Origin of the sequence: Sphingomonas panaciterrae (genome assembly GCF_036890205.1) — a bacterium.
Lineage (GTDB): Bacteria > Pseudomonadota > Alphaproteobacteria > Sphingomonadales > Sphingomonadaceae > Sphingomonas > Sphingomonas panaciterrae.
On the sequence record NZ_JAKNQR010000012.1, the window covers coordinates 1 to 44,698 of the forward strand.

The window sequence follows — 44,698 nt, forward strand, 5'->3', positions numbered from 1 at the left end:
AGCTGCCCAGAAGCTGCCCGTCGTCGTGGTTGACCAGGATGACAGCGCCCTCAGTCGAGCGATGATCGTCGACCTGGACGCCACGCGCGCCATCCGGGTTGCCGAGGTCGTCCCTAACGTGACCACGGCCAGGCAGATCATGCGAACCGGCAAGGCTGACGGGATCATCCTCATCTCCGATGATCTGGAGCGTCAGCTTCGCACCGGAACGCCCGGCTCCGGCGTCGCCGTGTGGGTCAATGCAACCTACCTCCTGCGCGCCAGCACCATCGGCGAAGCAGTAACGGCTGTCATCCAGAACATCGCCACGTCACGGCTGATCTCCGGGACCCAACTCAGTCGCAGCGGGCTGCCCGTCGCGGTCACCACCGAACCGTTGTTCAATCGGACAGGTGGTTACAAGGGCTATGTCTTTCCGGCGGTGGCGGTGATCATCGTGCAACAAACGCTGCTCTTCGGCGCCGCTACCTTCATGGGCGGACGACGCCGCTCGGGCGCATGGCGGATGGGTGTCGCGGAGTTCTGGGGAACGCTGGCGGCGTTCACGTCGGTGGGCATCCTGGGATGCTATTTCCTGTTCGGGTTCATCTTCTGGCTCCAGGCTGTGCCCGTCGATGGCAACATTGCCGGCATGATGGTGATGGTCCCTCTCTTCGCCACGGCGGTTGCTGCCCTGGGGCTGCTCGTCGGTAGCGTGTTCGATTGCGCCGAACGGGCGACCTACATCCTGGCACCGACCTCGGTGCCGTTCTTCTTCCTTACCGGGACCGCCTATCCGCTCGATCAGATGCCGCGCTTCATCGCCGCTCTCTCTCACTTGATCCCGTCCACCGCCGGCGTCCACACGTTCGTCCCGTTGAACCAGATGCATGCGAGCCTGGGCGAGGTCACGATCCCGGCCCTGACCCTTGCAAGCCTCGCCATCGGCTATGCCATGCTAGCGTATTCACGCCTCGTCGGCTTCGGCGCGAGGGTCGGGACGTCTGGCGCCAATGCTTGACGGGAGGGCATGATGGCCGATCGACCGCTGCGGCCAGCGTCTCCACAGTTCTTCACGACTACGGCGGCGCGCGGCTACCATATCCGGGCAGCCACTGCTCGTGTCGAGAGCACTGGAAAGCCAAGGGCCGCATCTCGGCCTGGGGAACCTCAGATAGAGGGCGCTGACGGCCTACCTGTCGGCTCTCAGCTACAAAACGATAGATGTGATGCAGCGGCCAGCACGATGTTGGATTGTTGGAACCGCTCTCCCGTTCCACAACCCCCGAACGGTACAGTCGGCGCGAGAGTAGTCTTTCAACAGGTTCCGGGCAGTTATGACACCAATTTGGTCCGTCCCGACAGAAAACTGTCAGTATTATGAAGCTTGAAGGATCGGCGCGGGCCTTGTCCAGGCTTTGGAAGCAGATGATACGGATGCGCCCTGGCAGCTTCTTCGACCGGATCGTTGTCTGGTCATTCAATCGCCCGCTTCGGGCCCCGGCTCAATACCTGCTCGGCGCTGTGGCGATCATCAGTGTTGGCGTGGCACGCATCCTGTTCGTACCCGACACGCTGCCGTGGCTCCCATTTATTCCGGCGACGATTGCTATTGCCCTGATCCTCGGCAAGTGTCCGGGATTGTTCGCGGCTATTCTGTCGGCGACTACCGGCCTCGTCTCACTAGGATCCGTAACGGACTCGACCTGGGTGCCTCGCCAGCAGTGAGTTGCCGCCTCATTATTCCTGGTCGTTATGATCGGGCTCGTCATGCTGACGGCCGAGTTGCGCGACTCCCTGCGCCGGGGACATCGACTTAACGAGGAGTTGGTCGAGCGCGAGCGGCAAGCTGTGGAGCGGGAAAGCTTCCTGTCGGGCGTGCTGGCCAGTTCTACCGATTGCATCACGGTGCTTGACCCTGACGGGTGCTTGACCTTCATGAGCCAAGGCGGCCAGCGCGTTATGGAGGTGAGCGACTTCAACGCCATCGCCGGCTGTCGCTGGACGGATTTCTGGCACGATGCCGACAACGCGGACGCGGTCGCCGCGATCGGGGCAGCGCGCCGCGGCGAGACACGCAGCTTCATCGGCCGGTCCGGCACCCTGAAGGGCACGATGAGGTGGTGGCACGTCGCGGTTAGCCCTATCCCCGGCCCCAACGGACTTCCAGACCGCATCCTCGCAGTCTCGCGCGATATTCCCGACGCGCGAGAAAGCGAGGAGGAGCGTGACCGCTTCGTGCGGCTGGCCGAGAACAGTCCTGATTTCGTCGGTATGGCGCACGTGGATGGAAGCGTGTTTTACATCAACGACGCAGGACGTCGCCTTGTCGGATTGGAAGATGCTGACATAACCCGGCTCGCCATTTCCGACCTCGTCCCACCCGATCAGGTTGAGACTGTCACGAGCGAAGCGCTGCCGGCGGTCGCCTGCGACGGCCATTGGGCGGGAGAACTGTGCTTCCGTCATTTCGAGACGGGCGAACTGATTCCAGTCCTCTACTCGGTTTTCCCGCTCCTTGGCGCGAAAGGCGAGCTGAGCGGCTACGGCACTGTAACGCACGACTATCGCCAAATGAAGCGGAACGAGAATGACCTTCGCTTCCTGAACGGCGAACTGGCACACCGCCTCAAGAACGTGCTGGCCGTTGTTCAATCGATCGCTCAGCAAACGCTCCGCAACTCACCCGATACTGCAGTCGCTTCGGCTAGGCTCGGGGCGCGGCTGGTAGCGCTCGGCTCTGCCACGGACGTGCTCACCAGCGCCTCGTGGCGATCGGCCGACCTGCGCGAGCTGGCGACGCGCGCACTCGCACCCCACGGCGCGATTGGCGAGCGCATCCTGATCGATGGTCCCCCCCCGTCATGCTCAAGCCGGAGGTCACGGTGGCGTTCGCACTGGCGCTGCACGAATTGGCGACGAACGCCGTCAAATACGGTGCACTTGAAATAAAGCCCATTTTCTGCGGCTCAGAGAAAAGCCGGTGAGCGCTTCCTACTCGCGAGCGGGCGGGTGAACGCGGTTAATGCTTCCTTGGCGATCGGGGTGCGAGAAGCGCGCCCGGGCGGTCTCCGGCGATCGCCGGCAGAAACGGGCGCGGGCAGGAACGGGAATGATGGGGGCCAGGCACAGCGCGCCGCACAGGCAGGCATCGCGCATGGCCATGCTGGCGTGCGCGGCGCTGTTCATGTTCGTCGACCGGCGCACCGCCCCGATCATCCTGTGGGATGAATCGCGCCTCGCGATCAACGCGCTGGAAATGGCGGAACGCGGCTGGAGCCTTTCCACCACCTACGGCTTCGTACCCGACCTGTGGAACACCAAGCCGCCGTTGATGATCTGGCTGATGACCGCGTCCATCCACGCGTTCGGCCCTTCGGAGCTTGCCTTGCGCCTGCCGTCGATGATCGCGGCGCTGGGGACGCTGGCGATCGTGTTCGCCTTCACCCGGCGCGTCACCCGCTCCCTGCCGGCTGCGGCCTTTGCGCTGGTGCTGCTGGCGATCAGCGTCGGCTTCTATGGCGAGCATGGGGCGCGCACGGCCGATTACGATGCGCTGTTGTGCTTCTTCACGACCGCCTATCTGGCGCTGTTCCACCGCGCCGTGCACCGGCGCCGCCCCGGCTGGCCGCTGCTGCTGCTCGCCTTTGCCGCGGTGGTGGCGGCCGCCATGACCAAGACGGTGGCGGCGATAGTGTCGGGCATGGGCGTGGCGCTGTATCTGTTGATTGCCGGGCGGCTCGGCCGGGTGCTGGCGAACCCGCGCTATGCCGTGCTGATGATGCTGGCGCTGGTGCCGCTCGCCGTTTTCTACCTGGCACGCGAGGCGGGCGGGCCGGGCTATCTTTCCGCGGTATGGTTCAACGATTTCGCCGGGCGGGTCCGCAACGACCTCGATCCGCTGGATACCCGGCCCTGGTATCACCTGGAAACGGTGTTCCTGTATCCCATGCTCAGCGCCGGGCCGCTCGCGCTGCTCGCGCCCCTCGCGCTGAAGCGCGCGCGCGGGCCGCGCCGTCAGGCGTAGCTGTTCGCCTTGTGCTGCGTGGCGGCGAAGCTGGCCGTGGTGTCGCTGCCGGCGACCAAGCTGCCGCAATATATGGCACCGGCGCTGCCGTGGCTCGCCATCGCCTGCGCGATCGCGGCGAAGGAATGGCTGCCGGGATTTCTAGGCTATGTCGATGGCGCCGCGGCTGCCGCTCGTGCGCTGCTGCTGGCGATGGTGAGCGTGGTGGTCGCCTTTACCGGCGCGCGAACGATCACGATCCGCTACGATCTGCTACTGGAACGCGCCTGGCACCCGCAGGGGCATTACGGCCCGCTGTTCGCCGCGCTGCACGATCGCGGCACGCGCCGGGTGACCGTGGTGGATCCGGGCTTTCCGGTCGACCGCATCGCCGATGATCATCCGCAGCTGCGCTTCTACATGACGCTGTGGCAGCAGCGCGGGATGACGATCGACCGGCGTGGCGCGATCCGCGGTGACGACAGGGCGGCGGTGTTGGCGAGCTGCGATCCGGATGTCGCGGCGGCGCTGCTGGCGCGCGTTGGCGAGCGGGTCGCGGGGACGGCGTGCGTGGTGACGGGGCGCTGAGCGCGGGCACGCACTGGTGCGGGGATGGATTTTTCGGCGGAGAGCGCGCAGGAGGCGCGGAAATTACCATCCGCTCACAGCCGCCGCCTGTGCCATGCGGCCGATCAGCATCACGCCCGTCAGGGCTCATGACAAAGAGTATGACATGACCGTCATTGAAAAGAGCGTCTGGCCGCAGTTCTCCGAAGAAGAAGCATTGGCCGTGGCGGATATCGTCCGGTCTAACCGGGTGAATTACTGGACCGGCCAGGTCGGTCGCGCCTTCGAACAGGAGTTCGCCGACTGGACGGGCACCGCCCATGCAGTGGCGCTCGCCAATGGCACGCTGGCGCTCGATGTCGCACTGAAGGCGCTGGGGATCGGGCCCGGCGACGAGGTGATCGTCACCCCGCGCACCTTTATCGCCTCCATTTCCTGTGTGGTGAACGCGGGCGCGGTGCCGGTCTTCGCCGACGTCGATCGTGAAAGCGGCAATATCAGCCCGGCCACGATCGCCCTATGCATCACCGATCGTACTCGTGCCGTAATCCCGGTCCACTTGGCAGGTTGGCCGTGCGACATGGACGGGATCATGGCACTCGCGGCCCAGCACGATCTGGCGGTGATCGAGGATTGTGCGCAAGCGCATGGTGCGATGGTTGGTGACCGAAGCGTCGGCAGCATCGGGCATGTCGGCGCTTGGTCGTTCTGCCAGGACAAGATCATGACCACCGGGGGCGAGGGCGGCATGGTCACCACCAACAACAAGGCGCTGTGGTCGGCAATGTGGTCGTTCAAGGACCATGGCAAGAGCTGGGACGCCGTCTACGAGCGCGAACACGCGCCCGGCTATCGCTGGGTGCATGAAAGCTTCGGCACAAACTGGCGTATGCTGGAGGTGCAGGCCGCGATCGGCCGAATTCAGTTGAACCGCATCACGGACTGGACCCGGCGCCGCACCGAGATCGCGATGCGCCTTTCCGATGCGCTGGCACGCCATCCGGGCGCCGTGCGTGTTCCCGTGCCCACGGCGGGCCTGCGCCATGCGTATTACCGCCTGTACGGCTATGTCCGTCCCGAAGGGCTCGCCGGCGACTGGTCACGCGATCGGATAGTCGCCGCGCTGAACGAAGCGGGCGTGCAGGTGCTGCACGGCACCTGTTCCGAGGTCTACCTGGAAAAGGCGTTCGACGGCACGTCCTATCGCCCGGAAACGCGCCTGCCAAACGCGCGCGAACTGGGCGAGAGCAGCCTCATGTTCCTGACCCATCCGACCATGACCGATGCGGAGATCGACCGCGCCGTCGCGGCGATCGACCAGGTGCTGGGCGCCGCGGCGCGCTGATGCAGTAACGGTTCGATGGCGGCAGCGCCCGGCGCGCAACCCGCTGTCGAACCGTGATCCGACGCGGGTGGCCTAGTCCAGGGCGGTTTTCAACCGATGTGACTCGCCCTCAAGCCGTTCATGTCGAGCGAAGGCGGAACACCGTATGACGCAAATGCGGCATGTCCCTCGACGTTGCTCGGGACAAACGGATCAAGACGGTCGGAAACCGCGCTAGCTGCCGGATCGGGGCTGGTTGCCGGTGAAGGGGCTCATTGTCACCTCCCCTTCGCCGGAGATCCCGTCTCGGATCAACACCTTGCGGACCGTCATCCACAGAATGCGCAGGTCAAGCGCAAAGGTGCGATTGTCGACATACCAGGTGTCGAGCGCGAACTTGCTGGTCCAGTCCAGCGAATTGCGCCCGTTGACCTGCGCCCAGCCCGTCAGCCCGGGACGAACGAGATGCCGGCGCGCCTGCTCCTGGGAATAGAGCGGGAGATATTGCATCAGCAGCGGACGCGGGCCGACCAGGCTCATGTCGCCGCGGATCACGTTCAGCAGCCCGGGCAGCTCATCGAGGCTGGTCGAGCGCAGCAGCTGGCCGAAGCGGGTAAGGCGCATATGATCCGGCAGCGGACGGCCCTGCTCGTCCTGCGCGTCCAGCATGGTGCGGAATTTGAACATGGTGAACGGCCGGCCGTGCAGGCCCGGACGCACCTGTTTGAAAAGAACGGGACGGCCCAGTTTGGTGGCGACCAGCAGCGCCACGACGATCAGCACCGGGCTGAACACGGCCAGGGCGGCCGAGGCCGCGACCAGATCAAAAGCGCGCTTCACGCCCATACCTTCCAACGTCCATTCATAACGGGGCCGGATAAAGGCCGGACGCCGGCCGGAAAAGCCCTGTTGCGCCGCCTGTCAGCGGCGTGTCGACCGGGTCGGGCGACGCACCTGCTCGCCCGCCGCGACATAGGGTGCCGTGACGCTGGCGGACGGGCGATAACCACGTTCAAGCCGGTTATTGATCCTGGACTGGATACGGTTTTCAATACGGTTGCCAACGCGCGCCATCGGCTTGATCCCAGCATCCCGCGCGAGCTGATCCGTGCTTTGCCGCTGGCCTTCCACCACCGAATCGGCGGGACGTGTGGCGGCCGGCGGCGGTGTTTCCGCTTGCGGATCCGGTAGACGGTCCTGCGCCGCGGCGGGCACTGCGAACATCAGCGCGAAAGGAAATGCTACAAGGCGCATCGGTCTGGCATCCATCGAGCGGGCGCCGGCAAACCGCCAGCGCGTAACGAAAATAGCGACCGCACGCGAGAAATGCGATGCACAAGGCTGGGCAAGAGGCTGGTCAGGGGCGCGCCGATGCGGGGCGCAGGCGGATTTGCGTCACCTGCCCGGCGACGCCGCCCATCTGTTCGGACGGGCGCACCACCAGCGCCAGCGCCTGGATCGGGCAGGCCGACGGCACACGAACCGTTCCCGCGAACCGGCCGCCTGCGCGGTTCACCTCGACCCGCCCCAGCTCGGGCCCGCTGGCGCAGGACAGCACCCAATAAGGCGGCGGCGCATCGGCCTGTTCGAGACTGGCCATGCCTTCGATCACGTAATCGCCCGGCGGCAGAACCTGTATCTGGCGCAGCACCGGCCCGCCGGTGCCCGGCGATGTGGCGAAATCGAACCGTCCGCCCCCGTCCGACGCCTCCAGCGTAGTGGTCAAATTGGGATCGTCCGCCAGGATCCAGTCGAACCGCGCCGGCGCGTCGCGATGCATGGTGAAGCGCGGATCGCGCGAAGCGTTGCGCGCGACGCCAGGGTGAAGCGCAGCATAGTAGCGCCAGGCGGCATCCGCGTCACCGCGCGTCAGCAACGCATCGACAACGCGCGCGCTTGCCGACGCGGGCACCGCAATGCCTGCACGGCGCATACCATTCAGAAGCGCGACCGTCGCCTGGGGATCGGGGCTGACGGCTGCGGCGTGAATGACGAAATCGCCACCCCAAGGCGGTCGCTTCGCCAGCGTCCGCACCAGTTCCTGCCGGACGGAGGGCTCAACAATGGCCCCCGCCAGAACAGGGAACAGGATGTCCGGTGCCTCCCGCGATGTGCGCAGCGCCAGATCATATTGCGTGAGCGCACCCGGGATGTCGCCGCGCGCGACGGCATCCTCGATACCCCATAATTGCGTCTGCAGGTCACGCCGGGTCAGTTTCTGCGCATAGCCGAATGCCCGGCGCGCCGCACCCGTGTCGCCACGGATCTGCGCGTTCAATCCCAGCGAAGATAGCGCGGGAACCGCAACCGCATCGCGCCGCAGCGCGGCGCGGGCCAGCGCATCGGCGCGCGCGCGATCCTGCGCGGTCGCCTCCGCACCCGACAGATGGCTCGAAAACGCCGCAGCGAGCCGTGCGTCGCCGGGCGCCAGCTGATGTGCCCGGTCGGGCGCCGTGCTGCGCAGCGCGTTTGCCAGCGAATGGCTGGTGGCACCATAGCCGAGCCAGGCGGCGCCCACCGCCAGCAGCGCGCGCACGCCCCATTCCCGGGGCGACCGGCGCGCCAATCTAGATACGACGCCGGTGCGGGCCATCACCCGTTCACGACTTTGCCTTGGCCGCGCGCTCGCGCCCGTAGCCATAGCCATAATCATAGCCGTAGCCGAGATGCGCCTTGCGCGCCTCGAACTTGGTGAGGACGCCGCCCAGCACATGGGCGTTGGCGCTCGCCAGGCGGCCCAGCGCGGTTTTCACCATGGTTGCCCGAATGCCATGCGATTCCACGGTGAAGATGACGCCTTCGACCCGGCTCGCGATCAGCGGCGCATCGGCCAGACCCATCACCGGCGGGGAATCGATCACCACATGGTCATAGTTTTCCAGCAACCGCTCGACCAGCAGCGCGAAGCGGTTCCCGGTCAGCAGTTCGGCGGCATTGGGCGGAATGGGCCCGGCCGACATGGCATCGAAGCCCAGATCGCGCATCTGGAACAGGAGCGGCTCGATCGCATCCTGACCGCTCAGGAAATTGCTGAGCCCGCGGTCGTGATCCACGCCGCCCAGGAAGTGAACCGATGGCGAGCGCATGTCGCCATCGACCAGGATCACCTTGCGCTTTGCGCGCGCCAGGGTGGTGGCGATCGCCAGCGCGGTGGTGGACTTGCCTTCGGCCGGCCGGGTCGACGTAACCGACAGCGAGCGCGGCACGCCATGCTCGGTCGTGAAGGCCAGATTGGTCTGCACGGCCAGATAGGCATCGACCAGATCGGATTTCCGGTCGAGCAGCGCCTCGCGCGGCTCCACGCCCTCCACCTTGGGCACCGATCCCAGCAGCGGCAGCCCCAGCCGCCGCTCCACTTCCGCCGGATCCGCAATCGCCTCGTCGATCTGCTCGAGCAGGAAGGCGATGCCCGCGCCCAGGATCGTGCCGGCCAGCAGCGCGATCAGGAGGTTGAGCGCCAGCCGCGGGCTGGACGGGCCCTGCGGCACATCGGCGGGGTCCACCACCGAAATGTTGTTCACCCCGACTCCGCCGGCGACCCCGATCTCCTTGAAACGCTGCAGCAGGCCTTCGTACAGGGTGCGGTTGGTATCCACTTCCTGCTGGTAGATATTATACTGGATCGAGCGCCGGCGCAGGTCGAGATAGCTCGCCTTCAACTGGTCCACCTGGCTCTGCAAGCCACGCTCGCGCTCGACCGCGCTGTTATAGTCGGCCCGGATCGATCCCGAAACCCGCCGCTCCTCGTTGGCGATGCTGCGGTCGATCTGGTCGATCTGCGATTTAAGCTGGCGCGCCGCGGGGTATTCCGGCTCGAACTGCGTCATCAGCTCCTGATATTCGCCCGCCAGTTCGGCGCGCCGCTGACGCAGGCCGTTGATCGCGCCGTTGCGCAATGCCTCGGTCGAGGCGCCCGACCCGCCGGTTTCGCGATAGCGCGCTTCGGCCGCAATGCGATCGGCCGTCGCCTGGGACAGGGCGCTGTTCAGCGACGCCAGATTATCGGCGACGATCGATCGTTCGGCGGTGGTGTTCTCCCCCGCTCCCTGCGCCGGCAGGTTGATGATGCGCTGCTGCGAGGCATAGCCGACGAGCTGGCGTTGCGATTCATCCAGGCGCTGCTTCTGCTGGGCAAGCTGCTGCTGAAGCAGGTTGCGACCATAAGACGTTGCCTGAACCTTGCGCTCCAGATTGGTCTGGATGAAGTTTTCCGCCCAGGCATTGGCGATCCGGGCGGAAAGGTCGGGATCCGGGCTGGTGAAGCGGATCTCGACCAGTCGCGACATCCGGGTCGGCTCCACGCCCAGATTGCCCAGCAGGATTTCACCCGCGATCCGCTGGCGCGCGGCTCTGCCCGAAGCCGGGTAGCGGCCGTTCGCCAGTTGCAGCGCAGGCGCGCTATCGTCCACGCCGAACAGGTTGAAGAACTTCTGGTCGTCCACCAGCCGCAATTGCGTGGCCACGCGCTCCGCCAGCGAGCGGGATTTCAGCAGGCCATATTGCGTCTGGTAGAATTCCTGGTCCGCCGTGCCTTCCTTGCGCTCCACGCCCTCGAAATTGGTAACCTGTCCTGACTCACGCGACACCTCGATGGTGGCGGCGGCCGTGTACCGCGGCGTCATCAGGAGTGTCACGATCAGCGCGATCAGCAGCGATGCCACGATCACGCCCAGGATCACGTAGCGCCAGCGTAGGGCAATGCGCAGATACTGCCGCACCAGCGGCATCTCTTCGGCCGCGGGCGCACGCAGCAAAGGCTTCTGGCCGGCCGGCAGAGTCGAAGTCATGTCGTTCATGCCGGGCCTTTACTGCAGGATCGCGATCAGCGGCGCCACAAGCAGCGGAGAGGCCGATATGATGTCGCGGAACAGACGGCGCTGTGGCGAATCGCCAACGATGATTACGTCATTCGCGTAGATCGCCGGATCGGGATAGGCACCCCGCCGGATCGCCGCAACATCGTACAGGCCGGCCATCCGCCGATCGCCCACCGTGCGCAGGATCACCACTTCTTCCTGACGGGCAAACTCGGACATGCCGCGCGCCGATGCGATGATGCGCATCAGCGTCATCTGGTTGGTGACGGGATACAGGCCCGGATCGTTCACCTGACCATCGATCGTCGCCACCTGGCTGACCGAGTTCTTGATGTTGACGATCACTTCCGGGTTGCGAACGTAACGCTGGCGAAGCGCCGTCTCGATCGCGTCAGCCAGTTCGGCCGCAGTACGGCCGCGTGCGTCGATGGTGCCCGCCAGCGGCATGGCGATGCGACCGCTGGCATCGACCTGCATTTCGCGGCTGAGCGCGGACACATTGAACACGTCGACCTGGATCGTGTCGAGTGGGCCAATCAGCGCGGGCCGATCCCCGGCAGTCAGATCGCCCCGGTCGGGCGGCGGCAGCACGCCGTTGGTATCGACCACCGTGAGCTGTTCGGTCGATGTCGGCGGTTGCGGAGTGGCGCACCCGGCCAGCAACGTCGCGACAAGAAAAATGGTACAAAGTCGTCGCATACGCTACAGCTTATCCAGCTCAATCAAGAAGCATGCACCTATAGGTAGGTGCCTTAATTGCGTAAAGTGGCCGCTCCGCGGGGTGAGTAGTCGCTGAGCCAGCATGCCGCGATCACCAGCACGGCCATGATCATCGGCGTTCGCACCGGATAGTCGAACAGGCTTGCCACCAGCATCAGCCCCAGGATCACGGATCCGAGCCGGGGGAGCATCGCACCGTCCGTACCACGCCATGCGCGAAAGCTCGCAATGCCCCACCACCCGATCACCGCCACAAGCAGCAGCATGCCCGGCAGGCCGGCATCCAGCGCGACCTCCAGCAGATCGTTGTGCGCATGGTTGAAATAGGTCAGCTTGAGCAGGCTCTCGGGCTCGTGGATCCGGAAGACGGGATCAAAGCCACCCAGCCCCGAACCCGCCGGAAAATAGGTGCGGATCATTTCCAGCACGGTCGGCAATGCGCGACTGCGCATGTCCTGCGCCTCTCCACCCACGAGGATGCGGTTGATCGACATCGCCCGATCCGCGGCAACCGCGACCAGTACCGCGACCGCGATCGCCCCGACGACGGCAGCGCCAAGCGCGGGCAGCACCCAGCGCGGATAGCGGCGCAGTTCGCGACGCACGTCCTTCCAGACCAGCACCGACGCGGCCGCAAGCGCCAGGCCGCCCAACAGCAGGCCCGCCCGCGAGCCGGTGGCCAGGATCATCAGGACGAACAACAGCACCATGCCAAGCGCAGCCATCATCCGCCACTGCAATCCATGCGCGCGGCGAACCGCCCAGGCCGGCGCGAGGACGCAACCGATCGCCAGGAACAATGCCAGATGGTTGCGGTTCGCAAAGGATGCGCTGATCTGCCCCACCGTGTCGTTGATCAGCGGGTTGTTGAACCGCGACCCCGAAAACTGGAGCAGCCCCAGCAGGGTCGACGCGACGATCAGGCCGAGCAGGATCGCGGGAAGCCAGCGGCGCTCCGCCTCGCGCATCGCGGCGAGCAGCACCAACATCGCGATCGGCACCACCAGCGACGCCGCGGCATTGACCGTGGCATCGGGCACGATTGACAGAGGCCGCCACGGCTGCCCCCCGCCGGCGATGGTGGCCGCTTCGCTCAGCAGCGCGCGGCCGGGCAGCATCTGCCACGTCGCGGGCGGCAACGGCACCAGTTGCGCCAGCGCCAGCGCCAGCGCCAGCGCGAGAAACAATGCCACCGGCCGATATCCGGCGAGTGAGGGGCGAGGGGCGAACAGCGCAACAACGCACAGCGTCACCCAGGCCGCACCACGCACAACCGCTTGGCCCAGCACGTCCGGGCGCGAGGCGCCGCCCGCGACCCACAGCATAATCAGGAACAATGCCGAAAGAACGAGAGTGAGGCTCAGCCCCTCGGGCAACGACGGGCCTGCCCGACGTGTCGGAAACGAACCGTGCCGGATCATGAGGCAACCGCCTCCGGAGCGGGAGATCGCGCTTCCGCCCGCGCCATTGCCACCCAATCCACGATGTCGCTGGTGGGGGTGAATTCCACCACATTGGCCTGCAGCAGTTCGCGGGCACCCGGCACGTCGCCGACCGCGATCATCTCGGAAAGCCGGGCGAGCTGTTCGCGAATCCGGGTCCATGGCAGGCTGTGTTCGGTGGCCTGCATGATGCGCGGATGCGCCGTGGGCATGGGATTGTTCCCGATCAGCAGTTCCTCGTACAATTTCTCGCCAGGCCGCAGGCCAACCGTTCGGATCTCAATATCGCCGTCGGGGCGGCTGGCGTCGCGCACGGTTAGGCCGGACAGGCGAACCATGTTGCAGGCCAGATCGTAAATCCGCACCGGATCGCCCATGTCCAGCACGAACACCTCGCCCCCCTGCGCCATGGCGCCGGCCTGCAGCACCAGTTGCACCGCTTCGGGAATGGTCATGAAATAGCGGGTGATATCGGGATGGGTGATCGTGACCGGGCCACCCTTCCTGATCTGGCGGGTGAACAGCGGCACCACGGAGCCGCTGGAACCGAGCACGTTGCCGAAGCGCACCATCGAGAAACAGGTGCGCTGCGCCGCTTCCGTCTGGCTCAGGCCCTGCAGCACCAGCTCGGCCAGCCGCTTGGACGCGCCCATGGTGTTGGTCGGGCGCACCGCCTTGTCGGTGCTGATCAGGACGAAATCGCGCACGTCGTGACGCGCCGCCAACTCGGCGATTACCGCCGTGCCGATCACGTTGTTGCGCAATCCTTCCAGCGGATTGTGCTCCACCAGCGGCACATGCTTGTAGGCGGCGGCATGGAAAATCATGTGCGGCTGCCACGTGCCCAGGATGCTGTCCATGCGCGGCGCATCGGTGACCGACGCCAGCAGCGGCACCAGCATGTTGTGGCCGGCGGCCTGCAATTCGTTGTGAATGGCATAAAGCGCAAATTCGCTGCGCTCGACCAGAAGAAGCCGGCGCGGCTTCATGGCGGCGATCTGCCGGCACAGCTCGCTGCCGATCGATCCGCCCGCCCCCGTCACCAGAATGACGTTGCCAGCGACATGCTCATGCAGGGCGCTGTCGTCATAGGGAACGGGCGCGCGCTGCAGCAGATCGTTGATCGTCACCTCGCGCAGATCGCTGGCCTGAAACGTGCCATGCGCCAGATCCATCAGCCCCGGCAGGATGCGCACGCGCAGCCCCATGTCCTTCAAGCGATCGATGATCTCCATGCGCCGCGCACGCCGCGCCGTGGGAATGGCGAGCAGAACGTCGGTGACGCCTTGTTCTTCGACCAGCGCATTGAGATCATGCGGTCCATAGACCCGCAGTCGCCGGATACGGCTGTTGTGCAGCGAACGATCGTCGTCAACGAAGCCGACGATCCGCATCTCGTCGCTGATCGCCATCGCCTCGGCGATCTGCCGGCCGGTGGACCCGGCGCCGTAGATCAGCGCGCGCGCCTTGCCATGCGCGGCGCGGATGCCGCGATATTGTTGCCCGAGCAGCAAACCACCTGCNCCCGGCGCCGTAGATCAGCGCGCGCGCCTTGCCATGCGCGGCGCGGATGCCGCGATATTGTTGCCCGAGCAGCAAACCACCTGCGGCACGCGAGCCGGCAACGGCGATAAACAGCAACGCCGGCTGCATCAGGCCCACCGTGCGCGGGATCAGGTCGAACCCGTACGCAGTGATCAGCGCCGCATAGCCCAGCGCATACACGGCACAGGCGATCGCACAGGATACGATCGCGTCCGAACCGGCATGACGAAAGACGATCCGGTACAGGCCGAATGCTGCGAATATCGGAATGGCGAGCGCGACAGACAGGCCCACCGCCAGCATGGGACGACCGTTCAGCGGCACCCATTCGCTGAGGCGGAGATAATAAGCGATCCAGACAGTGAGCGCACAAAGCGCAACATCGACACCGATGGCGATTGCGCGTTTCAGTGGACGCGGCAAAGCCAGCAGCGGGTTGGCAATCATTTTCAACGTTCTGCTCCGCGCACCCGGCCATCTAGCCCGCAAGAGGTCGTCCTTATCGCCAAACCCGAATCCGCAAAAGAGCGTCGCCAGCCATGCACGGCCGCGATCGCGCACGCGGGCTGGCGCAAGATCAGCCGGCCGGTGCCTTCGCTTCCGCCTCCAACTGCGCTTCCAGTGCCAGCAGGTCGCGCGAGCGCGCCTTTATCCGCCGAGCCGGCACACCCGAATAGACGTGCCATGGATCAAGCGACTTGGTAACGAGCGACAGCGCGCCCACCGACGCCCCCTCACCTATTGATGCGCCGGGCAACACCACCGCGCCCGAGCCGATGATGACGTGCCTTTCCAAGCGAACCGGCGCAACGGTGCAGCTGGTATATTCCGCGGGAACCGTGGGGTTGGTCAGGAACCCGCCGCCATAATCATCGCTGGCGGTATAGATGCTGACGCGCTGCGACAGGCCTGAATATTTCCCGAGCGTCAGCCCCCCACGTCCCACCAGATGGCAAAAGGCGCCGACATGGTTGCGCCCTTCAAACACGACCGGCCCGGTGGCGATGATCGAGCACATCGCATCGATCCGCACATGATCGCCCAGCACGATGTTTTCCAACCCGACGATGGTGCAGTTCCGCGCGACCTGCACATGCTCGCCTACCTTGGCGAACCCCATCTGGCGGAGATCCTCGGAACCGTAGAAACCGGCATTGAACGGATTTTCCATTCCATACGGCTAGCCTTCCTGGCCAGCCCATTCAAGCACGCCTGCTGGCCGGGTCGTCAGAGATAAACCTGATCAAACTGAAAGGCGAACAACCCGATACAGCTTATGATGAACAACGGCGTCGTTGCGCGATTGAAGCCCAGCCGATCCCATGACAGGACGGCAATCATCGGCATGACCCAGAACGGCGCCTGCCGGAATGCGGCGATCGGCGATGCCGAAAAGAACATCACCACGTACAGCGCGAAAGAGGCCAGCACGAAGATGTTGAGCCGTGCGGTCACACCCCGCTGCGCCGCCATGAACGCCACCGTAAGCATCGAAAGAAATGCCAGAAAGATGTAGTGGCCGATTTGCGTTTCAGCCGACGTGCTCTCGGTATAGGCGTCGTACTTCGATATCACCGGAATTGACTGGATCAGCGCGGTGACGCTGCTAGAAACCTGTGGCAGTGCTGCACCGAACGCCACGATCGTCAGGGCAACCAGAAGATAATAGCGCCGCGACCGATCCGATCGCAGCATGGCCGGCAGGTTGCGCTCGAAATACAGCAACGCCATCGGCGGGGCAGCCAGCAGCGACGAAATGTGGAACATCGCTGCCGCAGCCAGGAAAAGCCAGGCTGCCGGCCGGCGATCCACCGCGTAACGCACGCCAACCGCGACCAGAAAGTAAGCGGGCGTCGCACGCATGGTCACAAAGGCGAGCAGCGGCCCAAGCATCGCGAAAATGAACAACAGCGCCGGCCAGGGCGTGTCACGGGGCCGAAATGCCGCGCCCATCGCCAACACGAAAAAGATGCTCAGCAGATAATGAGCGAAGGTCACGGCCGAAAAGACCGACTGGGTCAGCCAGTATGATCCAAGCAGATAAAGGTTTGAGAAAACCTCGAAATACATCCAGCTGGGCGACGGGAAATGAACCAGCCCGTCGAGATACAGGACATAGGCTTCGAAATCGCCGAACCGCGATGGTTCGGTGAACAGGCTGATGACCAGCACCACAAGCGCGATGGTGCCATAGGCCGTCCAATAGGCTGGCCGCCCTTCGGTCGTCTTCAGCGGACCGGCATCATGATGACAGGCTTCGCGCATCGCTCATATCGGCTGTCGCTGGCGGGACTGGGCAACCCCGTCGACAAGCGCCGCGGTGATGTTGCCAACGGTGCGGGAGCGATCGTTGCTCACGAGGAGGTAGGTGGCGATGCGATAGCCGAGCTTTGCCACTTCGCTCGCTCGCCATCCGAGCGGGATATAGCCCTTGCGGGCCAGCCACAGCGTGTTGCGCACGATGAAATAGTGCCGCAACGGTGAACGGTGAACCGGGCGGTAACGGCCAAGGAAATTCATCCCCTCGTCGCCAAGATTGTGCTCCATCACCGCTGCACGGACGAGCACCGTCTCCATTCCGCGTCCGCGTGCACGGAAGCACCATTCATGGTCGATCCCGTCGATGAACAGCGGCTCCCACATGGGGCCTACCTGCTCCCACCCGGCCCGCGTCAACAGCGTTCCCGACGTGGCGAATGGCCCGTTGTCCCACGCGGTGTTCGCACCGCCAGTGGATTTGCGATCGTGCAGCACCGGCGCCACGCAGGCGATCGAACGCCCTTCGGCCTCCATCGCAGTGGCGGCCGCAAGGAGCGCGTCCAGCATGTCGGACGTCGGGCGGCTATCCTGATCCAGCAGGAGGACATAGCGCGCACCATCCGCGACCGCGGCACCGATCCCCTGGTTCAGTGCATGCGCCAGCCCCAGATTGCTGGGGTTCGCGATCACCTGCGCACCCGTTGCAGGCATTGCCGCGCGCCGGGCATCATCAATGGCATTCACCACCGCCACGACGCGCACGCCCCATTTCGTCAACCTCGTCACATTGGCGAGGTCGTCGTCCCCCGGATGGTACAGGACGACCACAACCGCGACATCGGCACGCGCCGAACCGGCGGGCGGCAGTTGATGGTCGGGGTGCATCATAACGAACTGCCCTGCTGTCGCACGTGCCGCGGCCGCACGGTATAAATGAAAACGCCGGCGTCGCTGCCGCTTTTTCGGCAATGCGTCAATGGCGGCAAGCGCGATGGATCGCCGAGCTCAGATCATCCGCAGCGCGATGGCGGCGCGCAGCTGCGCAACATAGGCCGGTGTGCGCCGGAACCGCCCCGCCTCCCGGATCAACCGCCATCTGTCAGACAAGGCGCCCCGTGCCACCGCGTCCAGCACGGCTCGTTCGTCATCCCTGTTGATCAGGACATGGCGCAGCCAGAGGATATGGTCGCGATACCAGCTTGATCGCATGACCCGCAGCTTGGCGACCAGTTCCGCCGGACCCCGCTTGGCACCATATTGATTGCCGCCATGCTGGCGGTACAGGATCTCCGCAGCCGGATCACGCACCCATTTCAACCCGCGCGAGCGGCAGATCGCGTACAGGATCCAATCGTGCGACGGATCCGCACAGAAGGCCGGCGCCGTCGCCATCACGGCTTGCGCCATCGCCGCCGCATGGCGCGTCAGGACATAGGTACAGCCCGCCGATGCGCCCTGGAACAGATAATCGAGGTCGGCCGGACGCCCTGCCTTGTGCAGGATCCATGCGTGTGCCGCGGCAGGTTCTGCCGCAGCGCTGTAGGCGATCAGGTCGGACGAATAGCCCTCCGCCCCTTCTTCCGCCAACCGCTTCACCGCACGGGCGAGCTTGTCCGGGGTCCACACGTCGTCCTGATCGGCAAAAGCAACATAGTCGTGGCGCGCGGTGTCGATCGCGGCGAGCAGTGCGAAGAAATTGCCGTTCGCCGACCCGGTCGACACGCCTTCGTTGTCGATGATGGTGAAGCGACCGGGATGACGCTCGGCCCAGTCGCGCAGGATCGCCGGCGTCGCATCGCGCGAGACGTCGTCACGGACATAGATATGCACGTCGACGCCGCGCTGCCACAGAAGGGAGATTAGCTGCGTTTCGCAATGGGCCGCACCGTTATAGGTGGCGAGCAGGACCGCGACGGAAGGACACGTCATCAAGCGGGCATGCCCAACCGATCGGCCAGGATACTGCCTGCATCTGCCGGGCGCTCGGCGGACGCGGCATCGGCACACGCCGTACCGATGAACGGATCATCATGGTGCAAGGGACGATTTTCCAATCTGTAGCGAACGGCATGTGCGTGACGGACTGCGCCTTAAGGTATGGCCTCCGCTTCTCAAGCTCTATCCTCGTTTCGGCAATCGGCTCAGGTCGATGGCGAGAAGAGCGCTTTCATCAGCACGCACGCCTTCGACGGATCCTTCAAACGTCCATTGCAGCCGGATCGGGGCGGTCGCCGCGACGAGCCACGCCACCATGCCGCCATTCTCGTCCGGACGCACCTCCAGTACCGGCGCGCCCGGATCGAGCGGCCCGACACGCAAGCCTGTCTCGCTCTCACCTGCAACCGCCGTCACGGCATATCGATAACGCGTGCGGGCGCCCTCCCCCGCCCTTGTCTCGACCACAAGGCTGCCGGAAAGCGTCAATGCCGGACCACTTCCCTCCCGACGGACGGCCAGAAGATCGCGCCTCTCCCCTTGCCGGAGCGCCACTGGTTCCGAGCGGATATGGTGATAGGTCGCGGAACGGGCGAGATAAAGGCGCCCCTCGGTGATCAGCTTACGGTTCACGCCGTGCAGCGCGATCCGTGCCGGCGCACGGGTCGGCAGATGCCAGTCGTTGGACCCGAAGGTCACGATCCCGTCGCTGTCGAAGCGATACGCGACAAGTGATGGCGGACCAGATGGCCCGGGCGCTCCCGTGAAATGGCAATCGCTGAAGCTGATGCCATCTCGTGAATAGCGTTCGCGCAGCAGGACGGCGTGGGTGTTTTCGAAATACACGCCCTTGAAGCTGATCGCTGCGGCGGATTCGATGTCGATCGTCACGCGCGCCGGATCAAAGACGCCACCACCTTCGAAACGTCCGCCAGTGACGGTGACGCCCTCGGCGCCGCGCAAGTGCAGATGGGTTCGCGAATGGTTCTCGAAACTGCACCCTTCAAAGGAGACGACGTTCGCGGTCCATGCCGCGACATAGACGCCGAATGGCGCGATCCCGAAGGCGCAATCCCGGAAGGTTGCCATCTGGAGGAGCTTGTTGCATTCGAAGTTCTTGTCGGTCTGCAGCTGGAACGACACGCCTTCGATCAACAGCCCCTCGACATAGCTGGCGACCTGGATCCGGACGCCATGGGTGCCGCCATGCAGCGACAGGCCGCGCAACGATATACGTGCGATGCCGGCGGGATCGTTGACGACCAGCGGCATGGCGAGCGGACTGTTCTGGTTGTCGATAAACGTCCTGTCGCGCCCTTCACCCTCCAGCGACACACCGTCGGGCAGCACAAGCGAGCGCGACAGCGGATAACGACCATGCGGCAGGAAGACGCTGGCTCCTCCCTGCAACGCCCTGCCGCGCTGCACCGCCCGGTTGATCGCCGACTGGATGGCCGCTCCGCAGATTGAATCGGTGAGGGCGGAAGCGGCGGGAAACACCGCCTGCGCCTCGGCCAGGCTGGAGAAGCGTTCGGACAGGGGGTGGAACCCGCCATCACCGATCGCACCCGACACGACGATGCGCGCACTGCCTTCTGCCGCCCCCCTGCGCGGCCCGGCGCCGACAACCGGCACGGGATCCAGCGTGGCCAGCGTGCGCCCACGCGCATCGGACAATACCGCACGATATTCTATTGACGGATCAAGATAGATCCTCGGCAACCGTCCTTGGGCATCAGGTACGATGTCGGCATCGGCCGTTACCGAGAGGTCCGCGCCGGTATAGACGGGAGTGGGCCGGTCAGACCCGCTGCGATAGAAACGCCAGGTCGCTTCGTTCGTCGTCTCCCGCGCGGTGCTCGATTGGGCCAGAAGAGGCCCCATGGCGGTGGTTGCGGCGGCCAGAAGGGTGCGGCGATCGACGGCAAGAACCATGCGCCTATTGTGACGCCCTGTCTTCACCCTGCCAAGCGGATAGCAACCACGGGCCGGGCAAAGGCCGAACGAACAGCGAACGGCACGCCGGTCGGTCACGCCGCTGCCTGCTGCACCGCAGCCAAACAGCGATTGCCGCCGCTCCCGAAGTCTCTTATTCGGCCGCCTCATGCTTCCTTCCACCGTCCAACTCATCCGCCCCAAGCGGTTCGGCGACGCCCGTGGCTGGTTCACCGAAGTCTATTCGGAGCCGGCGTTCGAGAAGCTCGGCATCACCTGCCGCTTCGTGCAGGACAATCACTCGCTCTCCGCGCCTGCCTTCACCTTGCGCGGGCTGCATTTCCAGACGCCGCCGCGCGGGCAGGACAAGCTGGTGCGCTGCATCCGCGGGCGGATCTTCGACGTTGCCGTCGACGTGCGCAAAGGATCGCCCACCTACGGCCAGTGGGTCGGCGCGGAGCTGTCGGCGGAGAACGGGCACCAGCTGTTCATCCCGATCGGCTTCGCGCACGGCTTCGTGACGCTGGAGGCGGATTGCGAAGTCACCTACAAATGCTCGGACACCTATGCCCCCGATCATGACGGCGGGATCCGCTGGGACAGTGTCGGCATCGACTGGCCGATCCCCGCCAGGACCATGCCCGAGCTGAGCGCCAAGGACCAGGTGCAGCCGACGCTCGCCGATTTCGACAGCCCGTTCGCCTATGACGGCACGCCCCTCGCCCCGCTCGCCTGAAGGACCACCACAACATGCGCATCTTCGTCACCGGCGGGGCCGGCTTTATCGGCTCGGCCCTCGTCCGGCACCTCATCGAGAACACCGAATATGAGGTGCTGAACTTCGACAAGCTGACCTATGCCGGCACGCTGTCGACGGTAGAGCGGGTGGCGCAGTCGAACCGCTATCGCTTCGTGCAGGGCGATATCTGCGATGCCGAGGCGGTCCGCGCCGCGATCGCCGAGTTCAAGCCGGACGTGATCACGCATCTCGCCGCGGAAAGCCATGTCGACCGCTCGATCGACGGGCCGGGCGCCTTCATCCAGACCAATGTGGTCGGCACCTACACCATGCTCGCCGAGGCGCGCGGCTATTGGCAGGGCCTGGAGGGCGCCGCGAAGGAGCGGTTCCGCTTCCACCATATCTCGACCGACGAAGTGTACGGCTCGCTGGGCGACGAGGGGCTGTTCACCGAGGACACGCCCTATGATCCGCGCTCGCCCTACTCGGCCAGCAAGGCGGGCAGCGACCATCTCGTCTCGGCGTGGGGTCACACCTTCGGGCTGCCGGTGCTGATCACCAATTGCTCGAACAATTACGGGCCGTACCACTTCCCCGAGAAGCTGGTCCCGCTGATGATCGCCAAGGCATTGGATGGCGAGCCGCTGCCGGTCTACGGCAAGGGCGATCAGGTGCGCGACTGGCTGTTCGTCGAGGATCATGTCCGCGCATTGCAGGCGGTGTTCGAGCGCGGCGAACTGGGCCGGACCTACAATGTCGGCGGGTTCAACGAGAAGCAGAACATCGAGGTGGTGCACACCATCTGCGCCATCCTCGACCAGCTGCGCCCGCGTGCCGACGGCAAGCCTTATGCCGAGCAGATCACCTCGGTCGCCGACCGGCCCGGCCACGACAAGCGCTATGCGATCGACGCGACGCGGATCGAGCAGGAGCTGGGCTGGCGGCCGCAGGAGACGTTCGACACCGGGATCGAGAAGACGGTGCGCTGGTATCTCGACAATGAGGCCTGGTGGCGCCCGATCGTGGAGCGCGGCGCGGCGCAGCGGCGGGGTGTCGCCCAATGAACGATGGCGTGAGCAATCGCGCGATCCTCGTCACCGGCGGGGGCGGCCAGCTCGGCACCGAGCTGCAGCGCTGCGCCTGGCCGGCGGGTTATGAGGTCGTCGCGATTGACGTCGCCGATCTCGACCTGACCGATACCGCCGCGATCGCCGCAAAGGTGGCGGAACGCCCATGGGCCGCGGTGATCAACGGCGCGGCCTACACCGCGGTCGACAAGGCCGAAAGCGATCTCGTCACCGCCTGGGCGGTCAACGCCATGGCGCCGGCCGCGTTCGGCCAGGCGTGCGCCACGGCCGGCATCCCGCTGGTGCAGGTGTCGACCGATTATGTCTTCGCCGGCGACAAGGCGGGCGCGTGGGAGGTGAGCGATCCGGTCGCGCCGCTCGGCGTGTACGGCGCGTCCAAGCTCGGCGGCGAGCTGGCGGTGCGCACCTCGGGCGCGCGGCACGTGATCGTGCGGACCGCCTGGGTCGTCTCGGCGCACGGCAACAATTTCGTGAAGACCATGCTGCGCGTCGGTGCCGAGCGCGAGACGCTGACCGTGGTCGACGATCAGCGCGGCTCGCCGACCAGCGCGGCCGATCTGGCGCAGGCGCTGATGACGATCACGCTGCGGCTGATCGAGGACGAAGGCGCGCCGACCGGCACCTACCATTTCAGCAATGCCGGCGAGACGAGCTGGGCGGGCTTCGCGAGCGAGATCTTCCGCCAGTCGGGCGACCGCGGCGGGGCGAGCGCCAGCGTCGCCCCGATCACCACCGACCAATATCCCACGCCGGCGAAGCGCCCGGCCAATTCGCTGCTGAGCCACGACGCGATCCGCGCCGCCTACGGCATCAGCCCGCGTCCATGGCAGGACGCGCTGGGCGACATCCTCGACGAACTGATCGGAGTGCAGAAGTGAAGGGCATCATTCTCGCAGGCGGTTCGGGCACGCGGCTTCATCCAGCGACGCTGGCGGTGAACAAGCAGCTGCTGCCGGTCTATGACAAGCCGATGATCTATTATCCGCTGTCGGTGCTGATGCTGGCCGGCATTCGCGAGGTTTTGATCATCTCCTCGCCGGAATATCTCGACAATTACCACCGCCTGTTCGCCGATGGCGCGGCGTTCGGCCTGTCGATCAGCTATGCCGAGCAGCCGAGCCCGGATGGCCTCGCGCAGGCGTTCACCATCGGCGCGGATTTCATCGGCGACGACGATGTCGCGCTGGTGCTGGGCGACAACATCTTCTTCGGCGCGCATCTGACCGACCTCCTGACCAGCGCGGTGAACCGCAAGGGCTGCGCCACGGTGTTCAGCTATCAGGTGGAGGATCCCGAGCGTTACGGCGTGGTCGAGTTCGGCGAGGGCGGCCGTGCCGTCAGCCTGGAGGAAAAGCCCGCGCAGCCGAAGTCCAACCATGCGGTGACGGGCCTGTATTTCTACGACAATCGCGTCGTGGAGTTCGCCCGCAACCTCAAGCCGAGCGCACGCGGCGAGCTGGAGATCACCGATCTCAACCGCCTCTATATGGATGCGGGCGACCTGTACGTCGAGCAGATGGGGCGTGGTTACGCCTGGCTCGACACCGGCACGCACGACAGCCTGCTGGAAGCGAGCGAGTTCGTGCGCACGCTCCAGCACCGCCAGGGCATCCAAATCGCGTGTCTGGAGGAGATTGCCCTCGAGATGGGCTTTATCTCTATCGAGCAGGCGCGCGAAGCGGGCGAGCGGTTCAAGAAGACGGCTTATGGGCGGGCGATCCTGAAGGCGGCACAAGACGCCGAGCAGAAACACCGGCACGCCTGACGCCTGCATGGACGTCAAAGCCCGATGCAGATCGCACTGGATCGGGCCGCGTGCTCACGCTCATCCTACGTGATATTGCCTTGCTGATCCGCCCATCAGGGGAAGATAGTTTTGCGTTTCGTCGTCTTTTCCTTCCCCTACGATCAGGATTCCGGCGGAGGCATCGCCTTGTTGCTTCTGTGCGAGCGCCTGCGTGAACTGGGCCATGAGGCCTATGTGTGGCCAGCCACGACCCCTTACAGTTTCATTCCGCGCAACTGGAAGGATGTAGGCAAGATCGCGCGGCGCTGGATGTATCTGGCAACCGGACGGACATTCCCCACCGGTCCGTTCTCGGTTCCGATCGCCACGCGCAAGATCGTCAAGGACGCAATCGTCGTCTATCCGGAAGTGGTTACAAGCAACCCACTGCGAAGCAGCAAGGTTGTTCGCTGGTTTCTGCATCGCCCTGGCCATCACACCGGCACAGTGAATTATGGCCAGGACGAGATATACTTCTTTTATCAAGACGCTTTCAACGACATAACGTATAATTCCGATCTCGAGAACCGGCTTACCGTAACCTATCTTCATCCGGCCTATAAAGATTGCGGCAACGCTGAAAGAAGTGGAACCTGCGTCCTGATCCGGAAGGGAGGAGATCGGCTGAACGATGTCTCCTTGAAAGGTGATGTGATCATCGATGGCATGTCACACGAAGAAGCGGCCGCTGCATTCAACAAGGCGGAGTTCTTACAGAGCCTTGATACTTACTCCATGTACACCGTTTTTGCAGCAATGTGCGGCTGTACTCCGGTAATCGAGCCTATGCCGAATGTGTCGAAGGAACAATGGGTTCCCCATGACGAAGATCGTTACGGGAGGGCATATGGCTGGAACGATATCGAGTGGGCCGTGGAGACGAAGCCTCTTCTGATCGAGAGACTTGCTCGCGATCGCAAGTCCGAGGATGACATGGTTCTTCGGTTTGTCGATAAGGTGGAAAGGTTCTTTTGTAATGAACGCCGCAAGGGCTAGCAGCGTCTCTTCGGCAGGGCTTTGGAGCGCCTTGGACCTTGGAACGAGGTCCATAGTTCAGTTTATAACATCTGTCGTTCTTGCGCGTTTTCTCTCTCCCGCTGATTTTGGCATCTATGCGATCATGCTGATATTTACCTCCGTCTCTCTGGTTTTGATTGACGGCGGTTTTACTTCAGCAATCATCCAGAAGAAGGATATCAGTCGGGAGGAACAGACAGCTGTCTTCTGGTACAATACACTGGCGTCGCTGGTCATTGCGCTTGCCATCTTTCTGCTGGCCCCCCTCATCGCGAGCGGCTTCGGCTATCCGGTTCTGCGTCCGATCCTGATGACGATCGCCCTTGTGGTGCCAATAATGGCCATCGGCACGCTTCCATCGGCCATGTTGCAGAAGGGATTACGTTTCGACCTCGTCGCCCGGGCCGGCCTCCTGGCCACGGTATCGAGCGGTGTGGTCGCGGTGGTCGCCGTCATGAATGGTGCCGGGGTGTGGACCTTCGTGCTCCAGACGCTGACCATGGCATTGGTCAACACCACCATCCTTTGGATGCTGGCAGGCTGGCGTCCTTTGCTGCGGCCACATTTCAGATCGGCGAAACAACTTGCCAGCTTCGGATCGCTGGTGGCCTTGTCCGGGCTTCTTGAGGTTGCCTATGCACATGGCTCATCGCTGGTCATCGGAAAGCTGCACGGTGCAAGCGATCTGGGCTTCTACAATCGCGCACAAAGCTTGCAGGTTCTGCCTGCAAACATCCTGACGGCGATCGTCACGCGCGTCGCGCTGCCGGTGTTCTCCACCAAAACCCACGATCATGATGCCCTTGGCCACGGCGTGCGCATGGCGCAAGGCGTCGTGATGCTCATCAATCTGCCATTGATGCTCGCACTCGCCACCATGCCCGATCTCATTATCACGGTCATGTACGGGCCGAAATGGCTCGCCGCCGTGCCGGTCCTGGCGATACTGGCGCTCGGGGGCGTGCTCTTCCCGCTCCATGCGATCAACCTTCAGCTCATGCTGGCTCAGGGGCGCTCCGATCTCTACTTCAAGGTAGAGGTTGCCAAGAAAGTCGTCGGCATCGCCTTTGTCGCTATCGGCAGCATCTACGGGATCGTCGGCCTGGCACTCGGACAAACGATATTTTCCTATATCGCCTTCTTCATCAACGCCGGGGTGGCCGGCGGAATGATCGGCTATGGCCCGGTCAAGCAGTTGAGGGATCTGGCCGGATCGTTTGCGCTGGCTGCCGCAATGGCGATCCTGCTGATGGTGACGCGTCCGTTTCTTCACTTCGCCGACGTCATCAACCTGATGATCCTGACAGTGCTGGGCGGCACGTTCTTCTTCGGTGCGGCGATTGTGCTCAACGTCGGTTCGGCGCGTGACATCGTCGCGATGACGCCGCTACGGCGGCTTCTGCACCGAACCGGTTAAGCGGAAAGTCTATTCGGGGACTTAGTCTTGCAAGATGCAGGCGGCTATACCGCCATACATCATTGATCCGTTTCCTGTTCCTGAAGATAGGCAAGAAACGCTTCTTCCTTGTTCAAAAGATCACGTCGGCGACGTTTGAGAAGCTTGGCTGGCGCGCCCAGATAGATTGAGAACGGCTCACACGTCTTCGTTACTGTCGACAATGCTCCAACGGCCGCACCTTCATGCAGAACGACACCTGGCAAGACAACCGAACCCGCACCGACGATGACGTGCTTCTCAAGATGCACGGGAGCGTGCCGAACCTTTGTGAACTGTTCCGGTATGGTTGGGCCGACCATGGCGGAACCGCTATAATCATCGCTGCTTGAATATACAGCGACCCGACCCGACAGCCCGCAAAAGTCATCAACCCGGATGCTCGCCCGGCCGATGAGCGTCACGCCGACAGCGATATGGACATATCGTCCGATTGATATGCCGCCCTCACCAGCACTCAGAACACAGAAGTCGTCTATCCTGGATCCGTCACCAATCGAAGTCCGCGCGCATCCATAATAAGACGCCTTGTAGGAAAGCCTGACATTTCGCCCGACATAGGCGAACCCCAACTTCTCGATCTGTTCTCTGCTAAGTATTCCCACACGGCCACGTCTAGAACCAAGCGCCAGTGTTGTGAAGGTCCGTTCCGGTTGCGGGATCAAAATTCGGCTCAATTTATCAGATAGGATGAACTCTGAGCAGAAAGTCCCGCGCCGGCCAGCTCCGTGCGCTCCTATCCACTGTCATGAAAGCGGCTCTTGTCAGATAATATCTGATCCGTCATGCTACGCACATGAAGCGTTTTTGCATATTTGGATCGGGCGGATTCGGCCGGGAACTCGTCAAGCCTGCCAGAATGGCGCTTGCTGCATCAGGCAATCTCAACGGAACGGAAATCGTTTTTGTTGTGGACGAACCATCCGAAACGGTTTTCGATGGAATTCGCGAGATCAGTCCGAACCAAGTTACTGGTGACGACGATGTGGTTTTCGCAATCGGGGACTCCAGCGTTCGCAAAACTGTTGCTGAACGCTTCTCTTTTCGGGCGGGCAGCCTGATTGCTCCTACGGCTATCATAGGTCCGGAGGTGGAACTGGGCGAAGGTGCGGTATTGTGCGACCATACGATGATTACCGCATCCGCAAGGATCGGCCGTCACTTCCAAGCCAATATCTATTCCTATGTGGCTCACGACTGTGTGGTTGGCGATTACGTGACCTTTGCGCCGCGCGTGTCATGTAACGGCAGGGTGCACATCGGAGACGGTGCTTATATCGGCACTGGCGCAGTTATTCGCCCCGGCGTTCCCGGCGGAGAACCGCTGCTGATCGGTGAAGGCGCGACGATAGGAATGGGAGCAGTGGTGACGAAGAATGTTCCCGCCGGCGCCGTAGTCGTCGGAAATCCTGCGAGGTCGCGCTAGACAGTTTAAAGTTTAAATCTTCTATTCTTCATAGAAGAAAACAGCATTTTCGAATCTTTTAAATAGATTCAAGTATGTTCCGTAGCGTTCATGACCACGGCGCCCATTGTATCAGGCGCCGTGATCTGATGCTGATGCGTAACTCCGGATCTACCGCCCTCAAGCACGCCCCTCGGCGACGATCGCCTCGATGATGCGGTGCTGGTCGGCTTCCGCAAGGTCGGGATAGATCGGCAGGCACAACACTTGCGCGGCGGCCTGTTCGGCCTGGGGAAGCCGCCCCGGCGCTGCGGTCGGCAAGCTGGCGTACATCGGCAGCGATGACAGCAGCGGATAGAAATAGCGTCGCGAATAGATGCCTTGCGCCTTCAGTGTCTCGTACAGCGCGTCACGGCTGAGCGGGAAACGCTCGCGTACCATGATGGGAAAATAGGAGTAGTTCGGCTCCACCCCTTCCGGGATCGCGATGAGGTCGAGCCCCTCGATCGCGCCCAGGCGTTCACGGTACAACGTATCGATCTGCCGGCGCCGACGTCGCACCTCCTCGAAATGCTCGAGCTGCACCATGCCGAACGCGGCGTTGATCTCGCTCATCTTGGCGTTGGTGCCCACCACGGGAATGTTCACCTCGTCGGCGATGCCGAAGTTGCGCGCCGCATCAACCGCACGCTTGCCGTCCGCGTCGCGCGACACGACCGCACCGCCCTCAAAGGTGTTGAATGCCTTGGTAGCGTGGAAGCTCAGCGCGGCAAAGTCGCCGTAGGACAGCAGGCTCTGCCCCTGGTAGCGGACGCCAAAGGCATGTGCGGCGTCATAGATGACCTTCAGGTCATGCCGCGCGGCAATATCCTCGATCTGGGCGACCGCGCAGGGATTGCCGTACACGTGGACGGCGACGATCGCACTGGTGCGCTCCGTGATCGCCGCCTCGATCTGGTCAGGATCGATGTTGAGATCGGACGGTCGGATGTCGACAAAGACGGGCGTGAGACCTTCGAGCGCCAGCGCGTGTGTCGTCGCTACGAAGGAGTAAGGCGTGGTGATCACCTCGCCCTTGAGACCCGCCGCGTTGATCGCGGTGGTCAGGGCGAGCATGCCGTTGGTGGTCAGTGAGACGTTTGCTGAATCAAAGACGTCCTGCAAGCGCGCTTCGAGCTGCTGGTGAAACGGGCCGTTGTTGGTGAGGATTCGGGTTTCCCACACCTGCTCAAGCAATTGCACGAATTCGCTGAGCGGTGGCAGATACGGCTTGGTGACGTAGATCGGCTGCAAGCGACAACTCCGATTACTGATGATCTGCTGTGAACAAAGCAGCCTCGTGGCGACGCAATAGCCAGCGCAGGGTGATGCGTCGAGGCGAGATAAAAATGGCGGCCGCGCCGCGCCCTCACTCCCCGATCGGGCTTTCGCCGTGTTTTCGCAGCACGTCGTTGAACGCTTCGGCCATTAGTGCCTGGAGGCTGCGGCCTTGGCGCCTTGCGAGCATGTGCATGGCGAAGCTCATTTCCGGGGTGAAGAAACCGGCGATTTGCTTGCGACCGACGCGGCTTTCGGGGCGGGTGGGAGCGCCACTTTTCGGCGTATCTGCGGGTTCTGACGCAGCTTGCGCGGACGTGGATGGGGGTGCAGCGGGCGCTGGCGCCGGCTTTGCGGAGCGCAGATTGGCGAAGCTGGGTTTGCGGCTCATCGGGCGGCCTTTCGGAAGCGGGGTGTCGGCAAGTCTAGCTGTCGACATGTCCATTTGTATAGTTCGCGTACCTCTTCCGCGGCCCGCCCCGTGGGTTCGGCCTCGGTGACCACGCGCCCCTCCGCGCTGGCGTGGCGATAGGCGGCACGATCGGGGAGGATCACCGGGCACGGCGGGGTGCCGTAGCTGTCGACCAGCTCGCCGGCCTCGGCGTAGACGCGCGGGGCGTTGGGCGGGCCGGCGGTGAAGACGACGAACGCCGGCTTGCGCAGCAGCTGGACGAGCTTGGCGGTGGTCTGGATCGCGGCCAGGTCGAAGGCGCTCGGGCGGCATGGGATCAGCACGAGATCGGCGACCTCGACAGCGGCGCGCGCGGCGCTGTCGGCGTGCGGGGGCGTGTCAATCACGATCAGCTCGGCCCCCTGCCCTTGCGCGGCCGCGATCTTGGCGGCGAGGCGCGGCGGGGGGCTGTCGATCACTTCGGGCGGCTGGTCCTGGCGCCAGGCGGCCCATTGGCTGGCGGTCGCCTGGGGATCGGTGTCGACGATCAACGAGACGCGGCCGGCCTCCTGCGCAATGGCGGCGAGGTGGAGCGCCAGCGTGGTTTTTCCCGCCCCGCCCTTCTGGCTGATGATCGCGATTGTCGGCATGGCGACGCCGCTACATGTCGACATGTGCTCTTGTCCAGGTGTTTATCACGACCTGCCTTGATTACATGCTGTTTCGTCCAGGGTGAGAGGGAGCAACTGCCGTCCTGACGCGTCATGCGCAGGACGCATGGGAGAGAGCCGGTCTTGGCTGGTCAACGACGCTCGCCGCCACTGAACGCGAACCCGCTGAGCCGGGCGGCGCTGGTCACGATCGTCGACAATGTCCCCGGCGCCACGCGGCCTTGTTCAGCCTTGCACTGCCAAACCCTGCGGCGTGAGGCGGAAATCCCGCACCACGCTGAAGCCTGCCCCGGACAGGCGCACGCGATACCATGTTGCTACACGAAGCGGGGCGGCCGGCGCGGCCGGCGTGAACGCGTCGGTTGGTTCGCCATAGCGCAGGGCGGTGACGCATCTGGCCGGGCTTGCCGCGGTGACCTGCCAGACCGGGGCCGCCCCATCCGTCTCCACGGGGGTGACGCTCAGCCGGTCGATACAGGCCGGGTCCGCACCGTCCGGCGCCGTTGCGGTGAAGCGCACGGCTTCCGGCGTGCCGGACACATCAATACGCGTCGGCTGTTGCCCGCAGGCGGCAAGTGTGGCGACGAGTGCGATCGGCCACGCGTTAAAGCCCCTGCCCTTCAGCCGGCGACGCAAATCGACGCGGCGTGCCTGAAGCCTGGGACCGGCGTTGTTCTGCAAGCCATGATAGTTGCCGACCATCTCCGCCTGTCCTTCAAGCATCTCCTTGTCGAACCTGCAACGGCGCTTGCGATTGCGATCCATTCGTCGGCGTCGCCTTTCACCGCCGCCATATCCGCTCTTCGCCCGCCCGCTCGGCTTGCCCTGTCCGGGCTGCAGAACCATCACGGCGCCGGCGTACTGGCCGGCGACCTGGTGGTTCGGGCGCTCGGCAGTGGGCAACGGGTGCAAATGGCGACGGCGCCGGGATCGCGCGCCACAAAGGTGAGCGCCGCGGCATGAACCCGGTGGTACGCCAGCGGCTGCTCGATGACGCTGGCGCCGTGCTAGTCCGCGAGCTGGTGCTTGGGTCGTCGTAAACAACAAGGCTTGAATGGATGACTGCGCCTCAGGAAAGCTACCACCAACGGCTGCGGCGCGACGTGCCTACCGCCATTGCCGTTTTGCTGGCCCTGGCCGCGCTGCTGGCACCGACCGTCGCGCTCACGACATTGATGGTGGAGGGATCGCATATCGAAGCGCGCGGCAACCCGCTTTACTGGTTGATCCTGAGCATGCCGGCGCTGTGGGCGTGGCGCCTGATGGACCATACGCCAGCGGCGTTGCGCACGGTCCGCCCGGTGCTGTTCGCAACGCCGCTGATCGCTGGCGGGGTGCTGGCGCTGGCGGCATGGATGCGCGTGAGCGATATGACGCCTTATTGGATCATGCTGGGCGTGACCTGCATTCTCACGCTGGCTGGTGGATTGGCGTACAATCGCAGCCTGCTGGTACGCGAGGGACCGGGAGCCTGAGCCGGCGTTGCTGCTTGGTTCCTGCCGACGCGTGCCCGGTGTCCTCCCCCATCTACCACACGACACGTCGACATGCCGACACCCACCGGTGTCGGACCGGCCGCGATGGCGCGCGTTGGCAACCGCTTGATCCCGCTAGGGAGCATTGCGGCGGCGAAGCCGGCGCTTCGGCGGTTGTACTGGATGATGAGGTTGGTGGGTCTTGGGCGGTTTCACCGGGCGGGGCCGTCAGGCCGGACGTGTCGGCCGATTAGGCCGAGGCCGTTTTTGCCTGAGCAGATAGAATCCAGTAGCGGTTGAGGCTCCATTTGAGACTCGCACTGGGCGGTCTTGTCGCGGGCATCGAGACGCCGGTCGATCTGGGCGCCGAGCTTGGCGAGGACGCGGCCGAGCGAGCCCCCCACGACCGTTTCGGCGAGCTCGCGGCATGACAGGGTGTCGTGCATCGCGGCGACGTCGGCGACGCGCTCCGCCTGGCGTTGCTCCACGTCGACAGGCAGCGGCGCCGGCGCCATCCAGCGCGGCAGATGCGGGAGCAGCCGGGAGGGGAGCAATGGGCGATAGGCGTTGGAGGTCTGGGCGTAGCGCGGTCGCTCCGCGCGACCTTCTTCCTGGGCAACGCGCTTGAAGCGGCGCTGGCGGACGAGGAAGCCGGCGAGCTCGAGCGCACGCAGCGCGCGCGCGACCGTGGCGCGGCCGAGCGTGGTTGCCGCGGCAAGCCGGTCGTAGCTTGGGAAGACGCGGCCCTGGTTGAGCCGGGCGAGCGTGCAGATCTCCTCGTACACGCGCACCGCGCCGGCGGTGAGCCCGGTGAGCGCGGTTTCGGCGGGCGAAAGCAGGCGTCCTTCGCTGCGCACCAGGCGTTTGAGCCTGCGCCCGGCGTCGAGCGCGGCACGCGCCATGCGCAGCAGGCGATCGGGCTCGCCCTTGGCCGGCACGGTGAAGAAATGCTCTTCGAACGTCCCCGCCTCGATACTGTCGCGGCGCACGGGCGCGCCGGTGCGATGCGGTGCGCCGCTTCGCGCAGGTGGCCGCACGCGCACGCTGTCGAACGGCCCATCACGCGTCACACGGACGCGCGCGCCATTTGTTTGCACGCGAACGCGTGCGAGCGCGATCGCCGCTGCCTCGTTCAAGGCAAACGCCGTCATCTTCCTTCCCCCTCGGGGGCCGGGACGCAGACAAAAAGAGGGCGTGGCGCGAAACGCGCATCCTTGAACCGACAGGGGTTCGGGGGTATTTGGAGAGAACGTGGAGGTTGAAATTCACGCCCCGGATCGACGTTTGGCGACGTCGCTCCATCTACCCTTGGGATGCCCGGCCTTCGTGCCGGGCTTTCCTTTATGTGGTCACGGCCACCTTCCCGCTCTCACGCCGACCCCATGCCGACGCGTCAGCCACATTCTCGCAGGTTAGTTCCAACATCGAAAGACGCTACAGTTCGTGCTTTCGAGTATGAAATGCCGAAAAAGTTCGTGCTTTCGGATATCAATTGGCCGCTCAATTCGTGCTTTCGAGTATGAATTGGACCACTACTTCGTGCTTTCGAGTATGAATTAGGCGGCGTCTTCCATTGCCGCTTCCGCCGAGTCACGTCGTGATTCGCCGGCTGATTCGCTCGATTCGTCCGCCAACCGCGCCTGGCGGCGGGTGATGACCACGCTGACCGGTGCTGCCCGGCGCCCCCTGCCCCCGCCTTCACCCTGCGCGGGCGCTTCGCCCTCGATCAGCGCCAGGTCGTAATCGGGAATGATGTCGGTGCCGGCGATCTGCTTCAGCGCGGCGCGGAAATTGGCCAGGGGGTTCTGGTAGCCGATCTGGAGGCGGAAGGTGGCGAGGTCGACCTCAAGCCGCCCCCCCTGCCCGTCCTCGCCTTCCGGGGTGGTGGCGCGCGCGACTTCGTAGATGCGCCGTTCGATCGGGCCCAGTTGGAAATAGGTCGCGGCATAATCGAGCACCTGGCGATCGCGCAGGATCGCGCGGTAGAGCCAGTCGCACAGCCGGACCTTCACCGCCTTCAGCCGCTTTTCGCCGGTGCGCGTCTTGGAATAATGCAGCCGCGCTTCCGACAGCCAGGAGAAGAAACCCTCCTCCCCTTCCCCGCCGGCCTCGATATTGGTCTTGATCTGCGTGCCCTGCAGCCGCTCCAGCGCCTCGGACAGCCGCTGATAGGAACGCGCCGAATGATTGGAGCCGGTGGCGGTGAACAGATCATGCGCGGTGAACACGAAATCCTGCGCGACCTGCTCGCCCGCCTCCATCTTCGCGGCCATCAGGCTGGCGATATAAAGCACGATCTCCTTGTCGTAGATCGTCGCCACGCCATTGGCGGACGGGCGCACCTCGATCGACACCGAGCCGTGGTGATAGGCCAGCGGCTTCATCCACGCGCTCTTGGCCAGCGCGAAGAAGGGAAAAGCCATTAGCGAGCGCTCGCCGCGGATCTCGCCGGTGAGGGGGCTGTCGAGCGTGAACAGGTCACGCTGGAAGATTTCCCTGCGGCGCGGGGCGAGGGCTTTCGAAGCGGGTTTCTGCGGCGATCCGGACGGTGGGCGGCTCATGTTGGATTTCCTACTCGAAAGCACGAACTTTGGGGAGGCATCGCGGGTGATATGAGGGGAATAGGCGGTGAATGGCTGTTGGATTCGTGCTTTCGAGTAGGAATTCCAACAAGCGACATGCGGCGGCGGACTGCGGCGTCCGGAGCGCGACGCGTCCAAATGTCGACACGTCGGATGGCAGCGTCAGCCATTCCGGGATACGTGCGGCACTGTTGCTCTGGCCGAAGCGGCCCAACACGCTTAATCGCGCGCGATGCGCCTGAACGACAGGAAATAGCTTATCGTGCCCCAGCAACTGCGATCCCAAGGGTTGACCCTGAAACAGATCGGCGCACGCCTCGGCCGCAGCGAAAGCGAAATCTCAAGCTGCTGCGCGCCTCGGCGCCCACGCTAAACACAGCTTGACGCACGAGCGGCACGGCGCAAGGAAACGCGGGCGCAATACGCAATTGCCGAAGTTATGCACCGCGGCGGAAGGTTCGTATGCGTAACGATCTAGGATTCGATCCCTTTTTCGATGCCGTCTCGTCCACCGAGCGCGACCGCCCGGCGCCGCAGCGCATGCTGTTTGACGGCTGGTCCTACCAGCCGCTGGCACCGAGCGCGACGATCGTGCCGTCATCGCCGCACCGCCGGAATGCCCAAGAGAGACTGATCCCACCAGCTTGCCCCCACCCACAGATGTAGCGGCGCCAAGAATGCAGCGCGGTTGTCGAGGGCACGGGGCACGCATGATCGTGCACGGTGACACGTCGCACTGTCGACATGTTGCCATGCCGAACATCCGTCGTGTGCCACGGCCGGATCGTCGCCGTTCGGCCATGCGCGTGGGAGCGCGACCGCGCCTGCCGGGTTCAACCGCAAAGCAAAAGCGGCAAGGACACCTATGGCTTCGGATCCCATCCTTCTCATGGGCGGCACCGGCGCGATCGGGCGATTGTCGGCGCGAGCGCTGCGCGCCGCGCATCCGGACGCAGCACTGCTGGTCAGCGGGCGCGACCTGGCGAAGGCCGAGGCAGCTGGGCGCGAGATCGGCGGGGCTGAGGGCGTCGTCATTGATCCTGACGCGCCCGACCTAGGGCTGGGCAAGCGCCAGGTCGGCGCCGTGGCGGTCTTCTATTCGGACGATCGGCTGGCCGGGCTGCACTTCGCAAGCCAGCGCGGCGTGCCGCATCTCGGCATATCGTCCGGCATCTTCGAGATCGCACCGGAAGTGGCGATCTACATGAACCGCCCGATGCCGCGCCGATCGTGCTTGGCTATGAATGGCTAGTCGGCGCCACCACCGTGGCGACGCTCGCCTGCGCCACAGCCTTTGCCCGGGTCGAGGCCATCGCGATCGGCGCGCTGGTCGACGAGGAAGATCAGGGCGGGCCGGCGATGGCCGAGGATTTCAAGCGGCTCGCAGCGCTGATGCCGGCCGCGCTCACCCGCCGCGATGGTGCCTATGTCTAGCGACGCGATGACGAGAACAAGGCCAGCTTCCGCGCGACCGATGGCACGATGATGGCGGCGTCAGGCTTCTCCTCGATCGATGTCGCCGGGCTGGCGGCAGCAACCGGCGCGCGCGACATATCGTTCGACATCGCCACCGGCGTCAGTTCGTCACGCCGGCGCGGCGAACCCAAATCAACCGAGATCATCATCGACCTGACAGGGGAGGGGCCGGACGGCGCAGCGCTACGCACTCGCCATGCGGTGTTCCACCCGGCCGGCGCCGCGCCGCTGACCGCATTGGGCGTCAGCATGATCCTTGCGCGGCTGACCGGGCTGGACGGCGCGGCACCGACCCCGCCGGGCTTGTACTTCCCCTATCAGGCGCTCGATCATGCCGCCTATCTCGCTCGCCTGCACGAGGAGGGCGGGCAAGTCATCGCGCTCGACGCCTAGAGCGGACCACACGTCGACACGTGCACATCTCTACTTGGTGACGTGTTGACGCACGGTCAGCCACGCATCTGCCGGAAAGTAACCGGACCAAGCTCAGACCGGGTCCACTTTGCGGGCGTACAGGGTCACGGACGCAAAACGACCCGTCCGTTCCGCCCCGCATCGCACATAGCCGTCTTCTGCCAGGCGCTGCTCTGCCCAGGATTGGAAGATCCACGAGCCGGCGAGCGCAGCCACGACGGCGATCATGGCCGCTATCGCAATCGGTTGCCGATCCGGCGCATCGCGGTGCCATCCCGAAACACCGCCATCACTCCCCAGGCTGCCAGCGCCACGAAGATCGGCATCAACGCCAGCATCCCGATGTCGCCACCTGACACCCGAACCTCCGCTGCCCCGGTCCGCCAGGCAGCCAGCCACGTCCCGATCGACTCTGCCAGCAGCCAGCCGCCAGCCGCACAGCAGCGACAGTGCCAGGCCGATACCCGCCATGGTCAGCGCGGCGCGCCGGCGTTCGCGCGTCATCGCAGGGTCGGATAGTGCGGGAGTATCTTCCAGAACATGTTGCGGATCTGCCGCTTGCCTTCGGCGATCGCCGCATCGCGGAGCAGGTCGATGACGTTGCCGGCCACCTCGAAAACGGTGATCCTTCCACGCGCGACCAGTGCCTGCTTCTTGCGTTCCAGGTCGGCGATGCCTTCGTCGAGCTGCTTCTGCAGACGCTCGGTGAAGCGGTATTTCTGGTCAAGCGCATCGAGCGCCCAGCCCGACCACCACGGCGATTACCAGCGGCTCGGCCGCCACGGTCATGCCCAGTGCAACCCGCTGCCGATCCTGCGGCATAGCCAACACCGCCAGCGACCAGGGCTTGCTGACATCCCCGGCGATCCCGCCGAGCATCTGCCCGAGTGTCGCTTCATCCCGGATGACGTAATCGACGATGTTCCACACCGTCAGCAAGATGACGGAGACGATCGTGCCGCCCTTCACCGACTTTGCTACGCCGGCCTTGCCGATGCCCAGGCCCACCACCTTGGGGTGAAGCGCGCCGTATTTCGTTCCGGTCAACACGCGGCGCAGGCCGGGATAGCCTTTGAACACGACATGCAGCTTGCCGTTGTAGCTTCTGAAGTAGCAGCGGCCGCGAATACCGGTCTCGCGGACAAGTTTGAGGATCAGCATCGTTGTCGGCCGCGACCTGCGTCATCTTGCCCGTGGCGACCGCTCCGGTAAGCCACATGCGCACGAGCATGTCCCGATCGACAATGACAATCTGGTTGGCTTGATCGCTCATCAGCGTTCCCTGTCGCCCTGGACCTTGTTGTTTTGCGCCTCGTAGCTTTGGACCTTTCCATCGACGATCGTGAACCGGCGGGGTTCCCTGCCGTTGATGGTGAAGCCATTGCCGTCCCATGTGACCGGCGGCTCGCCCGCCTCGCGCCGATCAAGACAGCTTTCGACGGGAGTGGAATCCGTCATGCGCTGCTGAGCGATCGAGAACAGCCGCACCCAGGATTCCCGGCCGTTGGCGCACCGCTCTCCACCGTTCCTGCTGCCGTAGCTGTCGAGCACCGCAACGACGCCGGCGCTTTCGCCCAGGCGCTGAACATCATGATAGAGGACGGGGTCGGCGCGTTCGGTCGCGATCGGGAACCGGATCTGCGTTTTTGCGCCCTCATCGCCATAGGTGTAGATGCCGGTGTTGCCCTTTGCCTCGATCGCATCCGATATCAGGATCGTGGTGGATGGCTCACCGCATCGCTTGCCGCTGTGTCTGCCGGCCCGCAGCTGGCGAGAGAGGAGAGAATGGCTGCCGGGGCCAATTTCACGATCGCTTTCATGACCACAGGATAGATTCCTCCACTCAGTCGATGAAGTCCTAATCACGCTGCCGATCGCGCGAGGAGCCCATGTCGCGGGATCGCATTGTTGTCATGTCATGATGTCGACACGTAGGCCAGTCGGCGCAGCTACGCCGCGCTGAGATAATCCTGCCCGGCTTGCAATCGCCCGACGTCCTGCCGGGGCGGCGCTCCGAACAAGCGGCGATATTCGCGGCTGAACTGCGAGGGGCTTTCATACCCCACCGCAAAGCCAGCCGCGCCGGCGCCCGCGCCCTCCGCTACCATCAGCCGGCGCGCTTCCTGCAGGCGCAACTGCTTCTGGTAATCGAGCGGCGTCACGCGGGTGATCGCCTTGAAATGTTCGTGCAGCGAGGATTCGCTCATCCCCGCGGCAGCGGCGATGTCGCGCACCCGCAGCGGCCCGCGGAAGCCCGCGCGGATATACGCGATAGCCCGGCTCACCTGGTGGAGGTGACTGTCGGCGGCCGCCAAGTGACGCAAGACGGCCCTGTGCGGCCCGGCCAAAAGCCGGAACAGGATCTCGCGCTCGACCAGCGGCGCCAGCACGGGCGCCGCCTCGGGCTGGTCGAGCAGCCCGACCAGCCGGCAAGCGGCGTCGATCAGATGCGGGTCACTGGGGTAGACCGCCAGCGTCGGCATGCGCGCGGGGGCAGGGGCGGTGTCGCCCTGTACCACGATCAGATCGGCCAGCACCGCCAAATCGAGATTGATCTTGCAACACAGATAGGGTGCATCGGGCCGGGCGGTGATGATGTGCCCGGTTAGCGGCAGATCGAGCGAGACAACGAGATAGCGCGCGGCATCATAGACCAGGCTGTGATCGGCGATCGACACGCGCTTTGCCCCCTGGGCGATCAGGCAAAGCGACGCTTCATAAACCGACGGGATCGGCAGCGTCGGCTGATCGGCACGGAACAGCGACAAGCGGGGCAGGGGAGTGGCATACATCCCCGTCGCCGGGGCGTGCCGGGTGATGGTCTCCGCGAGTTGCTGCATCCGTTCCATGGGCTTTCCTTGTCGCCACGATCGGGCATGGCGGCAAGGCCGAACGGTCGTCTTTCGGAGGATCGAGCAAGTATTGCGGGCGATCCTTCTACCACCTCCCGCCTTGCCGAATGCATCTGAGGCCGGTCATCACAACGGGAGTTCACCATGATCGGCGTTACCGACAAGATCATTCTCATCACCGGCGCATCGAGCGGCATCGGCGCGGAGACCGCGCGCGAGTTGGCCGGCGCGGGCGCCAAGCTGTTCCTTGGCGCGCGGCGCGGCGACCGCTTGCAGGCGCTGGCGGCGGAACTAGGCGGCGAGGTTGCCTGGCAGGAGCTCGACGTTACCGACGCCGCCAGCTTCGATGCCTTTGCCGATGCGGCCGAGGCGCGCTTCGGGCGCATCGACGCTTTGGTCAACAATGCCGGCGTGATGCCGCTGTCACCGCTCGCGGCGATGAAGCGCGACGAATGGAAGCGGATGTTCGACGTCAACGTCCATGGCGTGTTGAACGGCATCGCCGCGGTGCTGCCGCGCTTCGTGGCGCAGGGCGGCGGGCATGTCGTCAACGTCGCCTCAATTGCGGCGCACATGGTGATGCCGGCCGCGGCGGTCTATTGCGCCAGCAAGCACGCCGTGTGGGCGATCACCGACGGTTTGCGCCAAGAGCATGACGAGATCCGCGCGACGATCGTCTCGCCCGGCGTGGTGGCGACCGAACTCGGCCACGACATCACCGACCCGGCGGTCGCCACGGCATTGATTGAATGGCGCAAGAAGTCGCTGACCCCCGACGCCATCGCCCGCGCGATCCGCTTCGCGCTGGAACAGCCCGATGGGGTCGACATCAACGAAGTGGTGGTCCGCCCGACCGCGGGGGGGATGTAAAACCACAAGCGTGATTACACCTAGGTCGATGTGTCGCTTAATCGACACGTCGACCTGTCGCCTTGCGCGCGTGCCAGGTGCGAGATCAGGTAAGACCCCGGATCGCAACCAAGTCGCATATGTGTCCTTACCGGTTGAGGGTCCCCCGGTTTCTCATCCAAGTTCAGGGTGAGTTTCCGGCGTTCATTCGGCCGCGATCTTGGCCGCGGCAGCAGCATATTCGACTGGGGTCAGCCAGCCAAGCGATGTATGAGGACGGCTCTCGTTGTAGTCGCGCCGCCAGGCCTCGATCTTGGCCCTGGCGTCCTCCAGTGACAGGAACCAGTGCGTGTTCAGGCACTCGTCCCGAAGGCGACCGTTGAACGACTCCACGAAGGCATTGTCCGTGGGCTTGCCTGGCCGGCTGAAGTCCAGCGTGACGCCGTTCTCGTAGGCCCAGCGGTCGAGTGCCTTGGAGATGAACTCCGGGCCATTGTCCACCCGAATGGTCCTGGGCGCGCCGCGGATCGACGAGATCCGCGCCATCACCTCCATCACCTGTTCACCCTTGACGCCCTGGTCGACGTTGATCGCCAGCGCCTCGCGCATGAACGCATCGACCACGGTCAGCGCCCGCAACCGCCGGCCATCGAACAGCGCGTCGGAGACGAAGTCCATCGACCACATCTCGTTGGCCGCCATAGCCGCGGGTTGCCGATCGCGATTGGCAGCGCTGACGTTGCGGCGGGGTTTCTTGAGCCGAAGGCTCAGTCCATCATCCCGGTAGAGCCGGTAGACGCGCTTGTGGTTCACGAACCATCCTTCCCTTCGCAGCAGGATGTAGATGCGGAAGTAGCCATACCGCGTCCGCGCCGCGGCCAGATCACGGATGCGCAGCATCAGCGGCGCCTGGTCCGGTCGATGCGACACGTAGCGCACCGACGACCGGTCAACGCCCAGCGCCGAGCAGCTGCGCCGCTCGCTGACACCATGGGACGCCTGAACGTGCGCGACGAGCTCGCGCCGTCGTCCAGGCGTCAGGGCTTTTTTGACAGAACATCCTGCAGGATATGTTTGTCGAGGCTCAGATCCGCGACCAGCTGCTTGAGCTTACGGTTTCCCTCCTCAAGCAACTTCAGGCGCCGCAACTCGCCTACGCCGAGGCCGCCGTACACCTTCTTCCAGCGGTAGAATGTCTGCTCCGAGATCCCCATCCGGCGGATCACCTCCGCCACCGACGTACCCGTCTCCGCCTGCTTCAGCGCGAACGCGATTTGCTCCTCGGTGTGCCTTGTCTTCTTCATGTCCCAGCTCCTCGCCCGCAGGCTTCAAAGGGCCGGATAACTCTCACTCAGCATGGATGAAAAAACAGGGAGGACGTCAGAACAGCTTGTTCCCGGCAGCGACGAACAGCTCGGGGTTGCTGGGATGGGCGTAGATCTTGCTCCCGCCGCCCGGCAGGGGCGGGGTCGCCGGGGTGCTGAAGCGATCGGCGATAGAGTTCGCCTTGGTATAGGCGCCATCATCCTGATAAATGCTGTAGCCGCTGTTGCCGACCGTGCTCGGCTGGTACCAGAAGATCCATGGCCGTGACGCGATGACCCCGTTGCGCGCGCCCGCGGCGACAAGCTCGATGCCGTAATTACCGAAGCTGCGCTCCTCAGCGACGGTGGATACGCCATTGCCGTTGACGGTGTGCAGGCCCCACCGTTCGATGCCGACCGCCTCCAGATCCTTGCCGGCCTAATAGAAACTCAGCTCCGCTCGCGTTTCCGCGTACACATTCACAGGGGCGTAATCGGCGATATACCCTCCCGAGGTGTCGTTGGGCACGGTGCTGTACCAGGCTTCGCTGAACGCAGGCGTGCCGCGCAGCTTGAGAATAGCGTCGGGCTTGGTCTCGTCAGCGTAGCGGACCTGCATATAGAGGCCGGTGTTGGTCACCTTGAAGTTCCCGACATTGTCGTCCGGACCGACCGGAATGGTCGCAACGTCGACCGACGCGACCTGACCGGTTGCCGCGGGCGTTGGCGACGGGGTGGGAGAGGACGCGGGAGTCGGGGCCGGGGGCGGCACCGTAACAACGCCATCGTCCGCCCCCCCCCACCGTCACCGCCGCAGGCCGATAAGAGGCCGAGCACGAGGCAACTCGCCGCCAGCTTGAGCGCACGCCGCATGCGATGCCCCCGTTCGTCTTGAATAGCCTGCCCGACCATCATGCCCCCTGTTTCGTCACGACTGGCGATCGCCCCTGCATCGCCTCCTCTTCCCGCGCGTGATTACCAAGGTGAAAGCCGCATTTCGCTGTGATCTTGGTCACACCCCTGGGCGGCCTCGTCTCCCATGCTCGCGAAGCAATGACGCTAAGTCGACGTGCCTACATGCATACAGATGGACAGCCTCCGCCCAGGATAAATCCCAATCACCCGCCTCATTGCCGCCACTGACCGGACCGCCTATGTTGCGCGGTGGAGGCCCGCATGCGCGTCAACACTGCGAAGTCGATCGAGACAGCCAATATCGTCCGCGCCCGCTTCGGCAGCTGGAAGGCGGCCAAGGATGCGGCAACCTTTGAGGACGGGAAGTTCGTCGTGCGCAGCGCCGCGGATGGCCGATATGCCGTGAATGACGCCGAGACCGCGACCAAGACAGCCTGAGTGAGCTTCAGCTACACCCTGTTCCTGGCGCTGCTACTGCTGGCGCCAGGTCTGGGTTTGTGGGCCGGCTTGCGTGCCGGCGAACGCTCCGACCTCATCTCCCAGGCGCCCGAAAAACCGGGGTCGACCTTCAGCCTACTGGTCATCGTCTTCGGCGCGCTGCTCGGGCACATCCTGCTGTCGGCGCTGTTCGTGGTGCAGGCAGGGCTGTGCCGGTGGAGCGGCCAGTGCCTGGCGCTTCCCTTCGATCCCAACGTCTATCGCATCATCCTGACCAACGGCCGGTCGGCCGGCATGCCGAACGACGCGGCGTTTCTCGCCTGGTTCGTGGCGCTGCTGCTGCCCGCACTGATCGTCGGGCTGGTCGCCTTTCGCGCGAGCGGATGGCGCTGGGTGCGCGATCTGCGCGAGGCGGCCAGCTTCGGCTGGCTCAAGCGCTGGGTTGATCTGGCGCGCCCGGCGAACAGCTTCATCATCGCCTATGTCGTCACTACGCTTGAGCATGAGGGCGCGAACGTCGCTTATGAAGGGATCGTCGAGAACATCGCGCTCGACGATAATCGCGCGATCAAGATGCTGGTACTGAGCAATTGCGACCGGTTCCTCGTGCGTATCTCCGCCGACACGGTGCAGCGGATCGATGCTGCCCATGCCCCGATCCCACTGATCCAGCTGGAGGCGGAGAACTTCGTCAACGTCGCGCTGGAAGTGTTCGAGGATGTCGATGCGGTTGCGGAACCGGATGGAACAGGTGCCACGACGTAGCATTGTCGACACACATACACGCCGACGTGCCTAACGATAGACACCTAGAAACAGATCGCCCATCGCACGACGACGGAACAATGTGGCCCATCGACGGCGGCGGTGCTCGGGGCGATCGTGCGCCAGGTGGCAGCGCTGGCATAGCGCCGCGAGATTGCGCTGGTGGTTGTTGCCGGGATCATGGTCGAGGTGTGCGCTGGCCAGCACAACGCGAGTGGACGGCAGCGCCGGTTCGCCGGCGAGTTCGGCCAGGCGCAGCTGCCGCGGCATGCGCTCGGGCGGCGCCAGCCCGCGCACGCGCCGGCCGCGATCGTCGCGCCAGCAGCGCCGCTCCTCGTCATACCACCGCCCATCGCCCAGATGCCGCACCCGTGCGCCATGTGGTCGGCCGCAATGCTCGCAGCGCCCCTTGGCACGCTGGAAGCGAACAAAGGCGGAAAGCTCGCGCCAGTCGATCGGATATAGCCAGCGATGGTCGGGGCGGATCGGCATCTTCATGATTCTGAGTCAATCAGCACCAGAACGAAAGAGGAAAGTTGCCGCTCGCAGAACATAGTCAGCCATACGCCGCGTCACACTTGCGAAGCCTTGCCGCGGCGAGCAGCCAGGATGGGACCCATTGCTATCTGAAACGTTTACTTGTGTTACTCGGGCAATTGGCCGAAGGTGCACTGCCGGCACCTGGTAACAGCCTGGGTCGATCGTGAGCGCTGCGCCTGTTTCGAACTCCCTTTGAAGAGCGCGGCGCTCACAACCGGGCATCGCTGTGCACGAACTTCGGACGCTTCCTCAGGGCATTGTGATCTAAATCACACAGGCGCCATGTATCGACGAAGCGGATCGACATCGGTTGTGCATTGATGCATGGCGGCCCCTCACTTTTGGAAAGGCCTTCCATGATCTCCAAGTATCTCGCAGCAGTCGCTGCCACTGCCCTTGTCGCGGCACCGGTCGCCGCTGCTCCTGCCAACTCGGCTGCGTCGCTCTCGGTCGCGAAGTCGGCTCGCGCGGCTTCCACCTCCGCGAAGGCGGACAAGGCAGCTGGCGGCGGCGTCATCATCGCCGTTCTCGCCGCTGCTGCGGTCATTGCCGGCATCGTCGTGATCGCTGACAGCGACGACGACGCGGACAGCAACTAAGACTCGCTGGCATTGCCCTCGTTGTTGAAGCGAGGGCAATGCCGGATGATTGAGCAGCCCCCACCGGGTGGTCCGGGGTGATTGTTAGTG

The 44,698-nt window shown here is 64.4% G+C and carries 47 protein-coding genes; 21 read left to right on the top strand and 26 right to left on the bottom strand.

From position 1 onward, the window contains the following. The 6 genes from L8F96_RS16830 to L8F96_RS16855 form a co-directional block, all read left to right on the top strand. Positions 1–1,000, top strand: a 1,000-nt coding sequence (locus L8F96_RS16830) for an ABC transporter permease (RefSeq protein ID WP_334656750.1), incomplete at its 5' end; no start/stop codon positions are given. Positions 1,001–1,359: 359 nt separating this feature from the next. After that, positions 1,360–1,707 (top strand): hypothetical protein, encoded by a 348-nt coding sequence (locus L8F96_RS16835; RefSeq protein ID WP_334656751.1) that lies wholly within the window; start codon positions 1,360–1,362, stop codon positions 1,705–1,707. 42 nt (positions 1,708–1,749) lie between these two features. Further along, complete coding sequence (locus L8F96_RS16840) at positions 1,750–2,931, top strand: HWE histidine kinase domain-containing protein (protein ID WP_334656752.1); 1,182 nt, start codon at positions 1,750–1,752, stop codon at positions 2,929–2,931. Between the two features lie 205 nt (positions 2,932–3,136). Further along, a complete protein-coding gene (locus tag L8F96_RS16845; protein ID WP_334656753.1) occupies positions 3,137–4,006 on the top strand; it encodes an ArnT family glycosyltransferase in 870 nt (289 codons plus the stop codon). A gap of 18 nt (positions 4,007–4,024) precedes the next feature. Then, entirely contained in the window at positions 4,025–4,573 is a 549-nt protein-coding gene (locus L8F96_RS16850; RefSeq protein WP_334656754.1) for a hypothetical protein, read from the top strand. A gap of 145 nt (positions 4,574–4,718) precedes the next feature. Beyond that, positions 4,719–5,897, top strand: a complete 1,179-nt coding sequence (locus L8F96_RS16855) for a DegT/DnrJ/EryC1/StrS family aminotransferase (RefSeq protein WP_334656755.1) — start codon at positions 4,719–4,721, stop codon at positions 5,895–5,897. A gap of 213 nt (positions 5,898–6,110) precedes the next feature. Here the strand turns inward: L8F96_RS16855 and L8F96_RS16860 are convergent, their stop codons facing one another. From L8F96_RS16860 to L8F96_RS16915, 12 genes are all read right to left on the bottom strand, one after another. After that, entirely contained in the window at positions 6,111–6,716 is a 606-nt protein-coding gene (locus tag L8F96_RS16860) for a sugar transferase (RefSeq protein ID WP_334656756.1), read from the bottom strand. Between the two features lie 81 nt (positions 6,717–6,797). Beyond that, complete coding sequence (locus L8F96_RS16865; protein ID WP_334656757.1) at positions 6,798–7,145, bottom strand: hypothetical protein; 348 nt, start codon at positions 7,143–7,145, stop codon at positions 6,798–6,800. Between the two features lie 88 nt (positions 7,146–7,233). Next, positions 7,234–8,469, bottom strand: a complete 1,236-nt coding sequence (locus tag L8F96_RS16870; protein ID WP_334656758.1) for a hypothetical protein — start codon at positions 8,467–8,469, stop codon at positions 7,234–7,236. A gap of 7 nt (positions 8,470–8,476) precedes the next feature. Then, on the bottom strand, positions 8,477–10,672 hold the full coding sequence (locus tag L8F96_RS16875; protein WP_334656759.1) for a GumC family protein: 2,196 nt from the start codon (positions 10,670–10,672) through the stop codon (positions 8,477–8,479). Positions 10,673–10,681: 9 nt separating this feature from the next. Continuing rightward, on the bottom strand, positions 10,682–11,302 hold the full coding sequence (locus L8F96_RS16880; protein WP_334656760.1) for a polysaccharide biosynthesis/export family protein: 621 nt from the start codon (positions 11,300–11,302) through the stop codon (positions 10,682–10,684). 143 nt (positions 11,303–11,445) lie between these two features. After that, on the bottom strand, positions 11,446–12,834 hold the full coding sequence (locus L8F96_RS16885) for an O-antigen ligase family protein (RefSeq protein WP_334656761.1): 1,389 nt from the start codon (positions 12,832–12,834) through the stop codon (positions 11,446–11,448). Continuing rightward, a complete protein-coding gene (locus L8F96_RS16890; RefSeq protein WP_465250265.1) occupies positions 12,831–14,369 on the bottom strand; it encodes a polysaccharide biosynthesis protein in 1,539 nt (512 codons plus the stop codon). Before L8F96_RS16890 ends, L8F96_RS16885 begins: the two co-directional genes overlap by 4 nt. A gap of 608 nt (positions 14,370–14,977) precedes the next feature. After that, positions 14,978–15,571 carry an acyltransferase gene (locus L8F96_RS16895; protein ID WP_334656762.1) on the bottom strand — a complete coding sequence of 198 codons (594 nt, stop codon included), beginning with the start codon at positions 15,569–15,571 and terminating at the stop codon, positions 14,978–14,980. A gap of 56 nt (positions 15,572–15,627) precedes the next feature. Then, on the bottom strand, positions 15,628–16,665 hold the full coding sequence (locus L8F96_RS16900; protein WP_334656763.1) for an EpsG family protein: 1,038 nt from the start codon (positions 16,663–16,665) through the stop codon (positions 15,628–15,630). A 3-nt stretch (positions 16,666–16,668) separates the two neighbouring features. Further along, complete coding sequence (locus L8F96_RS16905; protein WP_334656764.1) at positions 16,669–17,547, bottom strand: glycosyltransferase; 879 nt, start codon at positions 17,545–17,547, stop codon at positions 16,669–16,671. Between the two features lie 117 nt (positions 17,548–17,664). Beyond that, positions 17,665–18,588, bottom strand: a complete 924-nt coding sequence (locus L8F96_RS16910) for a glycosyltransferase (RefSeq protein WP_334656765.1) — start codon at positions 18,586–18,588, stop codon at positions 17,665–17,667. A gap of 189 nt (positions 18,589–18,777) precedes the next feature. Then, positions 18,778–20,529 (bottom strand): glycosyl hydrolase family 28-related protein, encoded by a 1,752-nt coding sequence (locus L8F96_RS16915; protein WP_334656766.1) that lies wholly within the window; start codon positions 20,527–20,529, stop codon positions 18,778–18,780. A gap of 169 nt (positions 20,530–20,698) precedes the next feature. Between L8F96_RS16915 and rfbC the strand changes: the two genes are divergently transcribed. The 6 genes from rfbC to L8F96_RS16945 all read left to right on the top strand — a co-directional run bounded on the left by rfbC (position 20,699) and on the right by L8F96_RS16945 (position 26,576). Beyond that, on the top strand, positions 20,699–21,265 hold the full coding sequence (gene rfbC, locus L8F96_RS16920; protein WP_334656767.1) for a dTDP-4-dehydrorhamnose 3,5-epimerase: 567 nt from the start codon (positions 20,699–20,701) through the stop codon (positions 21,263–21,265). Between the two features lie 14 nt (positions 21,266–21,279). Continuing rightward, a complete protein-coding gene (rfbB, locus tag L8F96_RS16925; protein ID WP_334656768.1) occupies positions 21,280–22,332 on the top strand; it encodes a dTDP-glucose 4,6-dehydratase in 1,053 nt (350 codons plus the stop codon). Continuing rightward, positions 22,329–23,234 (top strand): dTDP-4-dehydrorhamnose reductase, encoded by a 906-nt coding sequence (gene rfbD, locus L8F96_RS16930; RefSeq protein ID WP_334656769.1) that lies wholly within the window; start codon positions 22,329–22,331, stop codon positions 23,232–23,234. Before rfbB ends, rfbD begins: the two co-directional genes overlap by 4 nt. Continuing rightward, the gene (gene rfbA, locus L8F96_RS16935; RefSeq protein WP_334656770.1) at positions 23,231–24,121 is read left to right on the top strand and encodes a glucose-1-phosphate thymidylyltransferase RfbA; all 891 of its coding nucleotides are present in this window, start codon (positions 23,231–23,233) and stop codon (positions 24,119–24,121) included. The genes rfbD and rfbA overlap by 4 nt, the downstream gene beginning before the upstream one ends. Before the next feature lie 111 nt (positions 24,122–24,232). Further along, the gene (locus tag L8F96_RS16940; RefSeq protein WP_334656771.1) at positions 24,233–25,138 is read left to right on the top strand and encodes a hypothetical protein; all 906 of its coding nucleotides are present in this window, start codon (positions 24,233–24,235) and stop codon (positions 25,136–25,138) included. Continuing rightward, positions 25,119–26,576 carry a lipopolysaccharide biosynthesis protein gene (locus tag L8F96_RS16945; protein WP_334656772.1) on the top strand — a complete coding sequence of 486 codons (1,458 nt, stop codon included), beginning with the start codon at positions 25,119–25,121 and terminating at the stop codon, positions 26,574–26,576. The genes L8F96_RS16940 and L8F96_RS16945 overlap by 20 nt, the downstream gene beginning before the upstream one ends. Positions 26,577–26,635: 59 nt before the next feature. Here the strand turns inward: L8F96_RS16945 and L8F96_RS16950 are convergent, their stop codons facing one another. Then, the gene (locus tag L8F96_RS16950; RefSeq protein ID WP_334656773.1) at positions 26,636–27,187 is read right to left on the bottom strand and encodes an acyltransferase; all 552 of its coding nucleotides are present in this window, start codon (positions 27,185–27,187) and stop codon (positions 26,636–26,638) included. A gap of 224 nt (positions 27,188–27,411) precedes the next feature. On the opposite strand from L8F96_RS16950, the gene L8F96_RS16955 reads away from it, so the two are divergent. After that, positions 27,412–28,041 (top strand): acetyltransferase, encoded by a 630-nt coding sequence (locus L8F96_RS16955; protein ID WP_334656774.1) that lies wholly within the window; start codon positions 27,412–27,414, stop codon positions 28,039–28,041. Between the two features lie 159 nt (positions 28,042–28,200). On the opposite strand, the gene L8F96_RS16960 is transcribed toward L8F96_RS16955, so the two are convergent. From L8F96_RS16960 to L8F96_RS16975, 4 genes are all read right to left on the bottom strand, one after another. Beyond that, a complete protein-coding gene (locus L8F96_RS16960; protein WP_334656775.1) occupies positions 28,201–29,313 on the bottom strand; it encodes a DegT/DnrJ/EryC1/StrS family aminotransferase in 1,113 nt (370 codons plus the stop codon). Positions 29,314–29,428: 115 nt separating this feature from the next. Further along, complete coding sequence (locus tag L8F96_RS16965; protein WP_334656776.1) at positions 29,429–29,782, bottom strand: ribbon-helix-helix domain-containing protein; 354 nt, start codon at positions 29,780–29,782, stop codon at positions 29,429–29,431. Further along, positions 29,725–30,378, bottom strand: a complete 654-nt coding sequence (parA, locus tag L8F96_RS16970) for a ParA family partition ATPase (RefSeq protein ID WP_334656777.1) — start codon at positions 30,376–30,378, stop codon at positions 29,725–29,727. The genes L8F96_RS16965 and parA overlap by 58 nt, the downstream gene beginning before the upstream one ends. A gap of 246 nt (positions 30,379–30,624) precedes the next feature. Beyond that, positions 30,625–31,164 (bottom strand): hypothetical protein, encoded by a 540-nt coding sequence (locus L8F96_RS16975; protein WP_334656778.1) that lies wholly within the window; start codon positions 31,162–31,164, stop codon positions 30,625–30,627. A gap of 293 nt (positions 31,165–31,457) precedes the next feature. Here L8F96_RS16975 and L8F96_RS16980 point away from each other — a divergent pair, with 293 nt between their 5' ends. Then, positions 31,458–31,874 carry a hypothetical protein gene (locus L8F96_RS16980; RefSeq protein WP_334656779.1) on the top strand — a complete coding sequence of 139 codons (417 nt, stop codon included), beginning with the start codon at positions 31,458–31,460 and terminating at the stop codon, positions 31,872–31,874. 212 nt (positions 31,875–32,086) lie between these two features. Here L8F96_RS16980 and L8F96_RS16985 read toward each other — a convergent pair whose 3' ends face one another. Beyond that, on the bottom strand, positions 32,087–33,025 hold the full coding sequence (locus L8F96_RS16985) for a helix-turn-helix domain-containing protein (RefSeq protein ID WP_334656780.1): 939 nt from the start codon (positions 33,023–33,025) through the stop codon (positions 32,087–32,089). A 405-nt stretch (positions 33,026–33,430) separates the two neighbouring features. Next, positions 33,431–34,435, bottom strand: a complete 1,005-nt coding sequence (locus L8F96_RS16990) for a replication initiator protein A (protein ID WP_334656781.1) — start codon at positions 34,433–34,435, stop codon at positions 33,431–33,433. 886 nt (positions 34,436–35,321) lie between these two features. Here L8F96_RS16990 and L8F96_RS16995 point away from each other — a divergent pair. Genes L8F96_RS16995 through L8F96_RS17005 form a run of 3 tightly spaced genes read left to right on the top strand, consistent with a single transcriptional unit; the run spans position 35,322 to position 36,325 of the window. Beyond that, a complete protein-coding gene (locus L8F96_RS16995) occupies positions 35,322–35,708 on the top strand; it encodes a Rossmann-fold NAD(P)-binding domain-containing protein (protein ID WP_334656782.1) in 387 nt (128 codons plus the stop codon). Next, on the top strand, positions 35,687–35,890 hold the full coding sequence (locus L8F96_RS17000; RefSeq protein WP_334656783.1) for a hypothetical protein: 204 nt from the start codon (positions 35,687–35,689) through the stop codon (positions 35,888–35,890). The genes L8F96_RS16995 and L8F96_RS17000 overlap by 22 nt, the downstream gene beginning before the upstream one ends. A gap of 48 nt (positions 35,891–35,938) precedes the next feature. Further along, a complete protein-coding gene (locus tag L8F96_RS17005) occupies positions 35,939–36,325 on the top strand; it encodes a hypothetical protein (protein ID WP_334656784.1) in 387 nt (128 codons plus the stop codon). Between the two features lie 93 nt (positions 36,326–36,418). Here the strand turns inward: L8F96_RS17005 and L8F96_RS17010 are convergent, their stop codons facing one another. The 4 genes from L8F96_RS17010 to L8F96_RS17025 all read right to left on the bottom strand — a co-directional run bounded on the left by L8F96_RS17010 (position 36,419) and on the right by L8F96_RS17025 (position 39,195). Further along, positions 36,419–36,850, bottom strand: coding sequence for a hypothetical protein (locus tag L8F96_RS17010; protein ID WP_334656785.1), 432 nt, complete (start codon positions 36,848–36,850; stop codon positions 36,419–36,421). A 219-nt stretch (positions 36,851–37,069) separates the two neighbouring features. Then, a complete protein-coding gene (locus L8F96_RS17015; protein ID WP_334656786.1) occupies positions 37,070–37,507 on the bottom strand; it encodes a hypothetical protein in 438 nt (145 codons plus the stop codon). Between the two features lie 111 nt (positions 37,508–37,618). Beyond that, entirely contained in the window at positions 37,619–38,212 is a 594-nt protein-coding gene (locus tag L8F96_RS17020; protein WP_334656787.1) for a hypothetical protein, read from the bottom strand. A gap of 83 nt (positions 38,213–38,295) precedes the next feature. After that, positions 38,296–39,195 carry an AraC family transcriptional regulator gene (locus L8F96_RS17025; RefSeq protein WP_334656788.1) on the bottom strand — a complete coding sequence of 300 codons (900 nt, stop codon included), beginning with the start codon at positions 39,193–39,195 and terminating at the stop codon, positions 38,296–38,298. 147 nt (positions 39,196–39,342) lie between these two features. Here L8F96_RS17025 and L8F96_RS17030 point away from each other — a divergent pair, with 147 nt between their 5' ends. Further along, positions 39,343–40,068 (top strand): SDR family oxidoreductase, encoded by a 726-nt coding sequence (locus tag L8F96_RS17030; RefSeq protein ID WP_334656789.1) that lies wholly within the window; start codon positions 39,343–39,345, stop codon positions 40,066–40,068. A gap of 183 nt (positions 40,069–40,251) precedes the next feature. Here L8F96_RS17030 and L8F96_RS17035 read toward each other — a convergent pair. Next, a protein-coding gene (locus tag L8F96_RS17035; RefSeq protein ID WP_334656790.1) for an IS3 family transposase occupies positions 40,252–41,351 on the bottom strand; the annotation gives its coding sequence in 2 pieces (ribosomal slippage) (positions 40,252–41,099 and positions 41,099–41,351; 1,101 coding nt in all). 439 nt (positions 41,352–41,790) lie between these two features. Beyond that, positions 41,791–42,123, bottom strand: coding sequence for a hypothetical protein (locus L8F96_RS17040; RefSeq protein WP_334656791.1), 333 nt, complete (start codon positions 42,121–42,123; stop codon positions 41,791–41,793). A gap of 404 nt (positions 42,124–42,527) precedes the next feature. Here L8F96_RS17040 and L8F96_RS17045 point away from each other — a divergent pair, with 404 nt between their 5' ends. Then, the gene (locus L8F96_RS17045) at positions 42,528–42,704 is read left to right on the top strand and encodes a hypothetical protein (RefSeq protein ID WP_334656792.1); all 177 of its coding nucleotides are present in this window, start codon (positions 42,528–42,530) and stop codon (positions 42,702–42,704) included. Continuing rightward, a complete protein-coding gene (locus L8F96_RS17050; RefSeq protein WP_334656793.1) occupies positions 42,705–43,469 on the top strand; it encodes a hypothetical protein in 765 nt (254 codons plus the stop codon). It abuts the gene before it with no gap. A gap of 30 nt (positions 43,470–43,499) precedes the next feature. Here L8F96_RS17050 and L8F96_RS17055 read toward each other — a convergent pair whose 3' ends face one another. Next, positions 43,500–43,961 carry a hypothetical protein gene (locus L8F96_RS17055; protein ID WP_417159006.1) on the bottom strand — a complete coding sequence of 154 codons (462 nt, stop codon included), beginning with the start codon at positions 43,959–43,961 and terminating at the stop codon, positions 43,500–43,502. Positions 43,962–44,365: 404 nt separating this feature from the next. Here L8F96_RS17055 and L8F96_RS17060 point away from each other — a divergent pair, with 404 nt between their 5' ends. Next, a complete protein-coding gene (locus L8F96_RS17060) occupies positions 44,366–44,608 on the top strand; it encodes a hypothetical protein (RefSeq protein ID WP_334656795.1) in 243 nt (80 codons plus the stop codon). The last annotated feature ends 90 nt before the right edge of the window (positions 44,609–44,698 follow it).

What these genes read in the sequence shown, in the direction of transcription:
- L8F96_RS16840 (WP_334656752.1), top strand. Translation starts at nt 1,750, where the DNA reads ATGCTGACGGCCGAGTTGCGCGACTCCCTGCGCCGGGGACATCGACTT.
- parA (WP_334656777.1), bottom strand. Translation starts at nt 30,378, where the DNA reads ATGCCGACAATCGCGATCATCAGCCAGAAGGGCGGGGCGGGAAAAACC.
- L8F96_RS16945 (WP_334656772.1), top strand. Translation starts at nt 25,119, where the DNA reads ATGAACGCCGCAAGGGCTAGCAGCGTCTCTTCGGCAGGGCTTTGGAGC.
- L8F96_RS16895 (WP_334656762.1), bottom strand. Translation starts at nt 15,571, where the DNA reads ATGGAAAATCCGTTCAATGCCGGTTTCTACGGTTCCGAGGATCTCCGC.
- L8F96_RS17015 (WP_334656786.1), bottom strand. Translation starts at nt 37,507, where the DNA reads ATGCTGATCCTCAAACTTGTCCGCGAGACCGGTATTCGCGGCCGCTGC.
- L8F96_RS16985 (WP_334656780.1), bottom strand. Translation starts at nt 33,025, where the DNA reads ATGACGGCGTTTGCCTTGAACGAGGCAGCGGCGATCGCGCTCGCACGC.
- rfbC (WP_334656767.1), top strand. Translation starts at nt 20,699, where the DNA reads ATGCTTCCTTCCACCGTCCAACTCATCCGCCCCAAGCGGTTCGGCGAC.
- L8F96_RS16870 (WP_334656758.1), bottom strand. Translation starts at nt 8,469, where the DNA reads ATGGCCCGCACCGGCGTCGTATCTAGATTGGCGCGCCGGTCGCCCCGG.
- L8F96_RS16835 (WP_334656751.1), top strand. Translation starts at nt 1,360, where the DNA reads ATGAAGCTTGAAGGATCGGCGCGGGCCTTGTCCAGGCTTTGGAAGCAG.
- rfbB (WP_334656768.1), top strand. Translation starts at nt 21,280, where the DNA reads ATGCGCATCTTCGTCACCGGCGGGGCCGGCTTTATCGGCTCGGCCCTC.
- L8F96_RS17060 (WP_334656795.1), top strand. Translation starts at nt 44,366, where the DNA reads ATGATCTCCAAGTATCTCGCAGCAGTCGCTGCCACTGCCCTTGTCGCG.
- L8F96_RS16900 (WP_334656763.1), bottom strand. Translation starts at nt 16,665, where the DNA reads ATGCGCGAAGCCTGTCATCATGATGCCGGTCCGCTGAAGACGACCGAA.
- L8F96_RS16990 (WP_334656781.1), bottom strand. Translation starts at nt 34,435, where the DNA reads ATGAGCCGCCCACCGTCCGGATCGCCGCAGAAACCCGCTTCGAAAGCC.
- L8F96_RS17030 (WP_334656789.1), top strand. Translation starts at nt 39,343, where the DNA reads ATGATCGGCGTTACCGACAAGATCATTCTCATCACCGGCGCATCGAGC.
- L8F96_RS17005 (WP_334656784.1), top strand. Translation starts at nt 35,939, where the DNA reads ATGATGGCGGCGTCAGGCTTCTCCTCGATCGATGTCGCCGGGCTGGCG.
- L8F96_RS16995 (WP_334656782.1), top strand. Translation starts at nt 35,322, where the DNA reads ATGGCTTCGGATCCCATCCTTCTCATGGGCGGCACCGGCGCGATCGGG.
- L8F96_RS16965 (WP_334656776.1), bottom strand. Translation starts at nt 29,782, where the DNA reads ATGGACATGTCGACAGCTAGACTTGCCGACACCCCGCTTCCGAAAGGC.
- L8F96_RS16865 (WP_334656757.1), bottom strand. Translation starts at nt 7,145, where the DNA reads ATGGATGCCAGACCGATGCGCCTTGTAGCATTTCCTTTCGCGCTGATG.
- L8F96_RS16975 (WP_334656778.1), bottom strand. Translation starts at nt 31,164, where the DNA reads ATGGATCGCAATCGCAAGCGCCGTTGCAGGTTCGACAAGGAGATGCTT.
- rfbD (WP_334656769.1), top strand. Translation starts at nt 22,329, where the DNA reads ATGAACGATGGCGTGAGCAATCGCGCGATCCTCGTCACCGGCGGGGGC.
- L8F96_RS16875 (WP_334656759.1), bottom strand. Translation starts at nt 10,672, where the DNA reads ATGAACGACATGACTTCGACTCTGCCGGCCGGCCAGAAGCCTTTGCTG.
- L8F96_RS16980 (WP_334656779.1), top strand. Translation starts at nt 31,458, where the DNA reads ATGACTGCGCCTCAGGAAAGCTACCACCAACGGCTGCGGCGCGACGTG.
- L8F96_RS17010 (WP_334656785.1), bottom strand. Translation starts at nt 36,850, where the DNA reads ATGACGCGCGAACGCCGGCGCGCCGCGCTGACCATGGCGGGTATCGGC.
- L8F96_RS16915 (WP_334656766.1), bottom strand. Translation starts at nt 20,529, where the DNA reads ATGGTTCTTGCCGTCGATCGCCGCACCCTTCTGGCCGCCGCAACCACC.
- L8F96_RS16955 (WP_334656774.1), top strand. Translation starts at nt 27,412, where the DNA reads ATGAAGCGTTTTTGCATATTTGGATCGGGCGGATTCGGCCGGGAACTC.
- L8F96_RS16855 (WP_334656755.1), top strand. Translation starts at nt 4,719, where the DNA reads ATGACCGTCATTGAAAAGAGCGTCTGGCCGCAGTTCTCCGAAGAAGAA.
- L8F96_RS17055 (WP_417159006.1), bottom strand. Translation starts at nt 43,961, where the DNA reads ATGCCGATCCGCCCCGACCATCGCTGGCTATATCCGATCGACTGGCGC.
- L8F96_RS16845 (WP_334656753.1), top strand. Translation starts at nt 3,137, where the DNA reads ATGGCCATGCTGGCGTGCGCGGCGCTGTTCATGTTCGTCGACCGGCGC.
- L8F96_RS17045 (WP_334656792.1), top strand. Translation starts at nt 42,528, where the DNA reads ATGCGCGTCAACACTGCGAAGTCGATCGAGACAGCCAATATCGTCCGC.
- L8F96_RS16910 (WP_334656765.1), bottom strand. Translation starts at nt 18,588, where the DNA reads ATGACGTGTCCTTCCGTCGCGGTCCTGCTCGCCACCTATAACGGTGCG.
- L8F96_RS17025 (WP_334656788.1), bottom strand. Translation starts at nt 39,195, where the DNA reads ATGGAACGGATGCAGCAACTCGCGGAGACCATCACCCGGCACGCCCCG.
- L8F96_RS16905 (WP_334656764.1), bottom strand. Translation starts at nt 17,547, where the DNA reads ATGATGCACCCCGACCATCAACTGCCGCCCGCCGGTTCGGCGCGTGCC.
- L8F96_RS16885 (WP_334656761.1), bottom strand. Translation starts at nt 12,834, where the DNA reads ATGATCCGGCACGGTTCGTTTCCGACACGTCGGGCAGGCCCGTCGTTG.